A 54,492-nucleotide genomic window follows, 5' to 3' on the forward strand; every position below is an offset into this window, starting at 1 on the left:
ATTCCCTGTAAATTGCAGGTTATCAGGGAAATCCAGCCCAAAGCGACCCCGCCAAAATGCGGCACTGAGACTGCGGCCGGAATTACGCTCTGAGTGTACGATCTGCTCCGTCTCTGATTGAATGCGCACGGGCCAACTCGCGGGAATTGCGGAACAATTCCGGGTCAGAAAACACAACTGAAGTGAGACAGGTATGAGTGGCGGGGAGACAGGGATTCGAACCCTGGGAACGCTCTCACGTTCAACGGTTTTCAAGACCGCCGCATTCGACCACTCTGCCACCTCCCCGCGTGGGGCCGGGTCTAAGGCCATCGCGAACCGGTGGCAAGACCAAATAGGGAATTCTTGCCGAAGCGCCTGCTGCGGTCTTTCCATGACACTTTGGCCGCGTTATGATCTGCAGGAAAGACCGAAGCAGGCTGGCAATACAGAACCAGCAATCGGCGGCGGGTCTCGGGAAACGAGGCCCAATCAGGCAAGGGATGACAAGATGAAGCGAGCGACAGAGACACGCGCACATCCGCGAGCGTTAGCGGCTTTGGCCGTTATGTCCGTGGTTTTAGCTGGTTGCGATGAGGCGCTTTCCCCCGAAAATGTCTCGGCAGATACCCAAAGCTCTGAAACCGCATCAGACGGTCGGACCGACCTTTTCCCTGTACCCGCCGGTAGCCCGAAAGATGATGTCGAAGCACCCGAGGTGTTTCAGTTGTCCGAGCCCGGACTGTGGGACGGCCGTCCGTCATTGGGCGGCATATGGGTTGCTCATCCGGACGTGACACAGCCCGAGCGTGTACGCGTTAAAAACCCCAAGAACAACAAAACGATCACCGCCGCGTTGTTCCGTCGCGAAAGAAACTTGCCGGGCCCCGAACTGCAACTTTCCTCTGCTGCGGCCGAAAAGCTGGGTATTCTGGCTGGTGCACCTACAAATGTTGATGTCGTCGCCCTGCGTCGCAAAGCGCCCGAGCCGAAACCTGAGCCGATTGAAGAAAAGCCCGCAGCCGAAGAGACCCCTGTCGAAGAAACGCAAACCGCAGCAGCGGATGAACCCAAGACCGACATCGCCGAAAATGAGGCCGCCGAAGCTGAACAGCCAGCCAAGCTCAAGTGGTGGCAACGCAAAAAACCTGCTGCGGCGGCCGGTGCCGCGACTGCGGCTGCTGTAGCCGCAGATGCCGCGACCGACACGGCAAGCGACACGGCGGCGGAAACAGCCACCGAGGCGGTCGAAACTGTCGCAGAGACTGAAGAACCGGCCAAGCTCAAATGGTGGCAGCGCAAAAAACCTGCCACGGCGGCCGGTACCGCGACTGCAGCGGCCGTGGCCGCTGATGCCGCGACCGATACGGCGACCGACACAGCGACTGAGGTAGTCGAAACGACAGCAGCAGCATCATCGGCTTCACTGGTGGACCCCGAGGTTACTCCCCCGACTGAACAACCAGCCAAGCGTAAATGGTGGCAAAAGAAAAAGCCCGATGAAATCACCGAAACGCCGCTGGACCCGATCGCGGGCGCGGCTGCGGCGATTGACGCGGCAGAACCCACACCAGCCAGCACCCCCTCTGCCACAACCGCCGACGCATCGGCAGCCACGGCGGCTTCGGTGTCGTCCCTGTCAAAGCCGTTTGTTCAGGTCGGCACTTTCGGCGTTGAAACCAACGCCAACAGTGCTGCCAACAAGATCCGCCGCAACGGAATGCCTGCCGAGGTGCGAGAACTGACCTCGGACGGCAAAACGGTCTGGAGGGTCCTGGTCGGCCCAGCCACGTCGCGCTCGGAACGCAATGCCATGCAGCGCGATGTCAAAGACTTGGGCTTCAACGACGCGTTCACCGTCAAAAACTGAAACAAAGGAGGCCCCCATGCTGTCCTCACTGCGATCAACTGTTTTGACCCTCGGGCTGGCGTTGTTTGCCCTGCCCGCCCAAGCGTTCGACACAACCGCCCGAGCGGCCTATGTGATCGATCAGACGACCGGAACGGTTCTGCTGTCGAAAGAAGCAGACCAGCCGCTGCCGCCTGCGTCGATGTCCAAACTGATGACGCTCTATGTCGCGTTTGAGGCGTTGCGCGATGGCCGCCTGACCCTGGGTGAAACCTTGCCCGTGTCGGAACACGCCATGAGCTATGGTGGCTCGACCATGTTCCTGAACACGCAGGATCGTGTCAGCGTCGAGGATCTGCTGCGTGGCATCATCGTATTGTCTGGTAACGACGCATGCGTGGTGATTGCCGAGGCGCTAAGCCCCGATGGGACAGAGGCCGGGTTTGCCCGCTACATGACGCAGCGCGCCAAGCAGATGGGCATGGACAACTCGAACTTCGCCAACTCGAACGGATGGCCGGCAGCAGGCCACATGATGTCGGTCCATGACCTTGCCGTATTGGCCAACCGGCTGATCAGCGACTTTCCGGAATACTACCCACTGTTCGCAGAAGAAGAGTTTGAGTTTGATGGCCGTGCGCCGTCGAACAAACGCAACCGCAACCCTTTGCTGAAACTGGGGATCGGGGCCGACGGCTTGAAAACCGGACACACGCAAGAGGCAGGCTATGGCCTTGTCGGCTCGGCTAAGCAAGGCGACCGTCGGGTTGTCTTTGTCCTGACTGGCCTCGATAGCACCGCCCGTCGCGCAGAGGAGGCTGAGGCCGTGGTTAACTGGTCGTTTCGCAATTTTGTCGAGAGGACCATTGCCGACGCCGAAACGCCGATAGCCGAAGCCCAGATTTGGATGGGCGCCGAAAAAACTGTTGGGCTGGTACCCGAAGGGGATCTGACCTTGTTGTTCCCAGTTCTCAATGACAAGGACGTCAAAGCTGAGGTCGTCTACGAAGGTCCGATCAACGCGCCTGTGGAAAAGGGGCAGAAACTGGCTGAGCTGGTGATCACACCCGAAGGATTGCCCGAAATCCGTCGCCCACTATTCGCGGCCAAAGACGTGCCTGTGGGCGGCTTTGTCGTGCGCATGAAAACCGTTGGTGGTATTGTTCTGGAAGACGTTATCGGCAATCCGCTGGAGGCGATGTGACGAAGGCAGGGTTGTTTCTGACCTTCGAAGGTATTGACGGGTCTGGAAAGTCATCACAAGCACGAATGCTTGCCGAACATTTGCGTGGCCTCGGTTACGATGTCGTTCTGACCCGCGAGCCCGGAGGATCTGCAGGCGCTGAAGAGATCCGAAGCCTTGTTCTGGAAGGTGACCCGGATCGCTGGTCTGCAGAGACGGAAATCCTGCTGTTTACGGCGGCCCGCCGGGATCATTTGGAACGCACGATCAGGCCAGCGCTGGCCGAGGGCAAAGTCGTGATCTGCGACCGCTTCGCCGACAGCACCCGCATGTATCAGGGCCTGTCGCGCGGCGATCTGCGGGGATTGGTCGATCAATTGCACGACCTGATGATCGGGCGCGAACCCGACATGACCGTTTTGATCGACATGGACCCCGAAACCGGGCTGTCCCGCGCCAAGGGGCGTCAGGGAACAGAAGAACGGTTCGAAGATTTCGGGCTGGATCTGCAACAACAGATGCGTGCAGGGTTTCTGGCCCTTGCGGATGAGTATTCCGACCGTTTCCGCGTGGTTGATGGCAACCGGGACATGGACAGTGTTGCACAGGATGTGACAGATATCGTTCTGCAAGCTTTGCGATAGACGATAGATGAGCGACGACACCCCAACCCCGGATCAGGCACCCGGTGCCCCACACCCGCGCGAGACACTGCGCCTGTTTGGTCAGGACGCAGCAGAACAGGCTTTTCTGAGTGCTTTTACTTCTGAACGTCTGCACCACGGCTGGTTGATTACCGGTCCACGTGGCGTTGGCAAGGCGACGCTGGCCTGGCGGATCGCGCAGTTTCTACTGGCAACACCTCCGACCGAGGATGACGGGCTATTTGGTGCACCGCCACCGCCCGATAGCCTTGAGATCGATCCTGAACATCCCGTCGCACACCGTATTCAGGCTGGGGCCGAACCCGGCTTGGCGGCAATTACCCGATCTCTGAACGATCAGGGGCGGTTGCGTAATGAGATTGTGGTTGATGATATCCGCAAGCTTGGCAAGTTCTTCGGCCTTTCCTCGACTGACGGGGGTCGACGCGTTGTGATTGTGGACGCAGCGGATGAGATGAACGTCAGCGCCGCCAACGCGCTGTTGAAAATGCTTGAGGAGCCCCCGGCCCGTACTACCTTGCTGCTGATCTCGCACCAGCCATCGCGTCTGCTGCCGACAATCCGGTCGCGGTGCCGGACACTGCGCCTGTCTCCGCTGGGATCTGAGGATATGGAAGCCGCGCTAATGCAGACCGGCACAGAAATGCCGGGACAGGCGGATCATTTGGCTGCACTGGCTGCCGGGTCCGTGGGTGATGCGGTGCGCCTGATCAATCTGGGCGGGCTTGAGATTTACGCCGAGCTGATCGCCATTCTGGGCACCCTGCCCCGCATGGACCGCCAGCGCGCGCTGGCCTTGGCCGAGGCTGCTGCCCAACGTGGCGCGTCCGAGCGGTTTGAACTGTTACTGACGTTGATCGACGTCGCCCTGTCCCGGCTTGCGCTGACCGGTGCTACCGGCGTGGCCCCGATGCCCGAAGCCGCTCCGAACGAGGCAGAGACACTTGCCCGCCTGTCGGCCTCACCGCAGCAGGCCCGCAAATGGGCCGAGGTCGCAGCGGTGATCACCGCACGTGTGCGTCATGGGCAGGCGGTGAACCTTGACCCTGCCGCTCTGGTCCTAGATACGGTGTTCAAGATACAGGAAACCGCCGGTCAGAGCAGATGAGCAATACGCCCGAAATCACCGACAGCCATTGCCATCTGGACTTCCCCGATTTCGAAGGTCAGCTGGATCAGATCGTGGCCAATGCTGCCGAGGCTGGCGTGACCCGCATGGTAACAATTTGCACCCGCTTGCGGAACGAACCAACCGTCCGCGCCATCGCCGAGACCCACGCGCCGGTCTTCTACGCTGCCGGCACCCACCCGATGAGTGCCGCTGATGAGCCGATGGCATCGGTCGATGAACTCGTCGCCTTGTCTCGGCACCCCAAATTTGTAGGCATCGGCGAAACCGGGCTGGATTATCACTATACCGCCGACAGCGCAGCAGTGCAGAAGCAATCCTTGCGGGTGCATATTGAGGCCGCCCAACGCACTGGCCTGCCTTTGATCATTCACGCCCGTGCCGCCGATGACGACATGGCCCGCATTCTGGCCGAGGAACACCGCAACGCGCCCTATTCCTGCGTGATGCACTGCTTTTCTTCTTCTGCCGAACTGGCCAAAGCCGCTCTTGAACTGGGGTTCTATTTGTCGATGTCCGGTATCGCGGCCTTCCCCAAAAGCCAAGAGCTGCGCGATATCTTTGCCAGCGCCCCGGTCGACCGCATCCTTGTTGAAACCGACGCGCCATACCTGGCCCCACCCCCGTATCGCGGCAAGCGGAACGAGCCCGCCTATACCGCCCACACCGCTCGCAAAGGGGCCGAGGTATTTGGGATGGAATACGTCGATTTTGCTGCCCATACGCAGGCAAATTTTGACCGGTTGTTCACCAAAGCAGCGACCTACAAGGCGGCTGCATGACCGAATTGCGATGCACAATCCTTGGCTGCGGATCATCCGGCGGCGTCCCCCGGCTGGGCGGGCATTGGGGCGATTGCGACCCCAAGAACCCCAAAAACATCCGTCGCCGCTGTTCAATGCTGGTGGAACGGGACGGCCCGGACGGTACAACCTCGGTGCTGATCGACACCTCCCCCGACATGCGCAGCCAATTGCTCGACAGCGGAACCGGACGTCTGGATGGGGTGATCTACACCCATTCGCACGCCGATCACGTCCACGGCATTGATGACCTGCGTATGATCGTGTTCAATATGCGCGAGCGCGTGCCCGTGTGGGCTGATGGCGACACGCAGAACGCCTTGCTGGGACGGTTCGGTTACGCCTTTGTCCAGCCCGAAGGATCACCCTACCCGCCGATCCTTGACCTGAAGTCCATCGACGGCCCGTTCGAAGTGGACGGCCCCGGCGGCCCGATCCCGTTCCATCCATTCAAGGTCAACCACGGCTCGATCGACTCGCTTGGTTTCCGGATGGGTAATCTAGCGTACCTGCCGGATGTGGCGGAAATCTACGACGACGCCTGGTCGATGATGGAAGGGTTGGATTGCCTGGTGATTGACGCGCTGCGTCGGAAACCTCACCCGACCCATGCGCATCTGGAAAGGACGCTGGGCTGGATCGAACAACTGAACCCCACGCGCGCGGTCCTGACCAACATGCATATCGATCTGGACTATGCCACGGTTGATGCGGAAACCGCCGACAACATCAACCCAGCCTATGACGGAATGGTGATCCATCAGGCGCTTTAAGACCCCACGCAACCGATCTGGGACGCAGCAATCTTGTGTCGGCCCAGCCTGCAAAGCGGTGCCATGCTTCAAAGTCTGATCGACGTCATTCTACCGGTTTTCCTTGTGATCGGAGCAGGTTATGCCTCGACCAGGTTGGGGTATTTCAAGGAAATTCACATCGATGGGTTGATGAAGTTCACCCAGGGCTTTGCAATCCCATGCCTTCTGTTCCTTGCAATCTCGCATCTGGATCTAAGCGCCAGCTTTGATCCCCGGCTTCTGGTCAGCTTCTACTCAGCAGCTGGCCTGTGTTTCACTGCTGGTCTGTTCGGTGCACGATTTATCTTTGGCCGGGATTGGGAAGATTGCGTCGCCATCGGGTTTTGCTGTCTGTTCTCGAACTCTGTCCTTTTGGGACTGCCGATTACCGAACGCGCCTATGGCCCCGAAAACCTTACCGGCAACTATGCGATCATCGCCTTCCATTCGCCCTTTTGCTACGGTGTTGGCATCACGGTGATGGAGGTTATTCGAAATCGCGGCCAGGGCGGCCCCCGCATGGTCAAATCCATCTTGTCGGCCATGTTCCGCAATGCACTGATCCTTGGCATAGCAATGGGTTTTGCCGTGAACCTGTCTGGTATTGGCATACCTGCGGTCGTAGACGAAGCTCTGGGCCTTGTGACCCGTGCCGCCCTGCCCGGGGCGCTGTTCGCGCTTGGCGGAGTGCTGGTGAAATACAAGCCCGAAGGCGACCTGCGCGCCATCGCGTTTGTTTGCGCAATATCACTGATGCTGCATCCCAGTCTTGTCTGGTTATTCGGCTCAACAGTTGGTCTGCCGCAGGACCTGTTCCGATCGGGTGTGCTGACAGCAGCGATGGCGCCTGGTTTCAATGCTTACATCTTTGCCAATATGTACGGACGGGCAAAACGGGTCGCGGCCTCGTCCGTTCTGGTCGGAACCGGCGTCTCGATCCTGACAGTCTGGCTTTGGCTGACATTATTGGGATAGCGTGACGTCCCACGGATTGACTTTGCACCAGCCGGACACACCTAACTGAAAAGCCACAGGATACTCCTAGATGCCGCACGCCCTTATCGTTGCCCACGGCCAACCCTCGGATCCGGCCCCTGCCGAAGCGGCGCTAGCTTCCTATGCGGCAGAGGTCGATGCGTATTGCGATGGCGTCAGCGTTCAATCAGCCACTCTTGCAGCGCCAGGAATGCTGGAGGCTCGTTTGGATGAATTGCCCGACGGCACTGTCATCTATCCCCTTTTCATGGCCAAGGGGTGGTTTGTGACGAGCGCACTGCCCAAGCGTCTGGGTGATAGAGACATCCAAATTCTGGACCCGCTGGGCGTTGACCCTAAACTCCCCGCTTTGGCTGCGGGTGCGTTGCAGGATACGCTGTTGGGCAAGGGGTGGAACGCGGACAAAACGGATCTGGTTCTGGCGGCACATGGATCGGGCCGCAGCCGCAACCCATCAGCTGTCGCCATTGAGTTTTCCAAGGAACTGGCCCGGTGCGTGACCTTCCAATCCATCCGCGTCGGGTTTGTGGAAGAGGCCCCGTCCATTGCCGAGGCCGCGACCGGGGCTGGCGATCTATCTCTGTGCCTGCCCTTCTTTGCCTGCACTGGCGGGCATGTTTTGGAAGACGTGCCGCAGGAACTGGAGCGAGCGCGGTTCAAAGGCCACGTGATGCCGGTTGTCGGAGAACTTTCCCCGATCAAACGCCATATTGCGGGGACACTGACACGGGCTTTTGCGCTGGGTTAACTTAAATACTCGCTCTGCGTGGAATCAGAAGTCATTGCGAACTGGCCGGTTTCAGCCCAGTGGTCACAAGTGCCGAGTACAGACAATGCCGCGACCGCCCCTGCCGCTTTGCCTCATACAGCGCCTGATCAGCTGCATTCAGCAGCTCTGCCGCATCCGGCGTGCCGAACTGCATGGACAAGGCCGTTCCGATGCTTGCCGAAATCTTGCACGGGGCACCCTGAAACATCATGGGTTGGCATAGCCGGCTGATCAGGCGTCCTGCTATGTCAGACAGGACACTTTCGTCGACCAGACCTTTGAAAATGATGACAAACTCATCACCACCGATCCGGGCGACCGTGTCCTCATTTCGTGTCTCTTCCTCCATAATGCGCGCGGCCTGTTGCAACACAAAGTCCCCCGCCGCATGGCCAAGGCGGTCGTTGACACTTTTGAAGAAATCCAGGTCCAAATGCATAAGTGCGAAGACGGAATTACCGGAGATCAGGTGGCCAAGAACCACATCCATCGCGCGGCGGTTTTTCAAACCCGTCAACATGTCTGTCACCGCCTGTTCTTCAGCGGCCAGCATAGCTCCCTGCAGTCGCAGGTTCAGTGAGCGCGATGCCTCCATCGCAGCTGTTTTCGCCTCAACCAGATACAGCAGTTCGATCGCCAGATCCGTGCCAGAGAAATCCGCGCTAGTCAGGGCATAGTCACGAACAGCGTCTAGGATAGAAATCCCGAAGGACAGGTTGATGATTGCCCCGTTCCCCATTGGCAAGGGCGCGATTAGCCCGGTCAGAGCGGTCCGGGGTTCATCGTGAAATTTCAGATGCACTTTGCCACCGGCCAGAGACAGCAGCCCAGCAATCGTTGTAACTGTTCGTGGCCGAACCAGTTCAAAGACGTCCAAAAAGTCTCGCCCCCGCATCGGGTGACCCGGGCGAAGCTTTTGTAACGTCGGCCCGGCATTCGCGATCCTGCCCTGATCATCCACCATCACGAACATGGGGCATAACGTATCCAAAAGAGCCGAGAGTTCAGTGGTTTGCATCATGATTTGCGTGCCCCCAGATCGAAATGACGCCCTTCGGCGAACGCGCTTTCGATCAGAACGATCGTGATGACCTCAGTGTCGCCGGACTGCCCTTCATGCGACAGCATGGCCAATGCTCCATAATCGTCTGCAATTGCCCGTAATACGCCGACCATCACGCTGGAATAGCCCGGCAGACCGGGGTAGCAGTACAAATGATATTCTGCCGGTGACACCTCACACAACTCCAGCATTGGTAGACGCAGATCGGATACTGCAAGGCGGGCACGATCCGATAAGTCATCCAGCGAGTGCAGGAAATCGACATATGTCACACCGCCGAACCGAAGCAGTCGGCGCAAATCTTCCATATTGGGGTGCGACACCAGATAGGTTCCGAGATCCTCCAGTATCTCGGCCCGTGGGCGATTCAGGTCAGCACATAGCGCGTCCAAAACCTGCGCGGTCATGGCGTCGTCATAAAGCAGCATTGCCTCAAACTCGGTAAAGCCCAGGCCCGCAGCCTCGGTCACCCGCAGCCAGCAGGGTTGTCCATAAGTCGCGCAAACAAATGACTGTATTGCCCGATTGATCAGACCATGCATGAGATGCCCCAGATTGGTTACACCCCAATCTGCTCAGATAATCCTTAACAAATAGCCAAAAAACACGATGCGTTTATGGCAATCCGACAGAGTCTCAATCTGGAAGTCTTTGTTGTTACATTAGAAATCCGTCGGCGCACCGCCTTCAGCCTTTCGGCGGGCAACAAAATCCTCCAGCTCTTCGCGAATCCCGTCATCTATCGGCGGGGGCTCAAAGCTGGTTACAATTTCCTTGAACATGTGGTGGGCGCGCTCGGCCGTCCAGATACCACCTGCAACGTCCCAACCTTCATAGTTTTTCCAGTCGCTCAGGAACGGCTGATAGAACGCGGTTGTGTAGCGGTCCTGGGTGTGCTGAATACCAAAGAAATGGCCATCGTTCCCAACAGACTTGATCGCATCCAGCGCGATTTCATCTGGGCCTGTCGCTGTGATCTCGGGCTGCATGTATCGCTGGATTTGCTGCAGAATTTCGCAATCCATGATGAATTTTTCGGGGCTCGCGATCAGACCGCCCTCAAGCCACCCGGCCGCATGGTACACCATGTTGCTACCCGACTGCACCGCAGCCCAGAGCGAGTTCGACGTCTCCCACACAGCTTGTCCATCGGGTACGTTCGCCGCACACACTCCTGACGACCGCATGGGCAAGCCATAGTAGCGCGCCATTTGACCGGTCATCTGGGTTGAGCGCATATATTCGGGCGTTCCAAATGCAGGTGCGCCGGATTTCATGTCAACGTTGGAGGTGAACGTCCCGATAACACAGGGAATTCCCGGCCGGACATATTGGAACAGCGCAATTGCGCACAGCGCCTCAGCCAGGGATTGCGCAACCGCACCGGCCATCGTAACCGGCGCCATCGCACCGGCCAATGTGAACGGCGTCACGACAATTGCTTGCCCGCGCCGCGCAAGACGCAGGCAGCCGTCAATCATCGGATGGTCGTGTTTCAACGGTGAGGTCGAGTTGATGTTGGTATACATCCGCGGGGTCGCTTCGAACTCTTCATGGCTGTGACCTCCAGCGATCCGCACCATCTCCATCACGTCCTCAACGCGTTCCTTACCCAGCGAATAGGCATGCATCGCCTTGTCGGTCAGCGTCAGCTTGTCATAGAGCACGTCCAGATGTCGGACGCTGGCGTGGATATCGACCGGCTCGACCGGATAGCCCCCCGCAAAGTGAATGCAGTTGAAGTACTGCGTCAGCTTCAGCAAATTCCGGCACATCTCGCGATTTCCGGCCACCTTGGTACCAATCTCAAGATCCCAGTAGTTCGGAGGAGAAGACACGTTCCCGAACAACAGGGTTTTGCCACCAACTTCAATCGTCTTGTCAGGATTTCGCGGCGTGATCGTGAACTTTGATGGCGCTTTGGCCACCATTTCCATCACAAAGTCACGGCCCATGCGAACGTTGTCGCCATTGATCGTACAGCCTGCCTCTTTCAGGATGCCAAGGGCTTCTTCGTTGTAGAACTCGATCCCGATCTCTTCGAGGATGCGCATGGCCCCCTCGTGGATCGCTTCGATTCCAGCTTGGTCCAGCGGTTCGGTGGGTTTGTCGGTATTGATCGGCGGGTTCCACGGCATTTGGTCGATCACCGCGCTGCCCCTGCGCGCTGCCGCACCTGCCCGTCCCCCTCCGCGCCGTTTGCGAGTCTGTGTGTCAGCCATTGGATCCCTCCGGAACTTGCTTTCTTCAAGCAAGCCCTGAAGTCGGCCCAGTGGCCGCTCTGTCTGCGACAAGGTTTGTCGGTTTTATTACTTGGACAGTCGAATTCAGCCGAAGCTGGATCAGTTTTCTGCCAACCAGGCGGGAATGTGACCGATGTCCGGCAGTACCACATCCGCCATCGGCGCAAGCGCCTCGGCCGGCGCCAACCCCGTCAGCACACCGATTGTGGTCATTCCGGCAGCTCGCCCGGCCTGCAGGTCATGCAGGCTGTCCCCCACCATCGCCACGCGCGACGGGTCGACACCAACATGGGTTGCAAAGGCAATCAATTGCCCGGGCCCGGGTTTGAACCCATGGCCGCTGTCGTAGCCAGCAACAAAATCGAAGTGGTCGCGAATCCCGACTGAGGCGAGATGTTGCAGCGCAGGCATTTCCCCGTCATTCGTGGCTACACCCAGTTTTAGGCCCGCCTGCCGCAAAGCATCGAGGAAGGGAACCAGCGGAACAGCCGGAGCCTGTGTCGCCGTAGCCGATTCCGTGTTCAGAATGTCGATCAGCTCATCGCTGGGCATATCCGGGAAAAAGGGTGCAAGGGCTTCGGCGATCTCCTCGACGGTCCCCGCGATCACGATGCTGTCGTCGGCATATTCTTCCGAAACCGGATCAAACCCGATGGCCCGGCCCAGTTCGGCGGCCCGCTTTTGATCGCCATCTGACAGCTTTTCCAACACGCTGCGCCCGAAACCACCCCATGTGTCCGCAAAGTCAAACAATGTTCCGTCCTTGTCGAACAAGATCGCATCGATGGGCATTACATGCTCCTGTCAGTGAATTGAATCAGGTCCAGTGAACGTCGCCACCGGACAAAACAGCCCGCGCCTGACCCGGCAGGTCATAGGGCACGGAATTGGCGTCACAAAAGGCGATCACCCACGAATCGTCAAGCATCAAGAATTCAAGAACCGAACTCAGGAATTCCGACTCTGATGCGCGAACCCGCAGATCCTCGGTGGATGCACCCGTCGAGCCCAAAAAGATCGGCAGCAATTCGTCATTCCCGACCAGCCAGCCAAGGACGTTCAGGGCAAGCGTTTCGGCGGATTGGGCGGTGATCGGCATAAAGAGGCCTCGAATATGCACTTGGAAAGGGTTTGTTAACCAGACTCATAAACACTTTGGCAACGCATGCAATCAACGGTGACAGATATGTCCGTGCAGGGAACCATCCTTGTCCTCGACGGGACTTCGACCAATCGCATTATACTAAAAGTTCAGCTGACAGCCGCCTGGTATCACGTGGTTCAGGCTGAAAAGCTGCAAGGGCTGGCCGGGCTGCTACGTCGCACGCGCCCCGATCTGGTGCTGGTGGCACAAACGCTGCCCGATGGCTCAGCTGCGGACGTCAAAAGACTGGTGATGGCCAACCCGGAACTGGCCGATGTACCCGTCGTTGCAATCGCGCCGCAGAACGACAAAGCGGCAAGATTGCAGGCATTGGCGGATGGGTTGGACGACGTGTTGGCGGCCCCGTTCAAGGACACCCTGCTTCTGGCGCGAATTCGCAGCCTTCTGCGCGCGCGCGCCGATACGCAAGAGCTTCAGCTGGGCGACGGATCACATCCAGTCGGATTTGCAGAACCCGCGACCGTGCTGATTACGCCGTCGAAATCGGCCCATGTGGCCATACTGACTCAGAACAGCCGGATCGGGACATTGTGGAAAACCGCATTGTCCGAGAGATCACATCACAGCCTAAGCACGCATGCAACTTCGAACATGCGTGCCTTGCTGTCAGGGCCGGTGCCGGATGCAATTCTGGTCGAAATAGGAACGACTGCCGCGGGCCTGAATACGCTGGCGGATCTGAAGTCACGGGGGGCAACTCGGCATACCGTATTGATCGCTGTCTTGGCCGATGAAAATGCGACAATGGCAAGCGAGGCGCTGGATCGTGGCGCTGACGCCGTGTGCATGGGGGGGTTCTACGTCGAAGAGGTTCAACTGCATCTGGATAACCAGATCGCGCGAAAGGCCCGAATGGACCAGATGCGCGCCTCATTAAAGCGCGGGCTGGCCGAGTCTTGGGTCGATCCCCTGACTGGGTTGCACAACCGCCGTTATGCTATGCAAGCCATGGATCAGATGGCACGACAACCATCGCAAACCGGTCAGGGTTTTGTTGTCATGCTAGCAGACCTGGATCATTTCAAAACCATTAACGACCGTTTTGGGCATGTCAGCGGCGACCAGGTTTTGACCGAGGCCGCAAAACGCATGAAGCGCACGGTTGGCGCGGCGGGTTTTGTCGCGCGCATCGGGGGAGAGGAGTTTATGATAGGTCTGCCTGACAGCTCTCAGGCTGGGGCGATGGATCTGGCTAAAACCCTGCGCGACTGTATCAGCAAGACACCATTTTCTCTGCCCGATACCTCGGCCCTTGTGCCAGTCACCATTAGCATCGGCCTGACGGCCCCGATCCCGCCCATGCCCCCTGGTGACCCAGTGGAGCGGTTGCTGAAATCCGCCGATACTGCGCTTTATGCAGCCAAGAAGGCAGGTCGCAATCAAGTAAGGATCAGGCAGAACGCTGCCTGAGACCCTCAGTCCTTTTTCTTGTGGCCACGCGGGCCGCGTTTAACGACCTCTTCCAGCCGGTCGGCATAGACCAGGCGCTCTTCATCGCTCATGGCTTCTACCCGAGCCAACCACTCTTGCTGCAGGGCATTCTGCAGGTCCGCCATAGACTGCGCTTGCTGGTCTAGCAGGGCTTGAACCGCCACAGCGTCAAAGGGGTCTGCGCGCAAGGCGGTGCTGAGCTGCGCAAAATCCTGGGACCGGTTGCTTGCACCCTTTTTGTGACGGTCGAAAAGCTCGCCGCGCATCGCTTTGCGCTCTTCCTTTGGCAAAGCGCGGTAAAGTGACGAGCCGAACCCGGGCGGAGCTTTCGCGTGATCACCTCCTTTGACCCGGAGCGCAGTTCCCAGGGCGACACCAACAATCAACAGGTTCAGTGCCAGCGAGATGACCAACAGAACCGACATCCAGCGGTTTTTGGGTTTGGGGCTATCGCTCATTCGGCGTCCTCCAGAAAACTCGTATCCAGACTTAGGTCAGCGACCACGAAACTAACATCCTGCGCGTAAATGTAATTGGCAGGATCAGGCAGAAATGCCGGTGCTGAAAAGCCGATCCAGACACCCGCCATACTGGCAGCAACCAAACCGCCCATTCCCTGCCAGCCGCCAAACCCGGCCAGAAGGCGTGCCCAAAGAGAGTTTGTCTTTGGCTCATCTGGCTTCAGGCGACCCAGCCGAACAGATTCCGCGTCGGTGAGAATGCGCACAGCCAGATCATCCGGCAACTCATGCCGATCCTGCCGGGCTTGGGCGAACAACAGATCCAGATTGTCTTTGTCGTCAGTCATCGTCGTACCCCAGTTCATCTCGTCGCCCGGCCAGAATCGCCGCTAACGACCGTTTTCCTCGTGCCGTAAGGCTTTCCACCGCTTCCACCGAAATACCCATGATCCCAGCGATTTCAGGGTTGGGCAATTCCTCAATATGCCGCAAAACAACAGCTTGACGCTGACGTTCGGGCAGTTGTGATAGTGCCATTTGCAGTGCATCCTTTCGGGCTGCGTCCTGTAGACGGTCGGCTGCACTGGCCTTTTCATCTGCGGGCTCTGGCACATCGGCCAGTCGGTCCGGCGTCTTTTTGCGGCGCAGATCAACACACAGATTTAGCGTCACTCGATAAAGCCACGTCGATACTTTGGCCTGACCGGGTACCCAATCGGGTGCCATCTGCCACAGGCGCATCATCGCATCTTGTGTCACATCTTCAGCCTCGGCGCGGTTGCCCAGAAACCGAAGGGCCACTGATAAGCTGCGCGGCGCAAGCCGATCGGTGAGAACGCGCGCCGCCGCAGCATCGCCATCGGCAAACTGCCTGAGCAACACATCGTCGCCCAATTCGTTCGCGGCGTAATCCACGCCGCGAACGTCTTGTGGAGCAGAGGTCAGGTCCTCCATCCCGCATTAGCTGTCGTCAGAGTCCGCTTTCCCATGTTTCTTGTGGCGCTTTCCCATTCTGTCTTTTGCATCGGCAAATTCCTCTTCCGAGATAGCGCCGTCTTCGTTCGCATCGATCCGATCAAACATCTTGTCAGCACGGCGCGGCTTGGGCAACTCGTCCTCGCTCAGAAAACCGTCCTTGTTGGCATCGTTGCGTTCAAACATCTTAGTAACACGGTCGTTGGCCTTCTTTTGACCTGCTGCCTGCATCTCTTCGACGCTCAGCTGGCCGTCGCCATCGGTGTCGGCATTGGTGAAACGCTGATTCCGATGAGCCTGCATTTCTTCCTTGGTCACTTGCCCGTCACCGTTCGCATCGAGCTGTTGAAAGGTCACAGGTTCGCGATCTTTACCGCCTGCGGCGAAAACGGATGTGCCAGTGATTGCCAGTGCTGACACAATGATTGCCGGAATGAATTTGGCGCTTTTCATAACGTTTTTCCCTTGTTTTCGCGGCGCCATTGCCGCTGCTTACATAGGTTCAAACGGGGCAGGCATCCCATTCCGTCGCAGGAAGTGAAACTTTTTTAGAAACGTCTCAGCGATGCAAAGCGACGCACCCCCTTTCCCGAAGCCACAAACAAGCGTTATATCCTCATCATTGGAACGCGCGAGTATCAACATGACAGATCAGACGATCGAAACCCACGATGTAGAAGACCGCCCGACAAAGCCAGCACTGGTCAAAGGGTTCCGTTGCCGTTGCCCAAATTGCGGCGAAGGCAAACTGCTGCACAGCTACCTCAAGGTTAACAACGAATGTTCGAATTGCGGGCAAGAGCTGTTTCACCATCGCGCCGATGACGGGCCGGCCTATCTGACGATTCTTCTGGTGGGTCACCTGCTGGCACCGGCGCTGCACTTATCTTATGTCCATTGGCGCCCTGAGCCCCTGACGATGTTCCTGGTTTTAGCATTTGGCTGTACCGCCCTGTCACTATTCCTGCTGCCACGATTGAAAGGGGCAGTTGTCGCCTATCAATGGGCTCGTCGCATGCACGGCTTTGGCCAGTCCGCGTGATATTGGACCACAAGTTGAGCAACGGATGACGGTGGACAAAACAGCCATACGCGATGCGGCGACAGTCATTGTCTTGCGGGATCGTCTGACCAATCCATCCATCCTGATGGGTCAACGCGGCGCAAAAGCCGCGTTCATGCCCAACAAGTTTGTCTTCCCAGGCGGCGCTGTCGATGCGTCTGATGCGGATGTTGCCCTGTCAACGGATCTGCCTGCTGTGTGCTGTGACCGCCTAGTGGAACGGTCACAAGCTGGGCTGCAGAATGCCTTGGCAGCGGCGGCGATCCGAGAGCTTTGGGAAGAAACCGGGCTGATTTTGGGCCAACCCGGCGATTGGGCAGGCCCGCTGACCGAAGATTGGGCAACTTTTGCGCAGATGGGATACCGCCCATCGGCACAAGCGCTTCAGTTCGTTTTTCGTGCCGTCACCCCGCCTGGGCGACCCCGCCGGTTCGATGCACGCTTTTTCCTGGTAGACGCCGCCGCAATACAGGGCGATCTGGATGATTTCAGCCACGCCTCGGACGAGCTGTCACATCTGCAATGGGTGCCGCTGGACCGGGCGCGCGAATTCGACCTGCCGTTCATTACCGAAGTGGTGCTGGCCGAAATCGCCGCTCGGGTGACAGACCCAACGCCCCCTGAAACCGTTCCGTTCTTTCTGAACAGTGAGGAGGAAAGCCTTTTCCTCAAGCTTCGCGGTTATCCCATGCCAGAAGCAGACTGAGGGCCGGTGGCCCTCAGACACGTTATTTCATGCGGCTGATTACCGTGGTGACTTCGGGCTTTTTACCAATCTCGGTCTTTGCTGTTTGGCGAACGATCCGGCGTATTGCCTCTTCCAGTTTGTCATCATCGCGCAGGGTCTTGGCATCGGCCCGCATGAGGAACTGATTCAGGTCTTCTTCCAGAACTTCGACCAATGCGGCGCGGGACGATCCAGTCTCGGACAGACCCATCGTATCGCACCACGGCTCGCCCAATGGTTCGTCCTCTTCGTCCAGAATGACCGTGACAGTGACGTGCCCGTTCAGCGCCATACGAATCCGGTCACGCACCACCCCATCCAGGGCGCCAACTTTGACCGTGCCATCCAGATAGGTCCGTCCGGTTTCGACATAGTCGACAACCCGAGGCGCATTCCCTGTCAGATCCAGCATGGTGCCGTTTACGGCCAGAATACCGGTACGCCCACCAGCTTCGGCCAGTTTGGCATGCTCACGCAGGTGGCGATGTTCACCGTGCATTGGAATGATCATCTGCGGATCGACCAGCCCGTGTACTTTCTCAAGATCCGGACGATTGGCGTGACCAGACACATGGTACAGGCCCGCACTGTCATCGACCACATCCACGCCCTTTTCACTGAGCTGGTTCATGATGAAAATCACGCCGCGCTCGTTGCCGGGGATGGTTTTGGACGAGAAGAGAAACAGATCGCCCTCTTTCAGTTCCAAACCGCGGTATTTGCCCCGCGCAAGCTGCGCGCTGGCCGCGCGACGTTCTCCCTGGCTGCCGGTGACGATCAGCATCAGGTTCTGGCGCGGCATGTCCACAGCCTCTTCGGCGCTGACGACGCGTGGAAAGCTGGTCAGAATGCCCGTTTCAGTCGCGGCTTCAATCATCCGGCGCATCGCGCGACCCAGCAGAACAACCGAGCGCCCCGCCCGTTCACCTGCCTCGGCCAGCGTCTTAACCCGTGCGACGTTCGACGCGAATGTGGTGGCAACAACCATGCCGCTGGCTTCCTCAACCAGCCTGGTGATCTCGGGGCCGACCTCGGATTCCGAGCGACCCGCATGGGGGGAAAACACGTTCGTGCTGTCACACACCAGCGCTTTGACGCCAGACTTGGCAACCTCAGCCCAGAGATTGGGGTCAAAAGGCTCACCCACGATCGGATTTTCATCCAGCTTGAAGTCCCCGGTATGTACGATCCGCCCCTCGGGCGTGTCGATCACCAGGGCAGCGCTTTCGGGGATCGAATGCGAGACCGGCAGGAAACCCACCTTGAACGGACCAACGGAAATCTGTTCGGGCCAGGCCGATGCAGTATGTACGGCATCCTCGGGGTGTCCGTGCTCCTCCATCTTGCGGCGCGCGATGTTGGCGGTGAAGGCCCGTGCATAGACAGGCGCACCCAGCGCCTCATAGCAATGCGCCACAGCGCCCACGTGGTCCTCGTGTGCGTGGGTTACGAACACGGCCTCCAACCGGTCGGCACGTTCGCGCAGCCACGAGATGTCGGCATGGATCAGGTCAACGCCCGGGGTGGTGTCCATGTCCGGAAATGTCACGCCCAGATCCACAAGGATCAGCCGTTCCTGCCCGGGTTTGCCATAGCCGTAGACATAGGCATTCATGCCAATTTCGCCGGCACCACCCAGCGGTAGGTAGATCAATCTTTCGCTGCTCATGTCGAGCCATTGTCCTTGTTATAGCGATGTATCACGGTCAGGCCGTGCATCGTCAGATCATCTTCGATTGCGTCAAACCCCACGTCCGCCTGATCGAACAGCGGCGCGAGCCCACCGGTTCCAACGACTTTCATCGGCATTCCGTATTCCGCCTTGATCCGGGAAATCAGCCCCTCGATCAATCCGGAATAGCCCCAATACACGCCAGATTGGATACAGCCAACCGTATTCGTGCCAATCACATTTTCAGGGCGGGTGATATCGATATGCGGCAAGGCAGCCGCGCCCTGATGCAATGCCTCGAGGCTGAGGTTTACACCCGGCGCAATGATCCCGCCGACATAGGCCCCATCCGCCGCAACCACATCAAAGTTCGTCGCCGTGCCAAAATCCACGACAACCACATTGCCGCCATGCCGGTCAAACGCAGCCACCGCGTTGGCCAGACGATCCGGGCCGGGCACTGTGCCCTCGTCAACACGCGGATTCATCGGCAACAGACAATCGGGCTTGCCCACGACAAGCGGCCGACATCCAAAGAACCGATCCGCAAAGACCCGCAGGTTGAACACAACCCGAGGCACGGTCGAGGCGATGATCACATCAGTGATTTCAGCATCGATCCCATAATGTTTCACCAGTGTCGAATACCACGTGAAATACGCATCCGCCGTGCGCGCATGGTGGGTCGAGGTGCGCAAGGTGCACAGAAACCTTTCACCGTCCCAGATCGAGAACACAGTGTTCGTGTTACCGCAGTCGATAGCCAGAAGCATCTGAGCCTCCTTCAGAAAAACACATCCGCCGCCGGAGTACTGACGCGGCCTTTGGCGGTGTTTAGGACAAGGTTGCCCCCTGCGTCCACCGTTTCAAAGGTTCCAACCGTTTCCGACGCTGCGGTACGGGCGGTGATGACCTCACCCAACTTGGCAGCCCGGGCCAACCACGCGGTCCGGATCGGTTCAAACCCGTAAGTCACGAATTGGTTCTCGTATCTGGCATAGGCGACAGCCAGTTCGGTCAGGAAATCCTCGGGCGTTACGTTGGCTCCAGCTTCGGACAATAGGGAAACTGGTCGGACGGCGCCGGGTTCAACCTGATCTGCTCCGGGTGACTCAGACAGGTTCACGCCGATGCCTATGGACAAGTGCGAGACGCCGCGCCCCTGCCCTGTGCTTTCCAACAGGATACCTGCCAGTTTGCCACCGTTCAGCAATACGTCGTTGGGCCATTTTAGGGACAAGCCCGTCGCCCGACCTGTCACTGCAACGCAGGCGTCAAACAGCGCCAGCGCAGCCACAAAGCTGCGTAGTGCGCCCTGTTCCGGATTTCCCTGTGGCCGCATCAAAAGGGTCGCGGCCAGATTTCCCTTGGGATTGGCCCATGCCCGACCCCGTCGCCCACGCGCCGCCGTTTGGTGATGCGCCATGATCCACACCGGACCAGCCGTAGTCGGGGCCATGCGGGCGGCCTCGTTCAATGTGCTGTCGACCTCTTGCAGAACGTGCAGGCCGTATCCCTGTGGCCAGTCTGTCATGTCAAAAAGGCCCGGCCCGCTGACCGTGCCCCCAAGTTTGATGTGTTACGCTGATCAATTGACAAGAGTAGCCGCCGCAGCTGCTGCTGCGCCTTCAATACCGAACTGATAGAACACGCCCACCAGCATCAACGCGGCAGAGCCCATCAAAGCAACCCACAGAACTGGCGAAGAATGTGTTTCGATCGGGTCCTCGTTTTCAGCTCCGAAATACATGTAGAACACGATCCGCAGATAATAAAACGCGCCGATGACAGAGGCGATGGCTGAGGCGATCACCAGCCCGGTCAGGCCCGCGCTTACACCGGCTTGCCAGACACTGAACTTGGCGAAAAAGCCCAGCATCGGCGGCACGCCTGCAAGGCTGAACATCAGGATCAGCACCGCTAGCGCCTTGCCCGGTTCGCGTTTGGAATATTGGCGTAGGGCGTCGATGTCCGTGACCGGTTTGCCGTCCCGCTCCATCATCAGGATGAAAGCGAACGTGCCGATATTCATCGTCACATAGATGGCCAGATACATCAGCATAGCCTTGATGCCCAATTCGGTCCCTGCAGCCAGTCCGATCAGCGCATAACCCATATGGGCAATCGACGAGAACGCCATCAGCCGCTTGATGTCACGCTGGCCAATCGCTGCGACCGCACCCAACAGCATCGACAGGACCGAGAGCAGGACAATCACCTGTTGCCAGTCCTTGATCACGCCACCAAAAGCGTCGTGCATCACGCGTGCGAACAGGGCCATCGCCGCTACTTTCGGCGCTGTGGCAAAGAAGGCGGTGATTGGCGTAGGCGAGCCTTCATACACGTCCGGTGTCCACATGTGGAACGGCACAGCGGACACTTTGAACGCTAGACCCGAGATCAGGAACACCAGACCAAACAGCAGGCCAACCGAAATCTCACCATACTGAACCGTTTGAATGATACCCGAGAACAGCGTGGTGCCTGTGAACCCATAAACCAGCGAGGCACCGTACAGCAGCAAACCCGAACTCAGCGCACCAAGCACGAAGTACTTCAAACCGGCCTCGGTCGATTTGGCACTATCCCGGCGCAGCGCGGCCACGACGTAAAGCGACAGTGACTGCAGCTCCAGCCCCATGTACAGCGACATCAGATCGCCAGCGCTGACCATCATCATCATGCCGACAGCGGCCAGCGCAACCAATAGAGGGAATTCGAACCGCAGAAGATCGCGACGCGCCATGTATTCCTGGCTCATCACCAGAATGGCAGCGGCCGACAACAGGATCGCCACCTTCGAGAACCTTGCGAACCCGTCATCGACAAACATGCCATTGAACGCGACATTGGTACCATCGCCGTTGGTCGCGATCCAAATCGCCAGCAACGCCATCAACCCAGCGGTTGTCCAGACCAGCAAAGGTGCCAGCCCGTCTTTCGTCGTGTAGACAGCCGCCAACAGCGCCGCCATCGCATATACGGCCAGAACAATCTCTGGCAGGATTATCGTCAGATCAGCCTGGATCATGTCTCCAAAGCCCCCTTAATGCGATGCGGCTGACTGGGTCGCGGCCTCAGCCGCGGCCAGAGCCATGTCATAGTTCGAAATCAGCGCGGCGGTCGAGTTGCCGATTACATCGGTCACAAGCGACGGGTAGACGCCCAGCAAGATGGTCATCACGATCAGCGGCGCAAAGATCAGCCGCTCGCGCGAGCTCATATCCGTCATCGCCTTGAGGCTTTCCTTGATTAGATCACCAAACACGACGCGACGGTACAGCCACAGCGCATAAGCTGCCGAGAAGATCACACCAGAAGCCGCAACAGCTGTCACCCAAGTGTTGACCTGGAAGGTTCCCATCAGTGTCAGGAATTCGCCGATGAATCCACTGGTGCCCGGCAGACCTACATTGGCCATAGTGAACAACATGAAGACCAATGCATAGGCTGGCATGCGAATGACCAACCCACCGTAAGCCTCGATGTCGCGAGTATGCATCCGGTCATAGATCACGCCAACACACAGGAAGAGCGCAGCCGAGATGAACCCGTGGCTAAGCATCTGGAAGATCGCACCGTCAATGCCCTGCTGGTTCGCAGCAAAGATGCCCATGGTCACAAAGCCCATATGCGCGACCGAAGAATACGCGATCAACTTTTTCATGTCTTCCTGCACCAGCGCCACCAGCGAGGTGTAGACAACCGCAATCGCTGACATCCACAACACCAGATCAGTCATCACTGCCGAGCCCACCGGGAACATCGGCAAGCTGAACCGCAAGAAGCCGTAGCCGCCCATCTTCAACAGGATCGCAGCAAGAACGACCGACCCGGCGGTCGGCGCCTGAACGTGCGCATCCGGCAGCCAGGTGTGTACCGGCCACATTGGCATCTTCACCGCGAAGGATGCAAAGAACGCCAGGAACATCAGCGTCTGCATACCGCCGACAACGTAGATGCCAAGCACGCTGAACCCTTCGGACGAGAAGTGGTGGCTCATCAACGCTTCGATATCCGTAGTGCCCGCGTCCGCATACATCGCGACCATCGCCACCAGCATCAGCACTGATCCAAGGAAGGTGTAGAGGAAAAACTTGAAGCTGGCATAAACCCGGTTCGCACCGCCCCAGATGCCGATGATCAGGAACATCGGAATCAGACCTGCCTCAAAAAACAGGTAGAACAGCACCAGATCCAGCGCCATGAACACGCCCAGCATCAGCGTTTCCAACAACAGGAAGGCGATCATGTATTCTTTGACGCGGTCCGTGACGTGCCAACTGGCCAGAATGGTCAGAGGCATGATGAAGGTTGTCAACAAGACAAACAGAACGCTGATACCGTCCACACCCATCTTGTATTTCAGACCCAGTAGCCATTCGCCTTCTTCCACCATCTGGAAGCCGGTGTTGGACGGATCAAAACCAGTGTAAATGCCGATCGAGACCAGGAACGTCACCGTGGTTGCCACCAGTGCGACCCATTTGGCATTGCGCTGAGCCGCCACGTCCTCGCCATGCAGGAACAGGGCCAGAATGCCTGCTGCCACAGCGGGGATGAAGGTGACGATGGAGAGGATATTATCCATTAGTGTGCGCCTCCGCCGATCGATATCCAGGTGACAAGGGCAGCGATACCCAGAACCATCCAGAAGGCGTAAGTAAAGATGTAGCCCGTCTGCGCCTTGCCAGCGAGGCGGGTAAAGAAGGGTACAACACCCATGGCCAGCCCGTTGAGGAAACCGTCAATGGTGTTGCCGTCACCGCGTTTCCACAGGAATCGGCCAAGGGCGATGGTGGGTTTGACGAAGACCGCGTCATAGATCTCGTCAAAGTACCACTTGTTCAGCAGGAACAGGTACAGGGGGCGCTGGTTCTGCGCCAAACGCGCCGGCAGCGACGTGTTCACGATGTAGAACCAGAAGGCCACGATAAAGCCCAAAGCCATGGCGACAAAGGGCGAAACCTTGACCCACTTGGGGGCAGCATGCGCATCGTCCAGAACATGGTTGTCCGGCGCGATGTAAATCGCGCCCTCGCCCGGCTCACCCGCAAAGACGTAATGGTGGTCGTCGCCGTGCGCCGCTTTTTCTTCGTGTCCGGCGTCATCACCATGGCTTTCATCCGCGTGCGCCTCATCCGCATGCGTATCGTCTCCATGGGTCGTATCGGCTGTACCGTGATCACTGGCCTCTGCATGCTCGGACGCCTCAGCCACCGGTATTCCGTAGAACTTGCCGACCTTGTCTGTGTGACCAAAGAAGTTGCCATACCAGATCATCCCGGCAAACACCGCGCCCAAGGACAGAACACCCAGCGGCACCAGCATGGTCATCGGACTTTCATGCGCGTGCTCATGCGTATGCTTGTCGCCACGTTCTTCGCCGTAAAAGGTCAGGAAAATCAGACGCCAGCTGTAGAATGACGTGAACGCCGCCGCGATCACCAGCATCCAGAAGGCATATCCGGTGCCGCCGGCAAAAGCGCTTTCGATGATGGCATCCTTGGACAGGAACCCGGCGAACCCAATTTGGGTCAGTGGGATGCCGACGCCTGTAATCGCAAGGGTGCCGATCATCATCGCCCAGAATGTATAGGGGATCTTCTTCCGCAGGCCGCCATATTCGGTCATCTCCTGCTCATGATGCATCGCGTGGATCACCGAACCTGCGCCAAGGAACAACAGCGCCTTGAAGAAGGCGTGGGTCAGCAAGTGGAACATCGCTGCCGAATACATGCCAACACCCGCGGCCACGAACATGTAGCCCAACTGAGAGCAGGTCGAATAGGCAATGACGCGCTTGATGTCGGTCTGAACCAGGCCAACGGTTGCGGCAAAAAACGCGGTCGAGGCCCCAAGGAAGGTAATGAACCCGGTGGCACCCGGCGCAAATTCCATCAATGGCGACATCCGGCAGATCAGGAACACACCCGCCGTCACCATGGTTGCGGCGTGGATCAGCGCCGACACAGGTGTCGGGCCTTCCATCGCGTCTGGCAACCAGGTGTGCAGGATCAGCTGCGCCGATTTGCCCATCGCGCCGATGAACAGCAGAACGCAGATCACCTCGATGGCGGTCCACTCACCCCACAGGAAGTGCAGCTTCTCTTCGGCCAGCGCAGGGGCCGAGGCGAAAATATCCGAGAAATTGATGCTGTCCGTCAGGAAGAACAACGCGAAGATGCCCAGAGCAAAGCCAAAGTCGCCAACCCGGTTTACGATGAACGCTTTCATCGCTGCCGCATTGGCCGTGGGCTTGCGATAATAGAACCCGATCAGCAGGTACGAGGCTACACCCACACCTTCCCAGCCAAAGAACATCTGAACCAGATTGTCCGCTGTCACCAGCATCAGCATGGCAAAGGTGAAGAACGACAGATAGGCAAAGAAGCGCGGCTTATAGCTTTCGCCCTCGCGCCATTGCGGGTCGTGATCCATGTAGCCGAAGGAATAGAGGTGCACGAGCGCTGAAACAGTCGTCACCACGATCAGCATGATCGCGGTCAGACGATCCAGTCGGACGGCCCAGCTTGTTGACAGCGATCCGCTTTCGATCCAACGCATGATCTCGATCTGCTGGGTCACACCGTCGAATGAGAAGAACACGATCCAGGACAGCAGACAGGCCAGAAACAGCAGGCCCGTCGCCGTCCACATGGCGGCTTTCTCGCCAATGAACTTCCAGCCGAACCCGCAGATCAGCGCGCCCACCAGCGGGGCAAAGAGGATGGTGGTTTCCATAATCTCTTACCCCTTCATCATGTTGACGTCTTCAACCGCGATGGTGCCGCGGTTGCGGAAGAAGCAGACCAGAATGGCCAGCCCGATCGCCGCTTCAGCCGCAGCTACGGTCAGCACGAACAGCGTAAACACCTGCCCGACCAGATCGCCAAGGAAGCTGGAAAACGCCACGAGGTTGATATTCACCGCCAGCAGCATCAGTTCGATGCTCATCAGCAGGATGATGACGTTCTTGCGGTTCAGGAAGAGACCGAAGATGCCGATGACGAACAGCGTCGCCGCGACCGTAAGATAGTGTTCAAGTCCGATCATCGTCTTAAAGCCCCTGCCCCGGTTTCACGTCCTTCAACTCCATCGCCTTGGCCGGGTCGCGCATCATCTGGCCGACGATGTCCTGACGCTTGATGTCCTTGCGGTGGCGCAGAGTCAGAACGATGGCGCCGATCATGGCCACCAGCAGGATCAGGCCCGCCAGTTGGAACAGAAGGAAGTATTGATCATAAAGGATAACACCTAGGGCCTCAGTGTTGTGCCGGTCCACCGGGATCGGCTGCGCCAGATTGGCTGCCGCACCCTGCGCGCTGTCCCAGGCCCCAAAGGCCATGACGAACTGCATCAGGATCACCAGACCGATCAGCAGGGCCAGCGGCATATAGCGCGCCATCTCGGCCTTGAGCTCGGCAAAATCCACGTCCAGCATCATCACCACAAACAGGAACAGCACCGCGACCGCGCCGACATAGACGATGATCAGCAGCATCGCCACGAACTCGGCCCCCAGCAGCACGAACAGCCCCGCCGCTGACAGGAACGACAGGATCAGCCACAGCACCGAGTGCACTGGCTGGCGGCTGATCACCGTGAACAGCCCGCCGGTGATGGCACTGATGGCAAACAGGTAGAAGGCAAAGACGGTCATTGATCCGTATCCTCATTATCGCCCAGAACCTCTTGCGCCAGTTCCAGCGCGCGGGTCATGGCCGGGATGCCGGCAAAGACCGACATCTGACCGATCGCTTCCACGATCTCTTGTTTCCTGGCACCGGCCTCAAGCGCGTGGCGCACGGTCTGACGCACCGCCGCGTCCGCTTGCGCGCCCTGACAGGTCAGACCGGCCAACGTCAGCAGCAGGCGGGTCTTGGCATCCAGCCCGTCCTTGTTGACGGTGTTGCCGAACATCATTTCCATGACCTCTTTGGGCATGGTCGGCCACAGCGCCTCGAACCCTTTGGGCGAGAAATTCTCCATCGCCGGATTCATCGCCTTGGCCATGTCCTTAGCCTGCTTCATCATCAGTTCGAACGGATTTGTTGGGGTATCAGTCATTGGGGGCGCAACCAGTATGCTGTCCACGTCGCAAAGACGAGAATGTATAAAAGGACGTCTAGTCCAGGCTTTTCGTATTTCGACAGCACTAGATCGGCGGCAAAGAACAAAATGCAAGCGAGAACCCCGCCAACAAACGCATCGTAGGGCCTATCGAAACCCTTGTACCAATTAAGAACAGAGATCAGCGAAAATCCCGCAAGTATTACGAGATAGGATTTTCGCTTGGACAAGAGCAATTTCATCATCGGTACGGCGCGTCCATTTCCAGATTGCGGGCGATCTCGGCTTCCCAGCGTTCGCCGTTATCAAGCAGCTTTTCCTTGTCATAGAACAACTCTTCGCGGGTTTCCGTGGCGAATTCGAAGTTCGGACCTTCGACGATGGCGTCGACCGGGCAGGCCTCTTGGCAAAAACCGCAATAGATGCACTTGGTCATGTCGATGTCATAACGCGTGGTGCGGCGGCTGCCGTCTTCGCGCGGTTCAGCGTCGATAGTGATTGCTTGCGCAGGGCAGACCGCCTCGCAGAGTTTACACGCGATGCAGCGTTCCTCGCCGTTCGGGTAACGTCTCAGGGCATGCTCACCACGAAAACGTGGGCTAAGCGGGCCCTTTTCATGCGGGTAGTTGATGGTGGCCTTGGGGGCGAAGAAATACTTCAGTCCCAGTTTCATGCCGACCCAGAAGTCCTGCAGCAGGAAGTACTTGGCGGCGCGGGTATAATCAATCTGGGTCATATCCTATAGGGACTCCTCGCATTGCCCGACAGTATCTTGCAAAACCTCATACATTCGTGTTTGGGCATCTTTCGATTGCTGCGGTATTTCCAACACCCGACGGCTGGCTTCTCTCCAACGGTAACACTCTGCTAGGTCCAGCGTAGAAAACAAAAAATCGGAAGAAGAATACGTGAGTCCTTCGCCTGATTCATCCATAGGCGTGGAAAGCACCATCTGATCAATCAGATCTCGATCTTCCCGAGCCGGCCAAAGGCAATCAAGCATTTCTAGAAGCGATTGGTTTGCATTGACCAGTCGCCCTGCATCGGGATGCCCTTCTCTTATTGTATTCATATATATCGTCAAGTGGATGTGTTGATTGGCCATCACAATCGACCAAGCACCCATCTTATTGAAGGCACGGTGCTGGCTTTCAGGGATGTCGTAGTCCCACTCGATTTTTGCCTCGGAAAGGCGTTTGGCCGTTTGTTCCGCATTCTGCATCACAGCTTCAACTTGTGGGGCACAATACGATTGCGCCGTTTCCAAATAATTTTTTTCCCACACCGTTTCCGTACCTCTTGCATGAAGCAACGAGGCACTAACGGCCAAGTAAACAAAGGCCAGAGACAGAATTCGCCAACGCATCATCAGCCTCCTACGTTCCAACGCGCGAACGCGCCCCAGAACCAGTCGAATTTTGCCGCGAAGGCCACAAAGACCACCCAGGCCAGCGAGAACGGCAGAAAGACTTTCCAGCCCAACCGCATCAGCTGGTCATAGCGGTAGCGGGGCGTGATCGCCTTGACCATCGCGAAGAGGAAGAAGAAGAACGCCATCTTGGCGACCATCCACAGCACGCCGTCCGGCAGGCCCGGGATCGGAGACAGCCAGCCGCCGAAGAACAGCAGCGTCGTCAACGCGCACATCAGGAAGATAGCGATGTACTCGCCGGCCATGAACAACAGGAAAGGCGTGGCCGAGTATTCAACCTGATAGCCCGCCACCAGTTCCGATTCCGCCTCGGGTAGGTCAAACGGTGGACGGTTGGTTTCCGCCAGCGCCGAGATAAAGAACAGGAAGACCATCGGGAAATGCGGCAACCAGTACCAGCTGAAGAAACCGAACCGACCGTCCTGCGCCTCGACAATGTGGCCGAAATTCATCGAGCCGGTTGAGATGATTACGCCGATAATGATCAGGCCAATGGAAACTTCATAGGAAATCATCTGAGCCGCAGAGCGCAATGATCCAAGGAACGGGTACTTTGAGTTCGAGGCCCAACCGCCCATAATCACGCCATAAACTTCCAGCGAGGACACGGCAAAGACATACAGGATTGCGACATTGATATCCGACAACACCCAGCCATCATTGAACGGGATCACGGCCCAGGCGATCATTGCCAATACGAATGAGGTCAGCGGAGCGAGGATGAACACAGTGCGGTCGGCCCCGGCGGGTATGACCACCTCTTTTACCACGTACTTCAGGGCGTCAGCCACCGATTGCAGCAGTCCATAGACGCCAACCACGTTGGGGCCGCGGCGCATTTGGACGGCGGCCCAGATCTTGCGGTCGCCGTAAACAAGGAACAACAGCGAAATCATCACGAAGGCAACAACTGCAAGCACTTGCGCCAGAATGATGATGGCTATTCCGCCTGGGGTGTTAAAGAAATCAGCCATTGGTCCTCACACCGTGGGTATTCAATTTTTCGCGGGTGATGATCAGGCCAAGTGCCTGCGCATCTTGCGGTTGGGTCGGCGCATAGGTGTAAACAGCATCCACAGCCATCGCGCTACCTTTTTCATTGCGTTTCATGCGCAGTTCCCTGGTGCCCGCACCGCAAGCGATGTTGGCTTCTGAAAGCGATATGAAACGGGTCTGGTTCATTCTGCCGCAATCTTCCCGGTATTCCGAGACTGCGCCTGAGCAGAAAGCTCGGCCATCAACTGCGACGCCCGTGCAATCGGGTTGGTCAGATAAAAATCCCTGATCACATTGCGGAACGTTGCCTGACCCAGAGGGCCAGCATCCAACGGCTGGACCTCATTCTCGATCACGTGGTCGATTTGGGCCAGATGCGGCACGGCTTCGATCAACGCTGTGCGCAGTTGCGCCAGCGAGTCGAAAGGCAACGTAGCGCCCAGCTCTGCCGACAGCGCCCGCAAGATGGCCCAATTCTCTTTCGCCTCACCCGGGGCGAACCCGGCACGCATCGCCAGTTGCGGGCGGCCTTCAGTGTTCACGAACAGGCCGTTTTCCTCGGTATACGCGGCACCAGGAAGGATCACATCGGCACGGTGCGCGCCACGATCACCATGGCTGCCCTGATAGATCACAAAGGCCCCTTCGCCGATTTCAACCTCATCTGCGCCGAGGTTGTAGATCACGTCAGCCGCACCAACCGCATCCATGCCGCCTTCGTTGGTGGCATCCACATCCATCGCCCCCACGCGAGACGCAGCACTGTGCAGGATCAGCAATCCACTTTCGGTATTGGCTGCAATCGTTTGCGCAGCGGCCAGCACAGCTGCGCCGTCAGCCTCAAGCAGCGCACCTTGCCCGACGATGACCAGCGAGGCTTTGCCCTTGATTTCATCATCGCCGCCCATATCGACGACCTTTTGCAACGCCGCGCGGTCGTCGCCCATATGGTGATACGCGTAGGTCAAATCGACTGCAGGCCCAACCAAGGCCACCTCGGTCCCATGTGCCCAAGCCTTGCGGATACGCGCGTTCAAAACCGGAACTTCGTCGCGCGGGTTCGTTCCGATCAGCAGAATACGCTCGGCTGTGTCGATATCCTCGATCGCGGCCGTCCCAGCATAGGAACCGCGATTTCCCGCAGGCAGCTTGGCTCCATCGGTTCGGCATTCAACAACACCGCCCTGCCCTTCGATCAATTTCTTCAGCGCGAACGTGGCCTCGACCGGAGCCAGATCACCAACGATACCCGCGGGCTTTTCCGCCTCTTTCAGCGCCTCGGCAACTTTGGTCAGCGCCTCGGGCCACGAGGCCGGGCGTAGCTTACCGTTTTCGCGCACGTAAGGCTTATCCAAACGCTGGCGACGTAGGCCATCCCAGACGAACCGGGTCTTATCGCTGATCCATTCTTCGTTCACGCCGTCATGGTTGCGCGGCAGGAAACGCATAACCTCGCGCCCCTTGGTGTCCACACGGATATTGGACCCCAGCGCATCCATGACGTCTATGGATTCTGTCTTGGTCAGCTCCCACGGCCGCGCGGTAAAGGCGTAAGGCTTCGAAGTCAGCGCCCCAACCGGGCACAGGTCAATAATATTGCCCTGCAAGTTCGAATTCAGCGTCTCGTTCAGATAGGACGTAATCTCGGCATCTTCACCACGCCCGGTCTGGCCCATCTGCGTGATCCCGGCAACCTCGGTGGTGAACCGCACGCAGCGGGTGCAGCTGATGCAGCGAGTCATCGCGGTGCCGACCAGCGGCCCCAGATCCAAATCGTCCACGGCACGTTTTGCTTCCTTAAAGCGCGAGCCCGACATGCCATACGCCATCGCCTGATCCTGCAGGTCACACTCGCCACCCTGATCGCAGATCGGGCAGTCCAGCGGGTGGTTGATAAGCAGGAACTCCATCACCCCTTCGCGCGCTTTCTTGACCATGGGCGAGTTCGTCTTGACCTCTGGCGGCTGACCTTCCGGTCCCGGGCGCAGATCGCGCACCTGCATTGCACACGACGCCGCAGGTTTGGGCGGGCCGCCGACAACTTCGACCAGACACATCCGGCAATTCCCGGCGATCGACAGACGCTCGTGATAGCAAAAGCGCGGCACCTCGACCCCGGCCTGCTCACAGGCCTGGATCAGCGTCATCGCACCATCGACTTCGATTTCCTGCCCGTCGATATTCACTTTGCGGAGGTCAGACATGGTCTAGTTCGCCCTCAAATACACGCCAATGGCGCTGTTTCTTTCAATCTCTGACTGCCCCAGCGTGCAGAAAGATTTGGGATTGTCATAAGACACACCGTTCGCGGCCAGATACGTCTCGCCTTTGGCACGCATCCGGTCCTTTTCGGCATCCGATTCCACGTAAGCGCGGATTTCGCCGTCCGAATACCCCAGACTGTTCGCTTTGGACTTAAGCCCCCACATCACGCCAATCGCCTTCAGCCTGCGCCCGCTGATCGACGGGCAGTAATCCGAAATCTCGTTTGCGATAGCGATGTAATAGAGTTCGTCGTCAATCTCTTTGACTTCGCGCAAGGGCGGCTTTGCCGCGACCGCAGCCGGAATAGCCAGAACAGACAACACAATAAGCAGTTTCACACCAGACATGACAAATCCTTTCGTCTTGGACAGGCCAAAACGATCCAGGACTGGCGCGCTATTCAATAACACGCCCTGCGTCACGCTCTGATATGCGAAAAACCGGTTCATGGTCGCTGGCAGGTTCCTGCAAAGGTCAATTTATTGTCGGTGATGCGCAAATTCTGCGGTTCGGTGTCGGGTCCGACTTTCCAGTTAATTTTAGAAGTCCCAAAGGCGTCGATACAGAATTTGGTTCCTTCGTGCCGTCCCGCTTCGCGCGCGCCATCCAAAGACGCGGACACGCCGTTCACCACAACCGTAAAATCCGTCGGAGCGTTCTTTTTGTCGACGGCTTTCGCTTTGGCCCGGAAGGCCTTGCCATCAAAGAGAATTCGATCACTTGACGACGTGCCGCAGGCCGAGACAAAAACTGCAGCACCCAAGGCGGCGGTCAGTACCACACGTCCCATCCTGAACTTTGATCCAGTCAACGAATAAGTACCTTTCTTTTCCATTAGAACGCCGCCACCAATGCCATGAAGCCCATCACAACCATGCAGGCCCATCCGACAACGTAGGATACTGACCGAACGCCGCTGTGCGGTTGTCCAATACCACGCATGTGAATAACCAGCATGACGATGCGCGCAATCAGAGCGACCGATGCCAATAGGTTCACCCAGAACGGGCTGACCCCAAGCAACATGGCCGCGACCGTGACAGCGACATAGGCCGGCAACGTCTCGGTCCCGTTCAGATAAGCCCGGTTCAGGCGATACGCCTTGTCGGAATAGTCCTGTTCCGGCGTTGCCCCTGGGGCCAATCCCTTGCCCTGTTTGGCCAGCGCGGAAAACGGCGCAAGCGCCAGAATGATCAACGTAAAGACCACGAGGGATGCGATTGCATGTGAATACTCAGCAAAAGTTTCCATTAGTTCAACTCCTTGATCTCAACGTGGTTTGGGTTTGATCCGATATCCCGCAACTTGATCACTCCGCCGCCATCGCGCCCATACGGCCCGATTTCTGGGCCTTGATACGGTCTTCAATCTCTTCGCGGAAGTTGCGGATCAGGCCCTGGATCGGCCAGGCCGCCGCATCGCCCAATGCACAGATCGTGTGGCCCTCGACTTGCTTGGTCACGTCAAACAACATGTCGATCTCTTCCAGTTCGGCCTCACCCCGCACCAGACGGTCCATCACGCGCATCATCCAGCCGGTGCCTTCTCGGCAAGGGGTACACTGACCACAGCTTTCATGTTTATAGAACTTCGACAAACGCCAGATCGCTTTGATGATGTCCGTAGACTTGTCCATCACGATCACAGCCGCCGTCCCCAGACCGGACCCCAGATCATTGCGCAAATGGTCGAAATCCATGATGGCGTCGCGCATGTTTTCACCGCGGACACAAGGAACTGATGAACCGCCGGGGATCACGGCCAGCAGGTTGTCCCAGCCGCCACGAATGCCGCCGCAATGGGTTTCGATCAGTTGCTCAAACGGGATCGACATCGCCTCTTCAACCACGCAGGGGTTATTTACGTGGCCCGAGATCGCAAACAGCTTGGTGCCCGCATTGTTCTGGCGGCCAAATCCAGCAAACCAATCCGCACCACGGCGCAGAATGGTCGGCACAACGGCGATGGATTCCACGTTGTTCACCGTGGTCGGGCAGCCGTAAAGCCCCGCCCCCGCCGGGAACGGAGGTTTCATGCGCGGCATGCCCTTCTTGCCCTCAAGGCTTTCGATCAGGGCTGTTTCCTCACCGCAGATATACGCCCCGGCCCCGTGATGCAGAAACAGGTCGAAATCCCAACCCGAACCGGCGGCGTTTTTGCCCAGCAATCCGGCATCATAGGCCTCATCAATCGCGGCTTGCAGTGCCTCGCGCTCGCGGATGTACTCACCACGCAGGTAGATATAGCAGGTATGTGCATTCATCGCGAAAGACGCGATCAGGCAGCCTTCGATCAGCGTATGCGGATCGTGGCGCATAATCTCACGGTCTTTGCAGGTGCCGGGCTCGGATTCGTCCGCGTTCACCACCAGATAGGCCGGACGACCGTCGCTTTCCTTGGGCATGAACGACCATTTCAGACCGGTGGGGAAACCCGCACCGCCGCGACCGCGCAGGCCCGAGTCCTTCATCGTCTGGATGATCCAGTCACGCCCGTTCCCAATCAGGCCAGCTGTGCCGTCCCAATGCCCGCGGGTCTGCGCGCCTTTCAGCGTACGCTCATGCATCCCGTAGATATTGGTAAAGATCCTGTCCTGATCCTTCAGCATCATGTCTTACCTTCAGCTGTCCTGACGCATGCGCCAGAGTTGAAAAATGTTCACGCCCGCATAGATGAAACCCGCCAAAGCGGCGAAATCAAACAGCAGCGCATAGCGCCCGGGCAATCCCAGTGCCGGGCCGATGAACAACGAAATGGCAAGCCACAACAGCATGGTCACCGCGATGACCACCCCGATATGTCGGCCCTTGCGGGCCATGGCCTGTTCTTTTTCTTTGTCCATCTCACCTAGATGCCCCGAACGGGCACCGTCCTATTCAGTCTTTGTAGGTGCCGTCTTCTTTGGCACGTTTCGCAAATTCGGTTTCTTCGCCTGTCGCCAGTTGGGCTGCTTGTTCGATCCAACCGTCCCGCTCGATCCGGCCCTTGAACTTCAGCCGCGCATCTACCCAGGCCACTTGTTCCGGCGTCCATGCAGCGATCTGGTCGAAGTGGAAAAAGCCAAGTTCGTTCAGCGTCTGTTCAAGCTTGGGACCCACACCATTCAGCATCTTGAGGTCGTCCGCTTTGCCATCCCGCGCGGCGGTCAGAGTTTCGGGCTGATCTTCTTTGATCTGGGCCTTCTTTGCCTCTTCCGCCTGCTTCACGGCGGGTTTGGCGGGTGCCGGGGCCTTTGGAGGCTTCGGCGCAGCCTTGGTCGCTGTAGCCTTGCCGTCTTTGCCCAGCCATGGCGTCAAGATCGGAACCTCGGTCCCGTCGATGCGTTTGACCGTATCACCAAGATCCTCGGCCAGTTCGACACTGGCGTTGTACTGCGGTTTCCCGGCATCGTAGTCGGTGAGGCTGGTCAAACCGCTCAGCGGTTCTGCCGCGTATCTGCCATTCTGCGGGCCCGGCGTCGGCACTTTACCGGCGGCCAGATCGTCAATGATCTTGCCGAAGCTCTTTGCAGTCAGGTCTTCATAGTAGTCCTTGCCGATCTGCGCCATCGGCGCATTGGTGCAGGACCCGAGGCATTCCACCTCTTCCCAACTCAATTTGCCATCAACTGAAAGCTCATGCGGTTTGGCAGCGATCTTCTCCTTGCAAACCGCGATCAGGTCTTCGGCCCCACAGATCATGCAGGAGGTCGTTCCGCAGACCTGAATATGCGCGACAGTTCCAACCGGTTGCAGTTGGAACATGAAGTAGAACGACGCAACCTCGAGCACGCGGATATAGGCCATGCCCAACATGTCGGCGACGGATTCAATCGCGGGACGGCTCAGCCAGCCTTCTTGTTCCTGCGCGCGCCACAACAGCGGGATAACCGCGCTGGCCTGACGGCCGTCAGGGTATTTGGTGATCTGTGCTGTGGCCCACTGCTGGTTGGCAGCAGTGAAGGCAAAGCTTTCAGGTTGTTCGGGGTGCAGACGGCGCAGCATTAGCAGGCATCTCCGATCACGATAACATAGGGGTCTTCCTGATGCGCACGACCTTGATCGACAAGGCGGGCAATCAGATCGGGCGTTTCAGCCTGTGTAAAACCGGCGGGGCGCAATTTGATCTGAGCTTCTTCTTCGACCATGCGACACCCGTTCAGACGCACAAAATCATAAAGCGCATCGGCACGGCCCGCCGTATCCTCGGGTGCCAGCCCATGCGCACCGCAGATCGCCGGAGCAATTTCGAATGCCGCACCGTCCAGCCCGGCCACCCCCTGTTCAGCCCAGGAATTAATCACAGCGCTGACGTCTTCGGGTCGCAAGTCATGGGCAGAAAAGGCCTCCTCGGCGCGCGATACATCCAACCGGCAGCCGTTCTCGCGCATCACCTCAAGCACTTTTGCCGTTGGATGGGTCGAGGCGGCCTGCAACGGTGTGGCGGCTGCAAGCGCCAGGATCAAAGCAAGGCGTCTCACCGGTCAATCTCTCCGAACACGACATCCATTGTCCCGATGATCGCGGCGACGTCGGCCAGTTGGTGGCCCCCGGCGATATGGTCCATGGCTTGCAGGTGCAGGAAACCCGGCGCGCGCAGCTTGGCGCGGTAGGGTTTGTTCGTGCCATCAGCGACCAGATAGACGCCGAACTCTCCCTTGGGAGCCTCGACAGCGGCATAGACCTCGCCTGCGGGCACATGGAAGCCTTCAGTGTACAACTTGAAGTGATGGATCAGGCTTTCCATCGAGGTTTTCATGTCCGAACGTTTCGGCGGAGTGATCTTGCCGCGTGCCAGAACGTCACCGGGGCAGTCACGGATTTTGACAATGGCCTGCTGGATGATCGACAACGACTGGCGCATCTCTTCCATACGCACCAGATAGCGATCATAGCAGTCGCCGTTTTTGCCGACGGGGATCTGAAACTCGAACTCGTCATAGCATTCATAGGGCTGCGCGCGTCGCAGGTCCCATGCCAGCCCCGATCCACGGACCATCACGCCCGAGAACCCGTATTTCTGGATATCTTCCTCGGTCACGACACCGATATCGGCGTTGCGCTGCTTGAAGATGCGGTTTTCGGTCAACAGACCATCGATATCGTTCAGAACAGAGGGGAACTCGTGGCTCCACGTCTCGATATCGTCCAGCAGTTCCGGCGGCAGGTCCTGATGGACACCGCCGGGTCGGAAATAGGCCGCGTGCAGGCGGGCACCGCAGGCACGTTCGTAGAACACCATCAGCTTTTCGCGCTCTTCGAAGCCCCACAAAGGCGGGGTCAACGCGCCTACATCCATCGCTTGCGTGGTCACGTTCAGAAGGTGGTTCAGAATACGCCCGATCTCGGAATACAAAACCCGGATCAGCGAGCCTCGGCGCGGCACCTCGACGCCGGTCAGCTTTTCGATGGCCAGGCACCAGGCGTGTTCCTGATTCATCGGCGCCACATAATCCAGGCGGTCGAAATACGGTAGGTTCTGCAGATAGGTCCGGCTTTCCATCAGCTTTTCGGTGCCACGGTGCAGCAGGCCGATATGCGGGTCACAGCGTTCAACGATCTCGCCGTCCAGCTCAAGCACAAGACGCAAAACCCCGTGCGCCGCAGGGTGTTGCGGGCCGAAGTTGATGTTGAAATTGCGGATCTTCTGTTCTCCGCTCAGCGCGTCAGTGCTGCCGTCATCGTATCTTGAGCCGTCCATCAACGCCCCCGTTTCTTTTTCGCATCAGCCCGAACCCGGACCTTTTCCGCCTCGACAGCCTTGGCCGCAGCCCCTGCCAGCAGGACCCCCAGCGCACCCAAAGCGATCAGTTCCCCCAGCAGCATCAGCATCTTATCGGCGCTCCAACTCTTGCAGTTTCAGCCCGACCCACCACAGCAACGCGATCGTGCCGAATGGAACCAGACAAAGAAGGCACCAGAATTTATTGATCCCGAAAAACGGCAATATCTTCACCATCGGGATGATGGTCAGCGCAGACAGGATCAGCCACCAAATGCCACCCATTATTCAGCCTCCTGCTTTTCATCACCCGGCAGTATGTAATTCGCGCCCTCCCACGGGGACATGAAATCGAACTGACGGTATTCCTGGACCAGCGATACCGGCTCATACACAACGCGCTTTTGGGCCTCGTCATAGCGAACTTCGGTGTATCCTGTGGTTGGGAAATCCTTGCGCAACGGATAGCCACGGAATCCATAGTCGGTCAGGATGCGCCGCAGATCCGGGTGGCCCGAGAACAGGATGCCAAACATGTCGAACACTTCGCGCTCAAACCAATTGGCCGAGGGATGCACGTCCACGATCGAAGGTACCATGTCCTCTTCGCGGATCGAGACCCGCAGGCGGATGCGCTGGTTCTGATACATCGACAGGAAGTGATAGACCACGTCAAAACGCTTGGCGCGTTCGGGGTAGTCGACGCCGGTGATATCGACGAGCGTGGAGAACTGGCAGCTGCGGTCAGACTTCAGGAATTCAATGAACTCTACAACGTTCGACAGCGCCACATCCACGTTCAACTCACCATGGGTGACATCCCAGGACAGAACACAGTCAGTTCGCTTCAATTCCAGCTGGGTGCCGAGTTCTTTGAGTGCTTCGCTCATCAACTCTCTCCTCAGCGCACGATGGTGCCGGTACGGCGGATTTTGCGTTGCAACTGCATCAGACCGTACAGCAGCGCCTCAGCGGTCGGGGGGCAGCCGGGGACGTAGATGTCCACTGGAACAATACGGTCGCAACCACGCACAACGGAATATGAGTAGTGGTAGTAGCCACCGCCATTGGCGCAGGAGCCCATTGAGATCACGTAGCGCGGCTCGGGCATCTGGTCATAAACCTTGCGCAGAGCGGGGGCCATCTTGTTGGTCAGGGTGCCAGCCACGATCATCACGTCCGACTGACGGGGGGAAGCACGGGGCGCGATGCCAAACCGTTCCGCATCGTAACGCGGCATCGAGGTGTGCATCATCTCAACCGCGCAACAGGCCAGACCAAAAGTCATCCAGTGCAGCGAGCCGGTGCGAGCCCAGTTGATGATGTCCTCGGTCGAGGTCAGCAGAAACCCTTTGTCCTGCAGCTCGGCATTCAGGGCCTGGGTGGCGACTTCTTTGTCGACGCCGGCGGTGTTTGCACCCGTCATCACTCCCATTCCAGGGCCCCCTTCTTCCATTCATAGGCAAAGCCGATGGTCAGAACGCCCAGGAACACGATCATGGACCAGAAGCCAACATCGCTGATGTCCTTGAAGCCGACAGCCCAGGGGAACAGAAACGCGATTTCCAAGTCGAATATGATGAAGAGAATCGCGACCAGATAGAACCGGACATCAAACTTCATCCGCGCATCATCGAACGCGTTGAAACCACATTCATATGCGCTGACTTTCTCGGGGTCGGGATTGCGGACCGCCAGAACGACTGCCGCCAGAATCAAAACGATTCCAAGGCCCACAGCTACGGCCAGAAACACCAGAATCGGGAGATACTCCCGCAATAGGTCTTCCACGTACAGCTCCTTTCCTGCGCATACCCCGAAAGGGAGCGCCGTCAATTGGCGTGTTGACTGGACATTCTCTATCCCTGCGGGGTCAGAGGGTCAACCGAACACAAACGCACAGGGGGTTAATATTCGACTTATCGAAGCTCTGTCACAGAAGGTCACCCACACAATCGCGGCCGCATCACAAGTGGCGCCTAAACCTTACTAATCCATGCAGGTTTTCTTTTTTCAAAGAATGCGCCGATTCCTTCCTTGGCCTCTTCGGTTTCCCACCTGTCAACCAGCTCGCGGATCGTGTGGTCGATCACGGCATCGTCAATGCGCGGCCCCAGCTGGCGAACCAATTGCTTGGCCGATGCCACCGCGCCGGGTGCACAGGCAAGATAGGGCAGGACTTCGGCCTCAACCGCATCATTCAGGTCGGCCGCGGGCACAATTCTGGCCAGCAGGCCCAGCTCCACCGCTTCTGCGGCTTCGAATATCCGGGCCGACATGAACACGCGCCGCGCGCTGGCTTCGCCCATGCGGGCGATGACATATGGGCCAATCGTGGCCGGGATCAGACCCAGCTTGGTCTCTGTCAGCCCCATTTTGACCGTGTCCACTCCGATCGCTACATCACAAACCGACGCCAACCCCACACCGCCGCCAAAGGCATTGCCGTGGATCGCGCCGATCAGCGGTTTGGGCAACGTGTTCAGCGCTTGCAACATTTCGGCCAGCTTACGCGCCTCGACAAACCTGGTCTCGGATTCTGCCGCCATCTGAGATTGCATCCACCCCAGATCACCGCCAGCACAAAAGCTTTTGCCCGCAGCGGTCAGTACAACAACACGCACTGCGTCGTCGCTTCCAAGCTGGTGCGCGGCTTGCGTAAGATCAGTGATCATCTGCGCCGACATGGCGTTGTGCTTGTCGGCACGGTTCAGGGTCAGAGTGGCCACACCACGCGCATCCGTGGTCACCGCAATCGTTTCAAACATGTCCGCTCCTTACTGGGATCGCATGGCGCGTGCCATCTGCGCGGCCTCTTCGATGACTACAAGGTCGAGGCCGGTCTGATATCCAAGCCGCTCCAAATGAGCCACAACAGCTTCGGTGGCGACGTTTCCGGCAGCGCCCGGCGCGTAAGGACACCCACCCAAACCGCCAACAGCGCTGTCGAACACCCGAACGCCCAGCGCCAGCGCAGCGTCGATATTGTCGATGGCCCGCCCGTTGGTGTCGTGGAAATGCCCCGCCAGCCGCGTCACCGGAACGCGTTCGCGCACGGCCAGCAACATATGGGCGATAGTGTCGGGCGTGCCCTGCCCGATCGTGTCCCCCAGCGATACTTCGTAACACCCCATCGAAAACAGCCGGTCCGCAACTTCAGCCACTTTCTCGGGCGGCGTTGGTCCGTCATAGGGGCAATCAGTCACGCAGGACACATACCCACGTACAGGCAGGTCGATGTGGCGCGCAGCTTCAAGGATCGGGACAAAGCGGTCGATGGATTCTTCGATAGTCGCGTTGATATTGGCTTTTGAGAACCCTTCCGAAGCCGAAGCGAATACCGCGATCTCATCCGCCTTTGCGGCCAAAGCGTCTTCGTATCCCTGCATGTTCGGTGTCAGCGCTCCATACCGGACGCCGTCGGCCCGTTTGATCCCGGCCAACACGTCCGCGCTGCCCGCCATTTGCGGCACCCATTTGGGCGAGACAAAACTGGCCACTTCGATGCGGTTGAAACCGGCCTTGCTCAGGCAATCGACCAGAGCCACCTTTTCCGCCACTGCAATTTCGCGCTTTTCGTTTTGCAGACCGTCGCGCGGACCCACTTCGAAGATTTCGACCCGTTCACCCATTGCTGTGTCTTTCTCTGATTGCCGCATTCGATCCGACTGTGCCACGTTGTTCGAGAAGGGGACAGTTCATTCCTCCTCCAGCCGGACCAACGCGGCCCCAGCCTCGACCTGCGCCCCGGCATCCGCCAGCACTTCGGCAACGATGCCGTCCCGGGCGGCCAGCAGGGAATGTTCCATTTTCATGGCTTCGAGGATTGCCAGCCGGTCGCCTTCTTGCACGGCTTGACCCACCTGCGCAAAGACAGCTTTGACCAGACCCGGCATCGGGGCCTCAATCACATTGGTGTCGCCAGCGGCACCGGCATCGCGGTCCAATGGATCAACAATTTCCAGGACTTGACCATAGTTTTCAAAGACTGTGATCTGCGACCCAGAGACAGACACGCGGGGCATTGGGGCTCCGTCGATCATCCAACCGCCCGGACCGCGCTGGGCAAGGATCGTGTGTTCTCCGACCTGCCAGACCTGACGGTTCTGACCTTCTACCTGAACGTCCAGATCAATATCATCACCTGCCCGCAAATGGACCGCGCGATGCAATGGGGCCCATAGCGAAAACCCTGTTTCCTCAACTGTATCCACCAGATCCAAAGCCGTCATCGCGGCCGCGACGATCGAAGACGCCGGGATCGGCTCTGCACGGGCCAGCGCATCCAGATCGCGACCAATCAGGCCAGTATCAACATCACCGACGGCAAAGCCCGGATGCCGCGTCAGTGCGCCCAGAAAGCCAAGGTTCGTGACTGTCCCCGCAACCTCTGTGCCTTTCAGGGCGCGATGCAATTGTTCCAATGCGACAGCGCGTGTGGGGCCGTGCACGATCACCTTCGCGATCATCGGATCATACCAGGGGCTGATCGTATCACCCGCACGCACGCCGCTATCTGCGCGGCATGCCGCCGGGAAGCGCAGATGGGTAAGTGTACCGGTCGCCGGCAGAAAACCCTTTGGCACATCCTCGGCATAAAGCCGCGCTTCGAAGGAATGGCCTGAGATCGACAGGTCACTCTGCTGCTTCGGCAGGCTCTCGCCCGCTGCAACACGCAACTGCCATTCGACAAGGTCCACGCCGGTAATCGCCTCGGTCACCGGGTGTTCAACCTGCAGGCGGGTGTTCATCTCCATGAACCAGAACCTGTCCGGACGCAGCCCGTCCGAGGCATCCACGATGAATTCAACCGTGCCCGCGCCTTTGTAACCGATGGCCTCGGCGGCACGTACACCCGCCTGCCCCATCGCGTCGCGCATCTCAACGGTCATGCCCGGGGCCGGAGCTTCTTCGATCACCTTCTGATGTCGGCGTTGCAGCGAGCAGTCGCGTTCAAACAGATGCACCGCATGGGTGCCGTCGCCAAACACCTGAACCTCGATATGGCGGGGCTTGGAGACGAATTTCTCGACCAGAACAGCATCATTGCCAAATGCGGTGCGGGCCTCACCCCGGGCGCTGTCCAATGCCTCGGTAAAATCCTGGGGCCGCTCGACCAGCCGCATGCCTTTGCCACCGCCACCCGCGACGGCCTTGATCAGGACCGGATAGCCAATCGTGTCGGCCGCACCCGCCAGATGCTCGGGGTCCTGATTGTCGCCGTGATACCCCGGAACAACCGGCACGCCCGCCTGCTCCATCAATACTTTGGCCGCGTCTTTGAGACCCATCTTGCGGATCGCATCCGCCGAAGGGCCAGTGAAGGTCAGGCCAACCGCCTCGACCGCATCCACGAAATCGGGGTTTTCCGAGAGAAAACCGTAACCCGGATGGATCGCCTGCGCCCCGGTATCGAGCGCGGCTTGAATGATCACGTCGCCCTTGAGGTAACTCTCAGCCGGCGCCGCACCACCGATATGAACAGCCTCGTCCGCCATCTGCACATGCCTGGCCGACGCATCGGCATCAGAATACACAGCCACGCAAGTTACGCCCATTTTCTGAGCGGTTTCCATCACCCGGCAAGCAATCTCGCCCCGGTTGGCAATCAGGATTTTATTGAACATAGTTTAGCCCTTATCCACCAGGTCTTCGATCAGGCGGAACCGTTCGCAAAGCAATTCCATCTCGGGATCAAACCCGCCGTTACGCTCAAAATAACGCCGGTGATCCTCACGCCACCCGTCTAACGTTTCGTTTTCACCTTCGGCCAAGGCGAAGTCTTCGGTCATGTCACAATAGCGGCAGATCGAAACCTCGACCGTCTCAATCACCAATGCGGGACGATCATCCCATTCAAGGGCAATATCGCGCCGCCCAACAACCGGGATATCAAGGCTGCCTTCGGGATAATCGCGCAGAGCGCCGCAGGTCGCCGTTTTTTGCCCTGCCCGAACCAGCGCTAAAAGCTCGGCACTCATGATTGCACTGTCGCCGAATTTGAACGTCTGTGCATCGGGATAACGCGCTTTTATTTTTTTCAGGTCGGTGCTCATCTTACATCCTGAACACGCCAAAGCGTGTCTCCTCAATCGGCGCATTCAGTGCCGCGTTCAACGACAAGGACAGCACGTCCCGGCTTTTGCGCGGGTCGATAATTCCGTCGTCCCACAGCCGCGCTGAGGCATAGAGCGGATGGGATTGTTCTTCGAACATCTCCAGCGTGGGGCGCTTGAATTCGGCCTCTTCTTCCGCCGACCAAGTTCCGCCTTGGCGTTCAATCCCGTCCCGCTTGACGGTAGCCAGAACACCCGCCGCCTGCTCTCCACCCATCACGGAAATGCGCGAGTTCGGCCATGTCCACAGGAACCGCGGTTGGTAGGCCCGGCCTGACATGCCGTAATTCCCCGCTCCGAACGAGCCCCCCACCAGCATGGTGATTTTGGGCACATTGGTGGTGGCCACCGCCGTCACCATCTTGGCCCCGTGCCGCGCGATGCCTTCGTTTTCGTATTTGCGACCAACCATGAAGCCAGTGATGTTCTGCAGGAATACCAAGGGGATTTTGCGCTGCGAACACAGTTCGACAAAATGCGCACCCTTTTGCGCCGCTTCGGAAAACAGCACGCCATTGTTGGCGATGATCCCGACCGGGCAGCCTTTGACATGAGCGAACCCGGTCACCAGCGTCTCACCAAAGCGCGGCTTGAATTCGTCAAAGCGCGAGCCATCGACCAGCCGTGCGATCACCTCGCGAATGTCATAGGGCGTGCGCAGATCGGCCGGGACGACGCCCAGAATTTCTTCGGGGTCATAGGCCGGATCCTCGGGGTTGGCCCAATCCACCGTCTGTGGCTTGCGCCGGTTCAGCGATCCTACGGCCCGCCGCGCCAAAGCCAGCGCGTGGGCGTCATCCTCGGCCAGATAATCCGCCACCCCGGATAGGCGTGTATGGACATCTCCGCCACCCAAGTCTTCGGCGCTGACCACCTCACCCGTCGCGGCCTTGACCAGAGGCGGTCCGGCCAGAAAGATAGTGCCCTGTTCCCTGACAATGATCGTTACATCCGACATCGCGGGCACATAAGCCCCACCCGCCGTACATGATCCCATGACCACCGCGATCTGAGGGATGCCCTTCGCGCTCATCCGCGCCTGATTATAGAAGATGCGGCCAAAGTGGTCGCGGTCGGGGAAGACTTCATCCTGATTGGGCAGGTTCGCGCCGCCACTGTCGACCAGATAGATGCAGGGCAGTTGGTTTTCCTCGGCAATCTCCTGCGCGCGCAGGTGCTTCTTGACTGACATCGGGTAATATGTGCCGCCCTTCACGGTGGCATCGTTGCACACCACCATGACCTCTTGCCCCTGCATCCGGCCAATCCCTGCAATGACCCCGGCACAGGGCGCGGCGTCGCCATACATCGCATGCGCCGCCGTCGCGCCGATCTCAAGGAACGGAGACCCTGGGTCCAGCAAGTTCGCCACTCTACGACGCGGCAGCATCTTGCCCCGCGATTCATGCCGTGCGCGGGATTTCTCGCCTCCGCCCATGCGGGCGGCCTCGGCGGCGTCGGCAATTTGCGCAAACGCATCCAGATGCGCTGCGCGGTTTTCCCGGAAGCCTTCGGACGAGGGCAAAGCAGAGGATCGGAGCTTCATCTTGTGTACTCTCTTAGAAATTCTCGAACGGGGTTTTCGCTGACTGCAAAGCTCTGCATCAGACGCGCGTAACCTTGCGCCACGTTACTGGAACAAACTGCGTCCAGTTTTTTGATCTCTGGCTCTTCCAGAAAATCTTCCAGCTCCGACATCGGAACCATGAAGTAATAGTCAAATGGCAACATCTCGGCCGCCATCTCCATCGCCTCGACGGCGTCTTCGTTATCCCCACGGCACAGATAGGCCAGGGATAGGTTGCGATAGGCGTTTCCCATATCGTCATAGGAGCCATCCGCCTCGTACTGGCTTACGGCAAGTTTGAAACGCCCGACGACCTCGCGATTATAAAAGTTCTCGTCCGCTTGCGCTTCCGGCAGAAACATCGAGACATAGGCCAGATTTTCATCATGCCATCCGTCGGTTTGCATCTCGGTGCTGAAGACACTTCTCAGCATGCGGATTTCGGGTTCATATTTCAGGGTGCTGTAAGAGGCAGAGATTGCATCTAAATAGTTGTCGTAAAATGCAATTTTTCGTTTGTCTTCGTCATCAAGGCTCGCCACTCGACCGGCTACTTTGCGCAATTCAGAGATAGCCTCGTCGGGATAACCATAATAAACCAGAAGGTCTGCCAGTTGCAGTTGCTCTATGACTGCAATTTTGTCTTCGACCGCCTTATCGATTGTGTCCTGCATCCAGTTTTCGAAATACGCCTTGCCTGCCCATGCAGCGCCAATGACCGCAATTGCGGTGGCGCTAAATTCAATTCCCGTTCTGACGCTGGATTTATCCGGCATGGCATTCCTCCTCAGACGCGCGACGCTTCAATTCCTTTCGGATTACTTTTCCGGTCACGGTCAAAGGCAACTCTTGCACAAAAGCCACTTCACGGGGGTAAGAATAATGCGCAAGGCGGGTTTTAACCCACTCCTGCAACTCGGATTCCGAGGCGTCAGCCGCCGGTTTCAAAACCACATATGCCTTGACGATTTCTGTCCGCAGCTTGTCGGGCTTGCCGACCACGCCCACCGTTGCCACCGCCGGGTGGGTCAGCAGGCAATCCTCGATCTCTGCCGGGCCGATACGATAACCGGACGAGGTGATGACATCATCGTCGCGCCCTACGAAACGCAGGTACTCACCCTCCCACACACCGCGGTCGCCGGTAATCAGCCAATCGCCGCGAAATTTCTCAGCCGTTGCCTCGGGGCGGTTCCAATATTCCAACAGCATTGAGGCCGAGCCTCGCCGGATGGCCACGTCACCCTCATCAGCCGTCGGGTTGCCGTCCTCGTCGATCACCGCAATTTCGTGCCCCAGGACCGGTTTGCCTATGCAACCGGGCCGCACAGGGAAGTCATCTGAGCAGGAAGAGACAACCATGTTGCATTCGGTCTGGCCGTAGAATTCGTTGATCGTTAGACCGAACGCCTCCTGCCCCCAGGCTAACATCTCGGCCCCCAGTGGCTCACCCCCGGACGCGACTGACCGTAGCCCGGGAAGTGCCTGATCAGAAGCCTTGAGCATTCGAAGTGCCGTTGGGGGAAAGAACACGTTCCGCACACCAGCGCGCGCGATCACATCGGCGCAGGCTTCGGGGGTGAACTTGTCCAGCCGCGCTGCAACCACTGGAACGCCCAGCGCAAGACCGGGCATCAGCACATCGAACAGCCCGCCGATCCATGCCCAATCGGCCGGTGTCCAGAGGCAGTCGCCTTCGCGCAGGTTGTTGTGGCTGATCGAAACCCCTGGCAGGTGGCCGGTCAGCACCCGGTGGCCATGCAACGCGCCTTTCGGGCTGCCCGTGGTGCCAGAGGTATAGATCAACACAGCCGGATCCTCTGGCCCGGTGTCGGCAAAAGGAACTACGCCCCCGTCTTCACCAATCTGGTCCGCCATGAGCGGTTCTGCCAATTCGCCTAACAGCGTCGCGCCGTCCGGGTCGGTCAGCACAACCTGCGCCCCGGCATCACCCACTCGGGATCGCAAGGCATCCTGCTTGAACAGTTTGAACAAGGGAACCGAGATGCCACCGATTTTCCAGATCGCCAAATGCGCCGCTGCACACCACGGCGATTGGCTGAGCAACACGCCTACTCGATCCCCCGGCTGCACTTTCTTCGACAGCGCACGCGCGATCCCGTCTGTCATTTCAGCAAGCTGCCCGTAGGTGACGCGCCGCTCGTCGCTTCCGGTCAAGTCGATCACGGCAACCTGATCCGGTGCGTGTGCAAGACACTGACGCGCCATGTTCAGGCGCGATGGGACATCCCAGCCCCCCGCTGAACGCAAACCCGGTATGCGATTAGCTTCTGGCACGCTGCAATTCCCTTATTTTCAAGGGCCTTACCGGAGAAACCTCCGATGACCCCGTCACACAGATTTGATGCAGATCAGAGTGCGCGGACCGCGCGGCTGTCAATTCAATCTCATCAACTGAACCAAAGGCAAGACCATGACCAACAAACTCGCCGCTTTGACACTTTCCACCGCGCTGGTGGCGCTTGCCGCCCCCGCCTTTGCCCAATCGCAGGGTGATTGGACCGTCGGTGTCGGTGTCGGTTACCTCAACCCCAAGTCCGATAATGGCACGCTGGCCGGACAAAAGGCCGAGATCGACTCGGATACCCGCCCGATCTTCACTGCCGAGTATTTCATCCGTGACAATCTTGGCATCGAACTGCTGGCCGCGACACCGTTCAAGCACACCGTAACCCTTGGCGGAAGCACAGAGGCTGGCACCGTCAAGCACCTGCCGCCCACCTTGTCGCTGAACTATCACTTCCCGACCAACAGCGCATGGAAGCCCTATGTCGGTGCCGGTTTGAACTACACCATCTTCTTTGACGAACAGTCCGCACTGGGTGATCTGAAGGTCGATGACTCTTTCGGCGTCTCGCTGCAGGCCGGTCTGGACTACATGGTCTCGGACAATGGCGCTGTCCGTCTGAACGTACGCTGGTTCGACATCGACACGGACGTCAAGCTGAACGGAACCAAGATCGGCAAAGCCGATATCGATCCCTTCCTTGTCGGCGTATCCTACGTTCATAAGTTCTGATCCTTACAAGGAAAGCGCTTCGCAGTTCCCTCGTCTGCGAAGCGTTTTCTTCTCTCAGCGCATCTCGTTCATCAGTTCCCGACCGATCAGCATCCGGCGGATTTCGCTGGTGCCCGCGCCAATCTCCATCAGCTTGGCATCGCGGAAAATCCGGCTGACCGCCGAGTCGGACAGGAACCCTGCTCCACCCATCGCCTGAACAGCCTGATGCGCCTGCGACATGCCCTGTTCTGAAGCATAAAGACAGCACGCAGCCGCATCCTGACGGGTCACGTCGCCCCGGTCACAGGCTTTGGCGACCTCATAGACATAGGCCCGGGCGGAATTCATCGCGGTATACATATCCGCGATCTTGCCCTGCATCAGTTGGAAGCTGCCGATCGGTTTGCCGAACTGCTTACGCTCGGCCATATAGGGCATGATCTCATCCAGACAGGCCGCCATGATGCCGGTTCCAATTCCGGCCAGAACCACACGTTCGTAGTCCAGCCCGGACATCAGAACGGCGACGCCTTTACCCTCTTCGCCCAAAACGTTTTCGAACGGCACCTCGACATCTTCAAAGATCAGCTCGGCCGTGTTCGAACCGCGCATCCCCAACTTGTCGAAATGGGGCGAGGTCGAGAAGCCCTTCATCTCTTTCTCAATCAGAAACGCGGTGATGCCCTTCGATCCGACCTCCGGGTTGGTCTTGGCATATACGACCAGAGTATCCGCGTCCGGCCCGTTGGTGATCCAGTATTTGTTGCCGTTCAGCCGGTAGTGATCATTGCGTTTTTCAGCACGCAACTTCATCGACACAACATCGGATCCAGCAGACGCCTCGGACATGGCCAACGCACCAACATGTTCGCCCGAGATCAGGCGCGGCAGGTATTTCACCTTCTGCTCGTCATTACCGTTCAGCTTGATCTGATTGACGCACAGGTTCGAATGCGCGCCATAAGACAGAGAGACCGAGGCCGACGCCCGCGCAACCTCTTCCACCGCAACGGTGTGGGCCAGATAGGACATCCCTGACCCACCGTATTCCTCGGACACAGTGATGCCGAGCAAACCCAGATCGCCCATCTCTTTCCAAAGCTCGTTTGGAAATGCGTTCGAGGCATCAATGTCAGCCGCCATCGGCTTGACCCGCTCTTGCGCCCACCGGTGTACCATTTCACGCAGGGCATTCACGTCCTCGCCCAGATCAAATTGCATGGCCGCCGTGAACATAAGCGATCTCCTCTTTCGCATTAATGAACAGTTGTTCAATAAATAGCAGCGAATCTGAATTGGGTCAACGACGGCGTCCCAAAAACAAACCGCCGCCCTGATCGGGGCGGCGGTTTCATACAAATAAAGCGTGTGCCTCACGCGCACTCGATTGGATTACGACTGATACACTGCGCTCACCTCTGCCCGAATGATCCGTGCGATCAGCGCGCAATCCTCAAGCGAAAAGGTCAAGGGAACGCGCATGTCGACGATCCCGGCGAGGATTCGATCACTTTTTGGCATTGGCGCGCTGTCGGCATATCGCCAGCTGTCATAGCGCGATGTAAAGCCGTTCGGCTCGGCCCCGCCGAACCACTTAAGCTCAACCCCCCGGGCCGCGCAGCGCTGGATAACCTCGTTTACCCGCTCTGCCGACCAATCGAGCAGCAGGAACTGGATCGAGGAACCGACAAACGTCTCGGCTTCTGGCCGATCTACAACGCTCAGACCTGGCGTATCGCGCAGGCCTTTTTCGATTTCGAAATAGCGTTCGTTCCAGCGTTCGATCTGCCAATCCAGATCGCGCAATTGCGGGCGCAGAATTGCGGCACGCAGATTATCCATTCGCCCCGAGACATTGGGGGTATGATACTTAATCCGCTCAAACACCTCTGGGCCGGGTGCAGCAAGGTGACGTTCGTACAGCATGTAGGACCCCGACAGCATCGTTGCCTTTGCCGCCAGTTCCTCATCATCGGTGACCAGCAAGCCGCCCTCGCCCGAATTGACGTGTTTGTAGGTCTGGCAGGAATAGCAGCCAATCGCGCCTTGTCGGCCCGAAACCTGCCCATGCCATGCAGCGCCCATTGTGTGGGCGCAATCCTCGATCACCGTGACACCTGCGGCATCGCACATCTGCATCAGCCGATCCATGTCACACAGATGGCCACGCATATGGCTCAGCATTAAAACGCGGGCCTGATCCAGCTTGGTTTCGAGATCGTCCAGATCAATCGTAAGGTCTTCGGTCACACCCACAAAAACGGGGCGCGCACTGACCGAAGCAATAGATCCGGGCACAGGTGCCAGAGTGAACGTGTTCGTCAGCACCGGGTCCCCCGGTTTGACCCCCACGGCCCGCAGTGCCGTTGCCATCGCATAGCCGCCCGAGGACACGGCCAGACAGTATTTGGCACCTGTCTGGGCGGCAAATTCCTGTTCCAGCAGGGCGGTTTCGCCCAATTCGCCAGGTACGACGTTATAACGATGCAGGCGCCCGTGGCGCAGTACGGCCAGCGCGGCCTCAACGGCCTCTTCGGGGATGGGTTCCTGCTGGGTGAAACTGCCAGTGAATATCTCGGTCATAAGAGTGTTCTGGTCCTGCAAAACGTTCGGGTCAAGGGATTACGCGGCCACGCCAATCAACTCTGCAACCAATTCTGGCAAATCATGGAAATGGTGCAGCAGAGCTTCGGGTTCCAGCGCGGCCATATCATCGCCGGACGGGCCGAAGGTAACCAATACCGACGGCACGCCCGCGGCACGGGCCGTATTTCGGTCAGTGTCGGAATCGCCAATCAGTACACATAAATCAGGATGACCACCCGCCCGGCGAGCAGCCTCACGCAGCGGTTCAGGGTCAGGCTTGCGCACCGGCAGCGTGTCTGCACCAACTATAGAGGCAAACAGGTCACGCACGCCCATCTGCGTGAGCAATTGATGGGCCAAGGCTTCAGGCTTATTGGTACAGATGCCAACCCCGTAACCTGCGGACTTCAACATTTCCACTGCGTCCAGCGCGCCAGGATAGAACTGCGTATGCGTGTCGATATCGTCGGAATACGCTTCAAGCAGCATCGGGTAGTAGTCTTGAACCGTTGCATCGTCATAAGCGCCCACCCGTTTCAACCCATGGGTCAGCATCATCCGGCCACCGCGCAGCGCAACGCCCGCATCTTCGCCGTGAACCAACACATCCCCATGCCCCATATGGCGAAAACAGTGGTTGGCGGCGGCCAGCAAATCGCCCGATGTATCGGCCAAGGTCCCGTCCAGATCGAAGATAACCGTACGCATTTTGCCCCCTAATTCGGCGAGACTTCGCCATAAGTGTTGCAAACGGCAATCTTGTTTGATGCCCGAACCGCTTGCGCCTTTAAACTCAGCGGATAAAACGGGCCGCAACAAAACACAAAGAGAAATCGTTTTTATGACCATCGCCCTTGTTATCCTTGCCGCCGGAAAAGGCACCAGGATGAATTCGGATACCCCAAAAGTTTTGCACCCGATTGCCCAAACGCCGATGTTGGTACACGCGATGCGCGCCGGTGCGGTGCTGTCACCCGAACGAACCGTTATTGTCACTGGTCACGGCTCTGAGGAGGTTGCTAAAGCCGCCACTTCCGAGGATGAAGCCGCGCAGATTGTCGTTCAGGAAGAACAGCTTGGAACAGCGCATGCAGTTGCGCAGGCGCGGGATGCACTGGCCGATTTCGATGGCGATGTGATCGTCCTTTACGGCGACACGCCCTTTATCGACCCCAGAACACTGAAGCGTATGATTGAGGCGCGCGCGTCCTTTGATCTGGTCATGCTGGGCTTTGATATTGCCGAAGTTCAGCCCCGCTATGGCCGGTTGATCATGGATGGCGAAAAACTGGTCGAAATCGTTGAATACAAAGACGCAACCGAAGAACAGCGCGCCATTCGCTTTACCAACAGTGGATTACTGGCCTGCAACGCAAAAGTACTGTTCGAATTGATTGGCGCGGTCGGCAACGATAACGCCTCAGGTGAATACTACCTGACCGAAATCGTGGCACTGGCAAATGCGCGCGGTCTGTCGGCAACTGCCATCAAATGCGATGAGGCTGAAACGCTGGGCGTGGACTCCCGTGCTGATCTGGCTGCGGCCGATGCCGAGTTTCAGACCCGTGCGCGCAATGAGTTGTTGGCTTTGGGCGTGACGCTGATGGCCCCCAAAACGGTTTATCTGTCCGCTGACACGATCGTCGGCCGAGACACTGTGATCGAACCCAACGTCGTCTTCGGCCCCGGTGTTACCGTCGAAAGCGGCGCGACGATCCGGGCATTTTCGCATCTGGAAGGGTGTCATGTCAGCCGCGGTGCCATCGTTGGCCCCTATGCGCGTTTGCGCCCTGGTACGGAACTGGCTGAACACACGCGTATCGGCAATTTCGTTGAGGTCAAGAATGCCCAGATCGCCGAAGGTGCCAAGGTCAACCATCTCAGCTATATCGGCGACGCCTCGGTCGGTGCCGCAACCAATATCGGCGCGGGGACGATCACCTGCAATTATGACGGCGTCATGAAACACCAGACGACTATCGGGCAGAACGTCTTTATCGGTTCCAACACTATGCTAGTTGCCCCCGTTTCCGTGGGTGACGGCGCGATGACCGCAACAGGGACGGTGGTCACGCGTGACGTGGAACCGGATGCGCTGGCCGTGGCGCGTGCCAAGCAGGACAACAAGCCCGGCTATGCGCGCAAATTGTTTGAGATGTTGAAGGCGAAGAAGGCTCGCCGCAACAAGGGAGCCTGATTTATGTGTGGAATTGTAGGTGTACTGGGTGAACATGAGGCCGCGCCCACTTTGGTCGAGGCGCTAAAACGGCTTGAGTATCGCGGCTATGACAGCGCCGGAATTGCCACGGTCAATGGTGGCACGCTTGGACGTCGTCGGGCGGTCGGCAAGCTGGTAAACCTGAGCGATCTACTGGTGCACGACCCGCTGCCCGGTAAATCCGGTATTGGTCATACCCGTTGGGCTACCCATGGCGTACCGTCGGTGACCAACGCGCACCCACACCAGGCCGGCCCTGTGGCGGTTGTTCATAATGGTATCGTCGAAAACTATCGTGAGTTGCGGGCAGAACTGGCCGAACATGGCATCGGTTTCGCGACCGAGACGGACACCGAAACCGTCGCCCTGATGACGGAGTATTACCTGAAGACAGGCCTGTCGCCGGTTGAGGCCGCCTTCAAGACCATCGATCGGCTTGTAGGTGCGTTTGCGCTGGCCTTTCTGTTCGACGGTCAGGACGATCTGATCGTCGCCGCGCGCAAGGGATCACCTTTGGCCATCGGTCACGGAGATGGTGAGATGTACGTGGGCTCAGACGCCATTGCGCTGGCCCCGCTTACGGATCGCATCACCTATCTTGAGGAAGGCGACCGGGCTGTTCTGACCCGAACCTCTCTGGAAATCCGCAACGAAGCCGGTGAATTGGCTAATCGCGAGACCCGCCAGATCAAACTGGACCACACACAGACCGAAAAGAACGGCCATAAACACTTCATGGCCAAGGAAATTGCCGAACAACCCATCGTGATTGCCGACGCGATCCGGTCATACCTGCCAAGTGGTGGTGATCAGGTGGTTCTGCCTGGCGCCGATCTGGATTTCACCAAACTGGATCGATTGACCATGGTGGCCTGCGGTACCGCATTTTACGCCTGCCTGACGGCGAAGTACTGGTTCGAGCAATTGGCCCAAATGCCCGTCGAGGTCGATATCGCCAGCGAGTTCCGCTATCGCGAACCTCCGATCACGGGGCGCACGATGGCGCTGTTCGTTAGTCAGTCGGGTGAAACTGCCGACACTCTGGCGGCACTGCGCTATTGCGAAGGCAAGGCGGACAAGATCGTCTCGGTCGTCAACGTCCCCGAAAGTTCGATCGCCCGCGAAAGCGATATCGCCCTGCCCATCCATGCAGGCGTTGAGATCGGCGTGGCTTCGACCAAGGCGTTCACGTGTCAACTGAGCGTTCTGCTGATGATGGCGCTCAAGGCGGCTGCGGATCGTGGTACGCTGAACGACGACGAGCTGGCCGACCACTATGCTGCGCTACGCGGCCTGCCAACGGTGATGAATGCAGCGCTGGATCAGAATCCGGCCATCAAGACGTCCGCACAGCGCCTGTCCGAAGCCCGCGACGTTCTGTTCCTGGGTCGCGGCCTGATGTATCCGCTGGCGATGGAGGGGGCGCTGAAGCTCAAGGAAATCAGCTATATCCACGCCGAAGGTTATGCTTCGGGTGAGCTGAAGCACGGACCAATCGCCCTGATCGACAAGAACATGCCTGTGGTGGTTATGGCCCCGCGCGACGCCGT

At 58.2% G+C, this 54,492-nt stretch carries 60 protein-coding genes and 1 tRNA gene (1 of these 61 only partly in view); 14 read left to right on the forward strand and 47 right to left on the reverse strand.

Annotated features, from left to right (window positions below):
• Window positions 1–198: 198 nt before the first annotated feature.
• Window positions 199–288 (reverse strand) — tRNA-Ser (locus tag AC2FIS_RS21365).
• 202 nt (window positions 289–490) lie between these two features.
• On the opposite strand from AC2FIS_RS21365, the gene AC2FIS_RS21370 reads away from it, so the two are divergent.
• From AC2FIS_RS21370 to AC2FIS_RS21405, 8 genes are all read left to right on the forward strand, one after another.
• A complete protein-coding gene (locus AC2FIS_RS21370; protein WP_496775280.1) occupies window positions 491–1,849 on the forward strand; it encodes an SPOR domain-containing protein in 1,359 nt (452 codons plus the stop codon).
• A 16-nt stretch (window positions 1,850–1,865) separates the two neighbouring features.
• Complete coding sequence (locus tag AC2FIS_RS21375; protein WP_496775281.1) at window positions 1,866–3,032, forward strand: D-alanyl-D-alanine carboxypeptidase family protein; 1,167 nt, start codon at window positions 1,866–1,868, stop codon at window positions 3,030–3,032.
• Complete coding sequence (gene tmk, locus AC2FIS_RS21380) at window positions 3,029–3,655, forward strand: dTMP kinase (protein ID WP_108861556.1); 627 nt, start codon at window positions 3,029–3,031, stop codon at window positions 3,653–3,655. Before AC2FIS_RS21375 ends, tmk begins: the two co-directional genes overlap by 4 nt.
• Before the next feature lie 7 nt (window positions 3,656–3,662).
• Complete coding sequence (locus AC2FIS_RS21385) at window positions 3,663–4,784, forward strand: DNA polymerase III subunit delta' (RefSeq protein WP_496775282.1); 1,122 nt, start codon at window positions 3,663–3,665, stop codon at window positions 4,782–4,784.
• Window positions 4,781–5,587: a TatD family hydrolase gene (locus AC2FIS_RS21390; RefSeq protein ID WP_496775283.1), complete on the forward strand. Its 807-nt coding sequence runs from the start codon at window positions 4,781–4,783 to the stop codon at window positions 5,585–5,587. The genes AC2FIS_RS21385 and AC2FIS_RS21390 overlap by 4 nt, the downstream gene beginning before the upstream one ends.
• Window positions 5,584–6,381 (forward strand): MBL fold metallo-hydrolase, encoded by a 798-nt coding sequence (locus AC2FIS_RS21395; protein WP_496775284.1) that lies wholly within the window; start codon window positions 5,584–5,586, stop codon window positions 6,379–6,381. The genes AC2FIS_RS21390 and AC2FIS_RS21395 overlap by 4 nt, the downstream gene beginning before the upstream one ends.
• A gap of 63 nt (window positions 6,382–6,444) precedes the next feature.
• Window positions 6,445–7,377, forward strand: a complete 933-nt coding sequence (locus AC2FIS_RS21400) for an AEC family transporter (RefSeq protein ID WP_496775285.1) — start codon at window positions 6,445–6,447, stop codon at window positions 7,375–7,377.
• A gap of 70 nt (window positions 7,378–7,447) precedes the next feature.
• Window positions 7,448–8,146 (forward strand): CbiX/SirB N-terminal domain-containing protein, encoded by a 699-nt coding sequence (locus tag AC2FIS_RS21405; RefSeq protein WP_496775287.1) that lies wholly within the window; start codon window positions 7,448–7,450, stop codon window positions 8,144–8,146.
• A gap of 31 nt (window positions 8,147–8,177) precedes the next feature.
• Here AC2FIS_RS21405 and AC2FIS_RS21410 read toward each other — a convergent pair whose 3' ends face one another.
• The 5 genes from AC2FIS_RS21410 to AC2FIS_RS21430 form a co-directional block, all read right to left on the reverse strand.
• Window positions 8,178–9,188, reverse strand: a complete 1,011-nt coding sequence (locus tag AC2FIS_RS21410) for a diguanylate cyclase domain-containing protein (RefSeq protein ID WP_496775288.1) — start codon at window positions 9,186–9,188, stop codon at window positions 8,178–8,180.
• Complete coding sequence (locus AC2FIS_RS21415; protein ID WP_496775290.1) at window positions 9,185–9,772, reverse strand: heme NO-binding domain-containing protein; 588 nt, start codon at window positions 9,770–9,772, stop codon at window positions 9,185–9,187. Before AC2FIS_RS21415 ends, AC2FIS_RS21410 begins: the two co-directional genes overlap by 4 nt.
• Window positions 9,773–9,892: 120 nt before the next feature.
• Complete coding sequence (locus AC2FIS_RS21420; protein WP_496775291.1) at window positions 9,893–11,452, reverse strand: trimethylamine methyltransferase family protein; 1,560 nt, start codon at window positions 11,450–11,452, stop codon at window positions 9,893–9,895.
• Between the two features lie 120 nt (window positions 11,453–11,572).
• On the reverse strand, window positions 11,573–12,265 hold the full coding sequence (locus tag AC2FIS_RS21425) for an HAD family hydrolase (RefSeq protein ID WP_496775293.1): 693 nt from the start codon (window positions 12,263–12,265) through the stop codon (window positions 11,573–11,575).
• Window positions 12,266–12,290: 25 nt separating this feature from the next.
• Window positions 12,291–12,572 carry a DUF3572 domain-containing protein gene (locus AC2FIS_RS21430; protein ID WP_058279646.1) on the reverse strand — a complete coding sequence of 94 codons (282 nt, stop codon included), beginning with the start codon at window positions 12,570–12,572 and terminating at the stop codon, window positions 12,291–12,293.
• A 66-nt stretch (window positions 12,573–12,638) separates the two neighbouring features.
• On the opposite strand from AC2FIS_RS21430, the gene AC2FIS_RS21435 reads away from it, so the two are divergent.
• Window positions 12,639–14,048: a diguanylate cyclase gene (locus AC2FIS_RS21435; protein WP_496775294.1), complete on the forward strand. Its 1,410-nt coding sequence runs from the start codon at window positions 12,639–12,641 to the stop codon at window positions 14,046–14,048.
• A 5-nt stretch (window positions 14,049–14,053) separates the two neighbouring features.
• Here the strand turns inward: AC2FIS_RS21435 and AC2FIS_RS21440 are convergent, their stop codons facing one another.
• From AC2FIS_RS21440 to AC2FIS_RS21455, 4 genes are read right to left on the reverse strand one after another with little or no spacing between them, the layout of a single operon-like run.
• The gene (locus AC2FIS_RS21440; protein ID WP_496775295.1) at window positions 14,054–14,527 is read right to left on the reverse strand and encodes a periplasmic heavy metal sensor; all 474 of its coding nucleotides are present in this window, start codon (window positions 14,525–14,527) and stop codon (window positions 14,054–14,056) included.
• The gene (locus AC2FIS_RS21445; protein ID WP_109310457.1) at window positions 14,524–14,877 is read right to left on the reverse strand and encodes a hypothetical protein; all 354 of its coding nucleotides are present in this window, start codon (window positions 14,875–14,877) and stop codon (window positions 14,524–14,526) included. The genes AC2FIS_RS21440 and AC2FIS_RS21445 overlap by 4 nt, the downstream gene beginning before the upstream one ends.
• The gene (locus AC2FIS_RS21450) at window positions 14,870–15,484 is read right to left on the reverse strand and encodes an RNA polymerase sigma factor (protein WP_496775297.1); all 615 of its coding nucleotides are present in this window, start codon (window positions 15,482–15,484) and stop codon (window positions 14,870–14,872) included. Before AC2FIS_RS21450 ends, AC2FIS_RS21445 begins: the two co-directional genes overlap by 8 nt.
• 6 nt (window positions 15,485–15,490) lie before the next feature.
• Window positions 15,491–15,958 carry an EF-hand domain-containing protein gene (locus AC2FIS_RS21455; protein ID WP_058279674.1) on the reverse strand — a complete coding sequence of 156 codons (468 nt, stop codon included), beginning with the start codon at window positions 15,956–15,958 and terminating at the stop codon, window positions 15,491–15,493.
• Between the two features lie 190 nt (window positions 15,959–16,148).
• On the opposite strand from AC2FIS_RS21455, the gene AC2FIS_RS21460 reads away from it, so the two are divergent.
• Window positions 16,149–16,547, forward strand: coding sequence for a DUF983 domain-containing protein (locus AC2FIS_RS21460; RefSeq protein WP_113788484.1), 399 nt, complete (start codon window positions 16,149–16,151; stop codon window positions 16,545–16,547).
• A gap of 25 nt (window positions 16,548–16,572) precedes the next feature.
• Window positions 16,573–17,274, forward strand: a complete 702-nt coding sequence (locus tag AC2FIS_RS21465; RefSeq protein ID WP_496775298.1) for an NUDIX hydrolase — start codon at window positions 16,573–16,575, stop codon at window positions 17,272–17,274.
• A 22-nt stretch (window positions 17,275–17,296) separates the two neighbouring features.
• On the opposite strand, the gene AC2FIS_RS21470 is transcribed toward AC2FIS_RS21465, so the two are convergent.
• The 34 genes from AC2FIS_RS21470 to AC2FIS_RS21635 all read right to left on the reverse strand — a co-directional run bounded on the left by AC2FIS_RS21470 (window position 17,297) and on the right by AC2FIS_RS21635 (window position 47,414).
• Entirely contained in the window at window positions 17,297–18,964 is a 1,668-nt protein-coding gene (locus tag AC2FIS_RS21470) for a ribonuclease J (RefSeq protein ID WP_496775300.1), read from the reverse strand.
• The gene (locus AC2FIS_RS21475; protein ID WP_496775301.1) at window positions 18,961–19,740 is read right to left on the reverse strand and encodes a type III pantothenate kinase; all 780 of its coding nucleotides are present in this window, start codon (window positions 19,738–19,740) and stop codon (window positions 18,961–18,963) included. The genes AC2FIS_RS21470 and AC2FIS_RS21475 overlap by 4 nt, the downstream gene beginning before the upstream one ends.
• Window positions 19,741–19,751: 11 nt before the next feature.
• Window positions 19,752–20,501, reverse strand: a complete 750-nt coding sequence (locus AC2FIS_RS21480) for a biotin--[acetyl-CoA-carboxylase] ligase (RefSeq protein WP_496775303.1) — start codon at window positions 20,499–20,501, stop codon at window positions 19,752–19,754.
• Window positions 20,502–20,555: 54 nt separating this feature from the next.
• Window positions 20,556–21,998 (reverse strand): NADH-quinone oxidoreductase subunit NuoN, encoded by a 1,443-nt coding sequence (nuoN, locus tag AC2FIS_RS21485; RefSeq protein WP_496775304.1) that lies wholly within the window; start codon window positions 21,996–21,998, stop codon window positions 20,556–20,558.
• A 15-nt stretch (window positions 21,999–22,013) separates the two neighbouring features.
• Window positions 22,014–23,558 carry an NADH-quinone oxidoreductase subunit M gene (locus AC2FIS_RS21490; RefSeq protein WP_496775306.1) on the reverse strand — a complete coding sequence of 515 codons (1,545 nt, stop codon included), beginning with the start codon at window positions 23,556–23,558 and terminating at the stop codon, window positions 22,014–22,016.
• A complete protein-coding gene (nuoL, locus tag AC2FIS_RS21495; RefSeq protein WP_496775308.1) occupies window positions 23,558–25,711 on the reverse strand; it encodes an NADH-quinone oxidoreductase subunit L in 2,154 nt (717 codons plus the stop codon). Before nuoL ends, AC2FIS_RS21490 begins: the two co-directional genes overlap by 1 nt.
• A gap of 6 nt (window positions 25,712–25,717) precedes the next feature.
• Complete coding sequence (gene nuoK, locus AC2FIS_RS21500; protein ID WP_005984024.1) at window positions 25,718–26,023, reverse strand: NADH-quinone oxidoreductase subunit NuoK; 306 nt, start codon at window positions 26,021–26,023, stop codon at window positions 25,718–25,720.
• A gap of 4 nt (window positions 26,024–26,027) precedes the next feature.
• Complete coding sequence (locus tag AC2FIS_RS21505) at window positions 26,028–26,630, reverse strand: NADH-quinone oxidoreductase subunit J (RefSeq protein WP_058279636.1); 603 nt, start codon at window positions 26,628–26,630, stop codon at window positions 26,028–26,030.
• Window positions 26,627–27,037 (reverse strand): carboxymuconolactone decarboxylase family protein, encoded by a 411-nt coding sequence (locus AC2FIS_RS21510; protein WP_496775309.1) that lies wholly within the window; start codon window positions 27,035–27,037, stop codon window positions 26,627–26,629. Before AC2FIS_RS21510 ends, AC2FIS_RS21505 begins: the two co-directional genes overlap by 4 nt.
• 244 nt (window positions 27,038–27,281) lie before the next feature.
• The gene (gene nuoI / locus AC2FIS_RS21515; RefSeq protein WP_170558477.1) at window positions 27,282–27,776 is read right to left on the reverse strand and encodes an NADH-quinone oxidoreductase subunit NuoI; all 495 of its coding nucleotides are present in this window, start codon (window positions 27,774–27,776) and stop codon (window positions 27,282–27,284) included.
• A gap of 3 nt (window positions 27,777–27,779) precedes the next feature.
• Window positions 27,780–28,406 carry a hypothetical protein gene (locus AC2FIS_RS21520; RefSeq protein ID WP_496775310.1) on the reverse strand — a complete coding sequence of 209 codons (627 nt, stop codon included), beginning with the start codon at window positions 28,404–28,406 and terminating at the stop codon, window positions 27,780–27,782.
• A gap of 2 nt (window positions 28,407–28,408) precedes the next feature.
• Complete coding sequence (gene nuoH, locus AC2FIS_RS21525; protein ID WP_496775312.1) at window positions 28,409–29,446, reverse strand: NADH-quinone oxidoreductase subunit NuoH; 1,038 nt, start codon at window positions 29,444–29,446, stop codon at window positions 28,409–28,411.
• Window positions 29,439–29,654, reverse strand: a complete 216-nt coding sequence (locus AC2FIS_RS21530; protein WP_108861577.1) for a hypothetical protein — start codon at window positions 29,652–29,654, stop codon at window positions 29,439–29,441. The genes nuoH and AC2FIS_RS21530 overlap by 8 nt, the downstream gene beginning before the upstream one ends.
• The gene (gene nuoG, locus AC2FIS_RS21535) at window positions 29,651–31,672 is read right to left on the reverse strand and encodes an NADH-quinone oxidoreductase subunit NuoG (protein ID WP_496775313.1); all 2,022 of its coding nucleotides are present in this window, start codon (window positions 31,670–31,672) and stop codon (window positions 29,651–29,653) included. Before nuoG ends, AC2FIS_RS21530 begins: the two co-directional genes overlap by 4 nt.
• Before the next feature lie 3 nt (window positions 31,673–31,675).
• Entirely contained in the window at window positions 31,676–32,182 is a 507-nt protein-coding gene (locus tag AC2FIS_RS21540; protein ID WP_496724489.1) for a DUF5333 domain-containing protein, read from the reverse strand.
• Window positions 32,179–32,523: a hypothetical protein gene (locus AC2FIS_RS21545; RefSeq protein WP_108861614.1), complete on the reverse strand. Its 345-nt coding sequence runs from the start codon at window positions 32,521–32,523 to the stop codon at window positions 32,179–32,181. Before AC2FIS_RS21545 ends, AC2FIS_RS21540 begins: the two co-directional genes overlap by 4 nt.
• A gap of 44 nt (window positions 32,524–32,567) precedes the next feature.
• Window positions 32,568–32,984, reverse strand: coding sequence for an MAPEG family protein (locus tag AC2FIS_RS21550; RefSeq protein ID WP_496719580.1), 417 nt, complete (start codon window positions 32,982–32,984; stop codon window positions 32,568–32,570).
• A gap of 58 nt (window positions 32,985–33,042) precedes the next feature.
• Window positions 33,043–34,341: an NADH-quinone oxidoreductase subunit NuoF gene (nuoF, locus tag AC2FIS_RS21555; protein WP_496775342.1), complete on the reverse strand. Its 1,299-nt coding sequence runs from the start codon at window positions 34,339–34,341 to the stop codon at window positions 33,043–33,045.
• A gap of 12 nt (window positions 34,342–34,353) precedes the next feature.
• Entirely contained in the window at window positions 34,354–34,575 is a 222-nt protein-coding gene (locus AC2FIS_RS21560) for a DUF5337 domain-containing protein (protein ID WP_058274396.1), read from the reverse strand.
• A 34-nt stretch (window positions 34,576–34,609) separates the two neighbouring features.
• On the reverse strand, window positions 34,610–35,716 hold the full coding sequence (nuoE, locus tag AC2FIS_RS21565) for an NADH-quinone oxidoreductase subunit NuoE (RefSeq protein ID WP_496775314.1): 1,107 nt from the start codon (window positions 35,714–35,716) through the stop codon (window positions 34,610–34,612).
• Window positions 35,716–36,192: a hypothetical protein gene (locus tag AC2FIS_RS21570; protein ID WP_109310436.1), complete on the reverse strand. Its 477-nt coding sequence runs from the start codon at window positions 36,190–36,192 to the stop codon at window positions 35,716–35,718. The genes nuoE and AC2FIS_RS21570 overlap by 1 nt, the downstream gene beginning before the upstream one ends.
• On the reverse strand, window positions 36,189–37,412 hold the full coding sequence (locus AC2FIS_RS21575; protein WP_199520034.1) for an NADH-quinone oxidoreductase subunit D: 1,224 nt from the start codon (window positions 37,410–37,412) through the stop codon (window positions 36,189–36,191). The genes AC2FIS_RS21570 and AC2FIS_RS21575 overlap by 4 nt, the downstream gene beginning before the upstream one ends.
• A complete protein-coding gene (locus AC2FIS_RS21580; protein ID WP_255415356.1) occupies window positions 37,412–37,543 on the reverse strand; it encodes a hypothetical protein in 132 nt (43 codons plus the stop codon). Before AC2FIS_RS21580 ends, AC2FIS_RS21575 begins: the two co-directional genes overlap by 1 nt.
• A 1-nt stretch (window position 37,544) precedes the next feature.
• On the reverse strand, window positions 37,545–37,718 hold the full coding sequence (locus tag AC2FIS_RS21585; protein ID WP_058274391.1) for a hypothetical protein: 174 nt from the start codon (window positions 37,716–37,718) through the stop codon (window positions 37,545–37,547).
• On the reverse strand, window positions 37,718–38,323 hold the full coding sequence (locus AC2FIS_RS21590) for an NADH-quinone oxidoreductase subunit C (RefSeq protein WP_113788460.1): 606 nt from the start codon (window positions 38,321–38,323) through the stop codon (window positions 37,718–37,720). The genes AC2FIS_RS21585 and AC2FIS_RS21590 overlap by 1 nt, the downstream gene beginning before the upstream one ends.
• A gap of 11 nt (window positions 38,324–38,334) precedes the next feature.
• Window positions 38,335–38,868, reverse strand: a complete 534-nt coding sequence (locus AC2FIS_RS21595; RefSeq protein ID WP_037307875.1) for a NuoB/complex I 20 kDa subunit family protein — start codon at window positions 38,866–38,868, stop codon at window positions 38,335–38,337.
• On the reverse strand, window positions 38,859–39,224 hold the full coding sequence (locus AC2FIS_RS21600; protein ID WP_058274389.1) for an NADH-quinone oxidoreductase subunit A: 366 nt from the start codon (window positions 39,222–39,224) through the stop codon (window positions 38,859–38,861). The genes AC2FIS_RS21595 and AC2FIS_RS21600 overlap by 10 nt, the downstream gene beginning before the upstream one ends.
• A gap of 188 nt (window positions 39,225–39,412) precedes the next feature.
• Window positions 39,413–40,201, reverse strand: coding sequence for a crotonase/enoyl-CoA hydratase family protein (locus AC2FIS_RS21605; protein WP_496775315.1), 789 nt, complete (start codon window positions 40,199–40,201; stop codon window positions 39,413–39,415).
• Window positions 40,202–40,210: 9 nt separating this feature from the next.
• Window positions 40,211–41,065: a hydroxymethylglutaryl-CoA lyase gene (locus tag AC2FIS_RS21610; RefSeq protein WP_496775343.1), complete on the reverse strand. Its 855-nt coding sequence runs from the start codon at window positions 41,063–41,065 to the stop codon at window positions 40,211–40,213.
• Window positions 41,066–41,131: 66 nt separating this feature from the next.
• Complete coding sequence (locus AC2FIS_RS21615; RefSeq protein WP_496775317.1) at window positions 41,132–43,060, reverse strand: acetyl/propionyl/methylcrotonyl-CoA carboxylase subunit alpha; 1,929 nt, start codon at window positions 43,058–43,060, stop codon at window positions 41,132–41,134.
• Between the two features lie 3 nt (window positions 43,061–43,063).
• Window positions 43,064–43,489, reverse strand: a complete 426-nt coding sequence (locus tag AC2FIS_RS21620; RefSeq protein ID WP_496775318.1) for an ASCH domain-containing protein — start codon at window positions 43,487–43,489, stop codon at window positions 43,064–43,066.
• 1 nt (window position 43,490) lies between these two features.
• A complete protein-coding gene (locus AC2FIS_RS21625; protein WP_496775319.1) occupies window positions 43,491–45,095 on the reverse strand; it encodes a carboxyl transferase domain-containing protein in 1,605 nt (534 codons plus the stop codon).
• A complete protein-coding gene (locus AC2FIS_RS21630) occupies window positions 45,092–45,892 on the reverse strand; it encodes a hypothetical protein (protein WP_496775320.1) in 801 nt (266 codons plus the stop codon). Before AC2FIS_RS21630 ends, AC2FIS_RS21625 begins: the two co-directional genes overlap by 4 nt.
• On the reverse strand, window positions 45,882–47,414 hold the full coding sequence (locus AC2FIS_RS21635; protein WP_496775322.1) for an AMP-binding protein: 1,533 nt from the start codon (window positions 47,412–47,414) through the stop codon (window positions 45,882–45,884). The genes AC2FIS_RS21630 and AC2FIS_RS21635 overlap by 11 nt, the downstream gene beginning before the upstream one ends.
• 136 nt (window positions 47,415–47,550) lie before the next feature.
• Here AC2FIS_RS21635 and AC2FIS_RS21640 point away from each other — a divergent pair, with 136 nt between their 5' ends.
• On the forward strand, window positions 47,551–48,156 hold the full coding sequence (locus AC2FIS_RS21640) for an OmpW/AlkL family protein (RefSeq protein ID WP_109310444.1): 606 nt from the start codon (window positions 47,551–47,553) through the stop codon (window positions 48,154–48,156).
• A 54-nt stretch (window positions 48,157–48,210) separates the two neighbouring features.
• Here AC2FIS_RS21640 and AC2FIS_RS21645 read toward each other — a convergent pair whose 3' ends face one another.
• The 3 genes from AC2FIS_RS21645 to AC2FIS_RS21655 form a co-directional block, all read right to left on the reverse strand.
• Complete coding sequence (locus AC2FIS_RS21645) at window positions 48,211–49,374, reverse strand: isovaleryl-CoA dehydrogenase (protein WP_496775323.1); 1,164 nt, start codon at window positions 49,372–49,374, stop codon at window positions 48,211–48,213.
• Between the two features lie 156 nt (window positions 49,375–49,530).
• Window positions 49,531–50,721: a DegT/DnrJ/EryC1/StrS family aminotransferase gene (locus AC2FIS_RS21650; protein ID WP_496775325.1), complete on the reverse strand. Its 1,191-nt coding sequence runs from the start codon at window positions 50,719–50,721 to the stop codon at window positions 49,531–49,533.
• A gap of 39 nt (window positions 50,722–50,760) precedes the next feature.
• Complete coding sequence (locus tag AC2FIS_RS21655; protein ID WP_496775327.1) at window positions 50,761–51,432, reverse strand: HAD-IA family hydrolase; 672 nt, start codon at window positions 51,430–51,432, stop codon at window positions 50,761–50,763.
• A gap of 133 nt (window positions 51,433–51,565) precedes the next feature.
• Between AC2FIS_RS21655 and glmU the strand changes: the two genes are divergently transcribed.
• Both glmU and glmS read left to right on the forward strand, forming a co-directional pair.
• The gene (gene glmU / locus AC2FIS_RS21660) at window positions 51,566–52,921 is read left to right on the forward strand and encodes a bifunctional UDP-N-acetylglucosamine diphosphorylase/glucosamine-1-phosphate N-acetyltransferase GlmU (RefSeq protein WP_496775329.1); all 1,356 of its coding nucleotides are present in this window, start codon (window positions 51,566–51,568) and stop codon (window positions 52,919–52,921) included.
• A gap of 3 nt (window positions 52,922–52,924) precedes the next feature.
• Window positions 52,925–54,492, forward strand: partial view of a glutamine--fructose-6-phosphate transaminase (isomerizing) gene (gene glmS, locus AC2FIS_RS21665; protein ID WP_496775331.1) — the 5' portion only. 256 nt of this gene lie beyond the right edge of the window; 1,568 of the gene's 1,824 nt are visible here — the first part of the coding sequence; its start codon is at window positions 52,925–52,927; its stop codon lies beyond the right edge, outside the window.

The sequence above is a fragment of the Ruegeria sp. CDSB113 genome, assembly GCF_059611045.1.

What these genes read in the sequence shown, in the direction of transcription:
- AC2FIS_RS21370 (WP_496775280.1), top strand. Translation starts at nt 491, where the DNA reads ATGAAGCGAGCGACAGAGACACGCGCACATCCGCGAGCGTTAGCGGCT.
- AC2FIS_RS21375 (WP_496775281.1), top strand. Translation starts at nt 1,866, where the DNA reads ATGCTGTCCTCACTGCGATCAACTGTTTTGACCCTCGGGCTGGCGTTG.
- AC2FIS_RS21385 (WP_496775282.1), top strand. Translation starts at nt 3,663, where the DNA reads ATGAGCGACGACACCCCAACCCCGGATCAGGCACCCGGTGCCCCACAC.
- AC2FIS_RS21390 (WP_496775283.1), top strand. Translation starts at nt 4,781, where the DNA reads ATGAGCAATACGCCCGAAATCACCGACAGCCATTGCCATCTGGACTTC.
- AC2FIS_RS21395 (WP_496775284.1), top strand. Translation starts at nt 5,584, where the DNA reads ATGACCGAATTGCGATGCACAATCCTTGGCTGCGGATCATCCGGCGGC.
- AC2FIS_RS21400 (WP_496775285.1), top strand. Translation starts at nt 6,445, where the DNA reads ATGCTTCAAAGTCTGATCGACGTCATTCTACCGGTTTTCCTTGTGATC.
- AC2FIS_RS21405 (WP_496775287.1), top strand. Translation starts at nt 7,448, where the DNA reads ATGCCGCACGCCCTTATCGTTGCCCACGGCCAACCCTCGGATCCGGCC.
- AC2FIS_RS21410 (WP_496775288.1), bottom strand. Translation starts at nt 9,188, where the DNA reads ATGATGCAAACCACTGAACTCTCGGCTCTTTTGGATACGTTATGCCCC.
- AC2FIS_RS21415 (WP_496775290.1), bottom strand. Translation starts at nt 9,772, where the DNA reads ATGCATGGTCTGATCAATCGGGCAATACAGTCATTTGTTTGCGCGACT.
- AC2FIS_RS21420 (WP_496775291.1), bottom strand. Translation starts at nt 11,452, where the DNA reads ATGGCTGACACACAGACTCGCAAACGGCGCGGAGGGGGACGGGCAGGT.
- AC2FIS_RS21425 (WP_496775293.1), bottom strand. Translation starts at nt 12,265, where the DNA reads ATGCCCATCGATGCGATCTTGTTCGACAAGGACGGAACATTGTTTGAC.
- AC2FIS_RS21430 (WP_058279646.1), bottom strand. Translation starts at nt 12,572, where the DNA reads ATGCCGATCACCGCCCAATCCGCCGAAACGCTTGCCCTGAACGTCCTT.
- AC2FIS_RS21435 (WP_496775294.1), top strand. Translation starts at nt 12,639, where the DNA reads ATGCAATCAACGGTGACAGATATGTCCGTGCAGGGAACCATCCTTGTC.
- AC2FIS_RS21440 (WP_496775295.1), bottom strand. Translation starts at nt 14,527, where the DNA reads ATGAGCGATAGCCCCAAACCCAAAAACCGCTGGATGTCGGTTCTGTTG.
- AC2FIS_RS21445 (WP_109310457.1), bottom strand. Translation starts at nt 14,877, where the DNA reads ATGACTGACGACAAAGACAATCTGGATCTGTTGTTCGCCCAAGCCCGG.
- AC2FIS_RS21450 (WP_496775297.1), bottom strand. Translation starts at nt 15,484, where the DNA reads ATGGAGGACCTGACCTCTGCTCCACAAGACGTTCGCGGCGTGGATTAC.
- AC2FIS_RS21455 (WP_058279674.1), bottom strand. Translation starts at nt 15,958, where the DNA reads ATGAAAAGCGCCAAATTCATTCCGGCAATCATTGTGTCAGCACTGGCA.
- AC2FIS_RS21460 (WP_113788484.1), top strand. Translation starts at nt 16,149, where the DNA reads ATGACAGATCAGACGATCGAAACCCACGATGTAGAAGACCGCCCGACA.
- AC2FIS_RS21465 (WP_496775298.1), top strand. Translation starts at nt 16,573, where the DNA reads ATGACGGTGGACAAAACAGCCATACGCGATGCGGCGACAGTCATTGTC.
- AC2FIS_RS21470 (WP_496775300.1), bottom strand. Translation starts at nt 18,964, where the DNA reads ATGAGCAGCGAAAGATTGATCTACCTACCGCTGGGTGGTGCCGGCGAA.
- AC2FIS_RS21475 (WP_496775301.1), bottom strand. Translation starts at nt 19,740, where the DNA reads ATGCTTCTGGCTATCGACTGCGGTAACACGAACACTGTGTTCTCGATC.
- AC2FIS_RS21480 (WP_496775303.1), bottom strand. Translation starts at nt 20,501, where the DNA reads ATGACAGACTGGCCACAGGGATACGGCCTGCACGTTCTGCAAGAGGTC.
- nuoN (WP_496775304.1), bottom strand. Translation starts at nt 21,998, where the DNA reads ATGATCCAGGCTGATCTGACGATAATCCTGCCAGAGATTGTTCTGGCC.
- AC2FIS_RS21490 (WP_496775306.1), bottom strand. Translation starts at nt 23,558, where the DNA reads ATGGATAATATCCTCTCCATCGTCACCTTCATCCCCGCTGTGGCAGCA.
- nuoL (WP_496775308.1), bottom strand. Translation starts at nt 25,711, where the DNA reads ATGGAAACCACCATCCTCTTTGCCCCGCTGGTGGGCGCGCTGATCTGC.
- nuoK (WP_005984024.1), bottom strand. Translation starts at nt 26,023, where the DNA reads ATGATCGGACTTGAACACTATCTTACGGTCGCGGCGACGCTGTTCGTC.
- AC2FIS_RS21505 (WP_058279636.1), bottom strand. Translation starts at nt 26,630, where the DNA reads ATGACCGTCTTTGCCTTCTACCTGTTTGCCATCAGTGCCATCACCGGC.
- AC2FIS_RS21510 (WP_496775309.1), bottom strand. Translation starts at nt 27,037, where the DNA reads ATGACTGATACCCCAACAAATCCGTTCGAACTGATGATGAAGCAGGCT.
- nuoI (WP_170558477.1), bottom strand. Translation starts at nt 27,776, where the DNA reads ATGACCCAGATTGATTATACCCGCGCCGCCAAGTACTTCCTGCTGCAG.
- AC2FIS_RS21520 (WP_496775310.1), bottom strand. Translation starts at nt 28,406, where the DNA reads ATGCGTTGGCGAATTCTGTCTCTGGCCTTTGTTTACTTGGCCGTTAGT.
- nuoH (WP_496775312.1), bottom strand. Translation starts at nt 29,446, where the DNA reads ATGGCTGATTTCTTTAACACCCCAGGCGGAATAGCCATCATCATTCTG.
- AC2FIS_RS21530 (WP_108861577.1), bottom strand. Translation starts at nt 29,654, where the DNA reads ATGAACCAGACCCGTTTCATATCGCTTTCAGAAGCCAACATCGCTTGC.
- nuoG (WP_496775313.1), bottom strand. Translation starts at nt 31,672, where the DNA reads ATGTCTGACCTCCGCAAAGTGAATATCGACGGGCAGGAAATCGAAGTC.
- AC2FIS_RS21540 (WP_496724489.1), bottom strand. Translation starts at nt 32,182, where the DNA reads ATGAACCGGTTTTTCGCATATCAGAGCGTGACGCAGGGCGTGTTATTG.
- AC2FIS_RS21545 (WP_108861614.1), bottom strand. Translation starts at nt 32,523, where the DNA reads ATGGGACGTGTGGTACTGACCGCCGCCTTGGGTGCTGCAGTTTTTGTC.
- AC2FIS_RS21550 (WP_496719580.1), bottom strand. Translation starts at nt 32,984, where the DNA reads ATGGAAACTTTTGCTGAGTATTCACATGCAATCGCATCCCTCGTGGTC.
- nuoF (WP_496775342.1), bottom strand. Translation starts at nt 34,341, where the DNA reads ATGCTGAAGGATCAGGACAGGATCTTTACCAATATCTACGGGATGCAT.
- AC2FIS_RS21560 (WP_058274396.1), bottom strand. Translation starts at nt 34,575, where the DNA reads ATGGACAAAGAAAAAGAACAGGCCATGGCCCGCAAGGGCCGACATATC.
- nuoE (WP_496775314.1), bottom strand. Translation starts at nt 35,716, where the DNA reads ATGCTGCGCCGTCTGCACCCCGAACAACCTGAAAGCTTTGCCTTCACT.
- AC2FIS_RS21575 (WP_199520034.1), bottom strand. Translation starts at nt 37,412, where the DNA reads ATGGACGGCTCAAGATACGATGACGGCAGCACTGACGCGCTGAGCGGA.
- AC2FIS_RS21580 (WP_255415356.1), bottom strand. Translation starts at nt 37,543, where the DNA reads ATGCTGATGCTGCTGGGGGAACTGATCGCTTTGGGTGCGCTGGGGGTC.
- AC2FIS_RS21585 (WP_058274391.1), bottom strand. Translation starts at nt 37,718, where the DNA reads ATGGGTGGCATTTGGTGGCTGATCCTGTCTGCGCTGACCATCATCCCG.
- AC2FIS_RS21590 (WP_113788460.1), bottom strand. Translation starts at nt 38,323, where the DNA reads ATGAGCGAAGCACTCAAAGAACTCGGCACCCAGCTGGAATTGAAGCGA.
- AC2FIS_RS21595 (WP_037307875.1), bottom strand. Translation starts at nt 38,868, where the DNA reads ATGGGAGTGATGACGGGTGCAAACACCGCCGGCGTCGACAAAGAAGTC.
- AC2FIS_RS21605 (WP_496775315.1), bottom strand. Translation starts at nt 40,201, where the DNA reads ATGTTTGAAACGATTGCGGTGACCACGGATGCGCGTGGTGTGGCCACT.
- AC2FIS_RS21610 (WP_496775343.1), bottom strand. Translation starts at nt 41,065, where the DNA reads ATGGGTGAACGGGTCGAAATCTTCGAAGTGGGTCCGCGCGACGGTCTG.
- AC2FIS_RS21615 (WP_496775317.1), bottom strand. Translation starts at nt 43,060, where the DNA reads ATGTTCAATAAAATCCTGATTGCCAACCGGGGCGAGATTGCTTGCCGG.
- AC2FIS_RS21620 (WP_496775318.1), bottom strand. Translation starts at nt 43,489, where the DNA reads ATGAGCACCGACCTGAAAAAAATAAAAGCGCGTTATCCCGATGCACAG.
- AC2FIS_RS21625 (WP_496775319.1), bottom strand. Translation starts at nt 45,095, where the DNA reads ATGAAGCTCCGATCCTCTGCTTTGCCCTCGTCCGAAGGCTTCCGGGAA.
- AC2FIS_RS21630 (WP_496775320.1), bottom strand. Translation starts at nt 45,892, where the DNA reads ATGCCGGATAAATCCAGCGTCAGAACGGGAATTGAATTTAGCGCCACC.
- AC2FIS_RS21640 (WP_109310444.1), top strand. Translation starts at nt 47,551, where the DNA reads ATGACCAACAAACTCGCCGCTTTGACACTTTCCACCGCGCTGGTGGCG.
- AC2FIS_RS21645 (WP_496775323.1), bottom strand. Translation starts at nt 49,374, where the DNA reads ATGTTCACGGCGGCCATGCAATTTGATCTGGGCGAGGACGTGAATGCC.
- AC2FIS_RS21650 (WP_496775325.1), bottom strand. Translation starts at nt 50,721, where the DNA reads ATGACCGAGATATTCACTGGCAGTTTCACCCAGCAGGAACCCATCCCC.
- AC2FIS_RS21655 (WP_496775327.1), bottom strand. Translation starts at nt 51,432, where the DNA reads ATGCGTACGGTTATCTTCGATCTGGACGGGACCTTGGCCGATACATCG.
- glmU (WP_496775329.1), top strand. Translation starts at nt 51,566, where the DNA reads ATGACCATCGCCCTTGTTATCCTTGCCGCCGGAAAAGGCACCAGGATG.